This is a genomic window from Streptomyces sp. NPDC079020 (assembly GCF_044542225.1).
GTDB lineage: Bacteria > Actinomycetota > Actinomycetes > Streptomycetales > Streptomycetaceae > Streptomyces.
The window spans coordinates 1-57,671 of sequence record NZ_JBITUB010000022.1 but is presented as its reverse complement, the minus strand read 5'-3'; the positions used below and the strand labels follow the sequence as shown (position 1 = coordinate 57,671).

General features: G+C 69.2%; 43 protein-coding genes and 6 pseudogenes. 19 read left to right on the top strand and 30 right to left on the bottom strand.

Annotated features, from left to right (window positions below; genetic code table 11):
- The first annotated feature begins 508 nt into the window (after window positions 1-508).
- Window positions 509-2,548 (top strand): collagenase, encoded by a 2,040-nt coding sequence (locus ACIGJO_RS32060; RefSeq protein WP_399964236.1) that lies wholly within the window; start codon window positions 509-511, stop codon window positions 2,546-2,548.
- A gap of 501 nt (window positions 2,549-3,049) precedes the next feature.
- Here the strand turns inward: ACIGJO_RS32060 and ACIGJO_RS32055 are convergent.
- The 3 genes and pseudogenes from ACIGJO_RS32055 to ACIGJO_RS32045 form a co-directional block, all read right to left on the bottom strand.
- Entirely contained in the window at window positions 3,050-3,169 is a 120-nt protein-coding gene (locus ACIGJO_RS32055; RefSeq protein ID WP_399964234.1) for a DUF6185 family protein, read from the bottom strand.
- A 22-nt stretch (window positions 3,170-3,191) separates the two neighbouring features.
- A pseudogene (locus ACIGJO_RS32050) lies at window positions 3,192-4,892 on the bottom strand (DUF6185 family protein); the annotation flags it as partial.
- A 393-nt stretch (window positions 4,893-5,285) separates the two neighbouring features.
- On the bottom strand, window positions 5,286-6,590 hold the full coding sequence (locus ACIGJO_RS32045; protein ID WP_399964232.1) for a cation:proton antiporter: 1,305 nt from the start codon (window positions 6,588-6,590) through the stop codon (window positions 5,286-5,288).
- 207 nt (window positions 6,591-6,797) lie between these two features.
- Between ACIGJO_RS32045 and ACIGJO_RS32040 the strand changes: the two genes are divergently transcribed.
- Window positions 6,798-7,463 carry an NUDIX hydrolase gene (locus ACIGJO_RS32040; protein ID WP_399964230.1) on the top strand — a complete coding sequence of 222 codons (666 nt, stop codon included), beginning with the start codon at window positions 6,798-6,800 and terminating at the stop codon, window positions 7,461-7,463.
- Between the two features lie 115 nt (window positions 7,464-7,578).
- Here ACIGJO_RS32040 and ACIGJO_RS32035 read toward each other — a convergent pair.
- The 3 genes and pseudogenes from ACIGJO_RS32035 to ACIGJO_RS32025 all read right to left on the bottom strand — a co-directional run bounded on the left by ACIGJO_RS32035 (window position 7,579) and on the right by ACIGJO_RS32025 (window position 10,578).
- Window positions 7,579-8,330, bottom strand: a pseudogene (locus tag ACIGJO_RS32035) (SDR family oxidoreductase).
- 12 nt (window positions 8,331-8,342) lie between these two features.
- Window positions 8,343-9,548, bottom strand: coding sequence for an acyl-CoA dehydrogenase family protein (locus ACIGJO_RS32030; RefSeq protein WP_399964228.1), 1,206 nt, complete (start codon window positions 9,546-9,548; stop codon window positions 8,343-8,345).
- 73 nt (window positions 9,549-9,621) lie between these two features.
- On the bottom strand, window positions 9,622-10,578 hold the full coding sequence (locus tag ACIGJO_RS32025) for a 2-hydroxyacid dehydrogenase (RefSeq protein WP_399964226.1): 957 nt from the start codon (window positions 10,576-10,578) through the stop codon (window positions 9,622-9,624).
- Window positions 10,579-11,216: 638 nt separating this feature from the next.
- On the opposite strand from ACIGJO_RS32025, the gene ACIGJO_RS32020 reads away from it, so the two are divergent.
- The 3 genes from ACIGJO_RS32020 to ACIGJO_RS32010 all read left to right on the top strand — a co-directional run bounded on the left by ACIGJO_RS32020 (window position 11,217) and on the right by ACIGJO_RS32010 (window position 14,522).
- On the top strand, window positions 11,217-11,537 hold the full coding sequence (locus tag ACIGJO_RS32020) for an ArsR/SmtB family transcription factor (RefSeq protein WP_399964224.1): 321 nt from the start codon (window positions 11,217-11,219) through the stop codon (window positions 11,535-11,537).
- A gap of 103 nt (window positions 11,538-11,640) precedes the next feature.
- Window positions 11,641-12,945 carry an MFS transporter gene (locus ACIGJO_RS32015; protein WP_399964222.1) on the top strand — a complete coding sequence of 435 codons (1,305 nt, stop codon included), beginning with the start codon at window positions 11,641-11,643 and terminating at the stop codon, window positions 12,943-12,945.
- Window positions 12,946-13,352: 407 nt separating this feature from the next.
- Window positions 13,353-14,522, top strand: coding sequence for a serine hydrolase domain-containing protein (locus ACIGJO_RS32010; RefSeq protein ID WP_399964314.1), 1,170 nt, complete (start codon window positions 13,353-13,355; stop codon window positions 14,520-14,522).
- A gap of 558 nt (window positions 14,523-15,080) precedes the next feature.
- Here the strand turns inward: ACIGJO_RS32010 and ACIGJO_RS32005 are convergent.
- Together ACIGJO_RS32005 and ACIGJO_RS32000 are read right to left on the bottom strand one after the other, a co-directional pair.
- A pseudogene (locus ACIGJO_RS32005) lies at window positions 15,081-15,406 on the bottom strand (transposase); the annotation flags it as partial.
- A gap of 171 nt (window positions 15,407-15,577) precedes the next feature.
- Complete coding sequence (locus ACIGJO_RS32000; RefSeq protein ID WP_399964220.1) at window positions 15,578-16,186, bottom strand: TetR/AcrR family transcriptional regulator; 609 nt, start codon at window positions 16,184-16,186, stop codon at window positions 15,578-15,580.
- Between the two features lie 140 nt (window positions 16,187-16,326).
- Between ACIGJO_RS32000 and ACIGJO_RS31995 the strand changes: the two genes are divergently transcribed.
- The 4 genes from ACIGJO_RS31995 to ACIGJO_RS31980 are packed head-to-tail and all read left to right on the top strand — an operon-like array spanning window position 16,327 to window position 20,808.
- The gene (locus tag ACIGJO_RS31995) at window positions 16,327-17,118 is read left to right on the top strand and encodes a cyclase family protein (RefSeq protein ID WP_399964218.1); all 792 of its coding nucleotides are present in this window, start codon (window positions 16,327-16,329) and stop codon (window positions 17,116-17,118) included.
- Window positions 17,119-17,171: 53 nt separating this feature from the next.
- Window positions 17,172-18,104, top strand: coding sequence for a fumarylacetoacetate hydrolase family protein (locus tag ACIGJO_RS31990; RefSeq protein ID WP_399964216.1), 933 nt, complete (start codon window positions 17,172-17,174; stop codon window positions 18,102-18,104).
- Window positions 18,101-19,327, top strand: a complete 1,227-nt coding sequence (locus ACIGJO_RS31985) for a thiolase family protein (RefSeq protein ID WP_399964214.1) — start codon at window positions 18,101-18,103, stop codon at window positions 19,325-19,327. The genes ACIGJO_RS31990 and ACIGJO_RS31985 overlap by 4 nt, the downstream gene beginning before the upstream one ends.
- On the top strand, window positions 19,324-20,808 hold the full coding sequence (locus ACIGJO_RS31980; protein ID WP_399964212.1) for an AMP-binding protein: 1,485 nt from the start codon (window positions 19,324-19,326) through the stop codon (window positions 20,806-20,808). The genes ACIGJO_RS31985 and ACIGJO_RS31980 overlap by 4 nt, the downstream gene beginning before the upstream one ends.
- A 181-nt stretch (window positions 20,809-20,989) precedes the next feature.
- Here ACIGJO_RS31980 and ACIGJO_RS31975 read toward each other — a convergent pair.
- Window positions 20,990-21,880, bottom strand: a pseudogene (locus tag ACIGJO_RS31975) (transposase); the annotation flags it as partial.
- A 353-nt stretch (window positions 21,881-22,233) separates the two neighbouring features.
- Here ACIGJO_RS31975 and ACIGJO_RS31970 point away from each other — a divergent pair.
- Complete coding sequence (locus ACIGJO_RS31970) at window positions 22,234-22,413, top strand: hypothetical protein (protein ID WP_399964210.1); 180 nt, start codon at window positions 22,234-22,236, stop codon at window positions 22,411-22,413.
- 149 nt (window positions 22,414-22,562) lie between these two features.
- Here ACIGJO_RS31970 and ACIGJO_RS31965 read toward each other — a convergent pair whose 3' ends face one another.
- From ACIGJO_RS31965 to ACIGJO_RS31940, 6 genes and pseudogenes are all read right to left on the bottom strand, one after another.
- The gene (locus tag ACIGJO_RS31965; RefSeq protein WP_399964208.1) at window positions 22,563-23,012 is read right to left on the bottom strand and encodes an ATP-binding protein; all 450 of its coding nucleotides are present in this window, start codon (window positions 23,010-23,012) and stop codon (window positions 22,563-22,565) included.
- 797 nt (window positions 23,013-23,809) lie between these two features.
- Window positions 23,810-24,502: a hypothetical protein gene (locus ACIGJO_RS31960; protein WP_399964206.1), complete on the bottom strand. Its 693-nt coding sequence runs from the start codon at window positions 24,500-24,502 to the stop codon at window positions 23,810-23,812.
- Window positions 24,503-24,812: 310 nt separating this feature from the next.
- Window positions 24,813-25,232, bottom strand: a pseudogene (locus ACIGJO_RS31955) (alcohol dehydrogenase catalytic domain-containing protein); the annotation flags it as partial.
- 71 nt (window positions 25,233-25,303) lie between these two features.
- Window positions 25,304-26,692 (bottom strand): aldehyde dehydrogenase family protein, encoded by a 1,389-nt coding sequence (locus ACIGJO_RS31950; protein WP_399964203.1) that lies wholly within the window; start codon window positions 26,690-26,692, stop codon window positions 25,304-25,306.
- A gap of 85 nt (window positions 26,693-26,777) precedes the next feature.
- Window positions 26,778-27,160, bottom strand: a pseudogene (locus ACIGJO_RS31945) (ATP-binding cassette domain-containing protein); the annotation flags it as partial.
- A 658-nt stretch (window positions 27,161-27,818) separates the two neighbouring features.
- Window positions 27,819-28,979, bottom strand: coding sequence for a serine hydrolase domain-containing protein (locus ACIGJO_RS31940; protein ID WP_399964200.1), 1,161 nt, complete (start codon window positions 28,977-28,979; stop codon window positions 27,819-27,821).
- A 192-nt stretch (window positions 28,980-29,171) separates the two neighbouring features.
- On the opposite strand from ACIGJO_RS31940, the gene ACIGJO_RS31935 reads away from it, so the two are divergent.
- Window positions 29,172-29,795 (top strand): TetR/AcrR family transcriptional regulator, encoded by a 624-nt coding sequence (locus ACIGJO_RS31935; RefSeq protein WP_399964198.1) that lies wholly within the window; start codon window positions 29,172-29,174, stop codon window positions 29,793-29,795.
- A 418-nt stretch (window positions 29,796-30,213) separates the two neighbouring features.
- Here ACIGJO_RS31935 and ACIGJO_RS31930 read toward each other — a convergent pair whose 3' ends face one another.
- From ACIGJO_RS31930 to ACIGJO_RS31920, 3 genes are all read right to left on the bottom strand, one after another.
- The gene (locus ACIGJO_RS31930) at window positions 30,214-31,098 is read right to left on the bottom strand and encodes a universal stress protein (RefSeq protein WP_399964196.1); all 885 of its coding nucleotides are present in this window, start codon (window positions 31,096-31,098) and stop codon (window positions 30,214-30,216) included.
- Window positions 31,099-31,776: 678 nt separating this feature from the next.
- Complete coding sequence (locus tag ACIGJO_RS31925) at window positions 31,777-32,454, bottom strand: CBS domain-containing protein (protein ID WP_399964194.1); 678 nt, start codon at window positions 32,452-32,454, stop codon at window positions 31,777-31,779.
- A 79-nt stretch (window positions 32,455-32,533) separates the two neighbouring features.
- A complete protein-coding gene (locus ACIGJO_RS31920) occupies window positions 32,534-33,211 on the bottom strand; it encodes a CBS domain-containing protein (protein WP_399964192.1) in 678 nt (225 codons plus the stop codon).
- Between the two features lie 411 nt (window positions 33,212-33,622).
- Between ACIGJO_RS31920 and ACIGJO_RS31915 the strand changes: the two genes are divergently transcribed.
- Window positions 33,623-34,516: a universal stress protein gene (locus tag ACIGJO_RS31915; protein WP_399964312.1), complete on the top strand. Its 894-nt coding sequence runs from the start codon at window positions 33,623-33,625 to the stop codon at window positions 34,514-34,516.
- A 241-nt stretch (window positions 34,517-34,757) separates the two neighbouring features.
- On the opposite strand, the gene ACIGJO_RS31910 is transcribed toward ACIGJO_RS31915, so the two are convergent.
- Window positions 34,758-35,411: a CBS domain-containing protein gene (locus ACIGJO_RS31910; RefSeq protein WP_399964190.1), complete on the bottom strand. Its 654-nt coding sequence runs from the start codon at window positions 35,409-35,411 to the stop codon at window positions 34,758-34,760.
- A gap of 137 nt (window positions 35,412-35,548) precedes the next feature.
- The gene (locus ACIGJO_RS31905) at window positions 35,549-36,967 is read right to left on the bottom strand and encodes an MBL fold metallo-hydrolase RNA specificity domain-containing protein (protein WP_399964188.1); all 1,419 of its coding nucleotides are present in this window, start codon (window positions 36,965-36,967) and stop codon (window positions 35,549-35,551) included.
- Window positions 36,968-37,141: 174 nt separating this feature from the next.
- Between ACIGJO_RS31905 and ACIGJO_RS31900 the strand changes: the two genes are divergently transcribed.
- Window positions 37,142-38,182: a zinc-dependent alcohol dehydrogenase family protein gene (locus tag ACIGJO_RS31900; protein WP_399964186.1), complete on the top strand. Its 1,041-nt coding sequence runs from the start codon at window positions 37,142-37,144 to the stop codon at window positions 38,180-38,182.
- Window positions 38,183-38,698: 516 nt separating this feature from the next.
- Here the strand turns inward: ACIGJO_RS31900 and ACIGJO_RS31895 are convergent.
- Complete coding sequence (locus ACIGJO_RS31895; RefSeq protein WP_399964184.1) at window positions 38,699-39,916, bottom strand: Acg family FMN-binding oxidoreductase; 1,218 nt, start codon at window positions 39,914-39,916, stop codon at window positions 38,699-38,701.
- 73 nt (window positions 39,917-39,989) lie between these two features.
- The gene (locus tag ACIGJO_RS31890; RefSeq protein WP_399964182.1) at window positions 39,990-40,328 is read right to left on the bottom strand and encodes a CBS domain-containing protein; all 339 of its coding nucleotides are present in this window, start codon (window positions 40,326-40,328) and stop codon (window positions 39,990-39,992) included.
- A gap of 365 nt (window positions 40,329-40,693) precedes the next feature.
- Here ACIGJO_RS31890 and ACIGJO_RS31885 point away from each other — a divergent pair, with 365 nt between their 5' ends.
- A complete protein-coding gene (locus ACIGJO_RS31885) occupies window positions 40,694-41,563 on the top strand; it encodes a universal stress protein (RefSeq protein WP_399964180.1) in 870 nt (289 codons plus the stop codon).
- Window positions 41,564-41,679: 116 nt separating this feature from the next.
- The gene (locus tag ACIGJO_RS31880) at window positions 41,680-43,413 is read left to right on the top strand and encodes a GAF domain-containing sensor histidine kinase (RefSeq protein WP_399964178.1); all 1,734 of its coding nucleotides are present in this window, start codon (window positions 41,680-41,682) and stop codon (window positions 43,411-43,413) included.
- A 5-nt stretch (window positions 43,414-43,418) separates the two neighbouring features.
- Here ACIGJO_RS31880 and ACIGJO_RS31875 read toward each other — a convergent pair whose 3' ends face one another.
- The 3 genes from ACIGJO_RS31875 to ACIGJO_RS31865 all read right to left on the bottom strand — a co-directional run bounded on the left by ACIGJO_RS31875 (window position 43,419) and on the right by ACIGJO_RS31865 (window position 45,791).
- Window positions 43,419-44,105, bottom strand: coding sequence for a response regulator (locus tag ACIGJO_RS31875; protein ID WP_399964176.1), 687 nt, complete (start codon window positions 44,103-44,105; stop codon window positions 43,419-43,421).
- 473 nt (window positions 44,106-44,578) lie between these two features.
- Window positions 44,579-45,037, bottom strand: coding sequence for a Crp/Fnr family transcriptional regulator (locus ACIGJO_RS31870; RefSeq protein WP_399964174.1), 459 nt, complete (start codon window positions 45,035-45,037; stop codon window positions 44,579-44,581).
- Between the two features lie 469 nt (window positions 45,038-45,506).
- Entirely contained in the window at window positions 45,507-45,791 is a 285-nt protein-coding gene (locus tag ACIGJO_RS31865; protein WP_399964171.1) for a hypothetical protein, read from the bottom strand.
- A 1,069-nt stretch (window positions 45,792-46,860) separates the two neighbouring features.
- On the opposite strand from ACIGJO_RS31865, the gene ppsA reads away from it, so the two are divergent.
- Both ppsA and ACIGJO_RS31855 read left to right on the top strand, forming a co-directional pair.
- Window positions 46,861-49,248 (top strand): phosphoenolpyruvate synthase, encoded by a 2,388-nt coding sequence (gene ppsA / locus ACIGJO_RS31860; RefSeq protein ID WP_399964169.1) that lies wholly within the window; start codon window positions 46,861-46,863, stop codon window positions 49,246-49,248.
- A gap of 269 nt (window positions 49,249-49,517) precedes the next feature.
- Entirely contained in the window at window positions 49,518-50,141 is a 624-nt protein-coding gene (locus tag ACIGJO_RS31855) for a hypothetical protein (protein ID WP_399964167.1), read from the top strand.
- A gap of 200 nt (window positions 50,142-50,341) precedes the next feature.
- Here ACIGJO_RS31855 and ACIGJO_RS31850 read toward each other — a convergent pair whose 3' ends face one another.
- The 5 genes from ACIGJO_RS31850 to ACIGJO_RS31830 all read right to left on the bottom strand — a co-directional run bounded on the left by ACIGJO_RS31850 (window position 50,342) and on the right by ACIGJO_RS31830 (window position 54,228).
- On the bottom strand, window positions 50,342-51,229 hold the full coding sequence (locus ACIGJO_RS31850; protein WP_399964165.1) for a universal stress protein: 888 nt from the start codon (window positions 51,227-51,229) through the stop codon (window positions 50,342-50,344).
- A gap of 265 nt (window positions 51,230-51,494) precedes the next feature.
- Window positions 51,495-52,235, bottom strand: coding sequence for an IS6 family transposase (locus ACIGJO_RS31845; RefSeq protein ID WP_399964310.1), 741 nt, complete (start codon window positions 52,233-52,235; stop codon window positions 51,495-51,497).
- Window positions 52,236-52,309: 74 nt separating this feature from the next.
- Window positions 52,310-52,537 (bottom strand): hypothetical protein, encoded by a 228-nt coding sequence (locus tag ACIGJO_RS31840; RefSeq protein ID WP_399964162.1) that lies wholly within the window; start codon window positions 52,535-52,537, stop codon window positions 52,310-52,312.
- Between the two features lie 2 nt (window positions 52,538-52,539).
- Complete coding sequence (locus ACIGJO_RS31835; protein WP_399964160.1) at window positions 52,540-52,686, bottom strand: hypothetical protein; 147 nt, start codon at window positions 52,684-52,686, stop codon at window positions 52,540-52,542.
- Window positions 52,687-52,755: 69 nt separating this feature from the next.
- The gene (locus tag ACIGJO_RS31830) at window positions 52,756-54,228 is read right to left on the bottom strand and encodes an AAA family ATPase (protein WP_399964158.1); all 1,473 of its coding nucleotides are present in this window, start codon (window positions 54,226-54,228) and stop codon (window positions 52,756-52,758) included.
- 738 nt (window positions 54,229-54,966) lie between these two features.
- Here ACIGJO_RS31830 and ACIGJO_RS31825 point away from each other — a divergent pair.
- Together ACIGJO_RS31825 and ACIGJO_RS31820 are read left to right on the top strand one after the other, a co-directional pair.
- A protein-coding gene (locus ACIGJO_RS31825; RefSeq protein ID WP_399964156.1) for an IS3 family transposase occupies window positions 54,967-56,171 on the top strand; the annotation gives its coding sequence in 2 pieces (ribosomal slippage) (window positions 54,967-55,207 and window positions 55,207-56,171; 1,206 coding nt in all).
- A 99-nt stretch (window positions 56,172-56,270) separates the two neighbouring features.
- Window positions 56,271-57,128 (top strand): DUF3592 domain-containing protein, encoded by an 858-nt coding sequence (locus tag ACIGJO_RS31820; protein WP_399964154.1) that lies wholly within the window; start codon window positions 56,271-56,273, stop codon window positions 57,126-57,128.
- Window positions 57,129-57,671: the final 543 nt, after the last annotated feature.

The following is a 57,671-nucleotide window of genomic DNA, read 5'->3' as shown; positions in this document are numbered from 1 at the left end:
CGATTCCGGACCCGGGGCGCCGTGGGTGCCGGGACGGGTGCTGCCGTATGTGTCGGCCGGCCGGACGACCGTCCGGCGGGCCGGGCCGCAGTGCACCTCACGGGCCGGCTTGCCGGGGCCGCCGCCGCGCTGCCCGGCCCCGGGTGCCGTCCTGGTGGCCCGCAGCGAGTTCACCGTCAACTTCCGGCCCCTGGCTCCGCTTCGCCGGCCGCGGCCCGGGGCTGAGACGGTGTGTGGCCGTGGGCGGGGCCAAGGACTCGGGCTGCTGCGATGGGCGGGATGCCTCGCGCGAACGCTCCGCCCATCGCGCGAACGCTCCGCAGGTGAGGGCGGGTCCACGGTGGCCCGACGCGGTAGAGCCGGCCCTGGAGGGAATCTCTTGGTGAATTCCCGGTGCACGGACCTTCCCTGTGCAGTGTGGCATGTGAAATTGTACATTGCACAGCGGCCGTGTTCATGCCAAGGTCTGGCATGGGCATGCCGATCCCCCCACTATGGGAGAGCGAACATGCGAATATCTCTAGCGCGCCGTGAGGCGCGCCGGACGCACCGACGCACAGCCCCCCTGGCAGCCCTGGCCCTGACCCTGAGTCTCGGCTGCGGGCTCCTCGCCGCACCGGGCCTCGCGACTGCGGCTCCGTCCTTCTCCGGTCCGGCGGGTGCCCCCACGGCCGCCGGAACGTCCCTCAGCCTCCTCGGCGCCGACCCGGACGGCCCTCGGGCTCAGGTGGACGCGGTTCCGTCGGCGGAGCACTCGGGCCGCCGCGCCCGTACCACTTCCGACCGTCCGCCGCTCAGCGCCGACCAGTCGGTGCAGCGCACCGACTACGACCAGCCGTGGGCGGAGAAGACCGCACATCCGCGCCCCTCGTTGCACGGGCTGAAGAGCGGGCAGAAGAGCGGAGCCCGCGCGGCGGACTGCCGGATCACGGACTTCACCCAGAACACGGGTGACGCGCTGGTGCAGAAGATCAAGGAGTCCGCCACCGGCTGCGTCAATACGCTGTTCACCCTCACCGGTGGTGACGCGCGCGGAGCCTTCCGCGAGGAGCAGATGACCAGCGTTGCGCAGGCGCTCCGGGCCGGCTCGGCCGACTACCCCGGCGACAGCTCCACCGGGATGCCTCAGCTGGTGCTGTTCCTGCGCGCCGGCTACTTCGTGCAGTGGTACCACCCGGACGACGTGGGCCCGTACGGCAGCACGCTGAAGTCCGCGATCCAAGGCGGCCTCGACGCCTTCTTCGCCGCCCCGCATTCGAATGACGTCACCGACGCCAACGGCGAGACGCTCTCCGAGGCGGTGATCCTGGTCGACAGCGCCCAGGAGAACGCCCGTTACCTGTCCATCGTCAAGCGGCTGCTGACCGACTACGACGCGAGCTACGACGGCTCCTACTGGATGGTCAACGCGGTCAACAGCGTCTTCACGGTGCTCTTCCGCGGCCACCAGGTGCCGGAGTTCGTCACCGCCGTGGAGCAGGACCCGAGCGTGCTGGACACCGTCACCACGTTCGCCAAGGACCACATCGACACGCTCGGCGGCGACAACTGGTTCCTCGTCTACAACGCCGGACGCGAACTGGGCCGCTTCCTCCAGCACGACAGTCTGCGCGACAAGGCCGGCCCGCTGGCCAAGGACCTGCTCGCCAAGTCGCAGATCACCGGCCCCACCGCGCCGCTGTGGGTGGGCGTCGCCGAGATGACCGATGCCTACGACAAGGAGCGGTGTGAGGAGTACGGCACCTGCAACCTCAAGGAACGGCTGACCGAGGCGGCGCTGCCCGTGCGGCACGACTGCGGAGGCGGTATCACCATCAAGGCCCAGGAGATCACCACGGACCAGCTGGCCGAGGCCTGCCGCAGCATGAGCGAACAGAACGCCTTCTTCCACACCGTGGCGCGGGACAGTGGTCCCGTGAAGGACGACAACAACGAGACCATCGAGGTCACCGCTTTCGACTCCAGCAACGACTACCGGACCTACGCCGGGATCATCTACGGCATCGACACCAACAACGGCGGCATGTACCTGGAGGGTGACCCTTCGGCGGAGGGTAACCAGCCGCGCTTCATCGCCTACGAGGCGGATTGGCAGAAGCCCGAATTCGCCATCTGGAACCTCAACCACGAGTACACCCACTACCTCGACGGCCGGTACAACATGTACGGCGACTTCGAGGACGGCATGACCACCCCGACCGTCTGGTGGGTCGAGGGCTTCGCCGAGTACGTCTCCTACTCCTACCTCCACGAGACCTACGAAGCGGCGATCACCGAGGCCGGGAAGCACACCTACCGGCTGAGCACGCTGTTCGACACCACCTATGCCAACAGCAACCAGGACCGGACCTATCGCTGGGGCTACCTGGCCGTCCGTTTCATGGTCGAGCGGCACCCGCGCGAGGTGGACACCCTGCTCCGCTACTACCGCAGCGGTGACTGGCCGGGCGGGCGTGACCTCCTGGCCCGGTCCATCGGCGGTGCCTACGACGCCGAGTTCGACCAGTGGCTGACCGAGTGCGCGGCGGGAGCCTGCAAGGTCTCCTGATCCGCCGGCCCGGCCGGGGCAGCCCGGTCGGGCCCGCTCCGCCGCCCCCGTCCCGGGGGCGGCGGAGCGCCGTCGTGACCGCCCCTTGAGGGGGACTGACCCCTGGCCGACCGCTCGGGGGAAGTCCGGGCCGCCCGCTGGAGACAGCGTTCGCCCGCCGCGTCCCGCGAAGCGCCCAGTCGCAGGTGTGCGGCAGCTCCAGCGGATCGCCGCTACGGCCTCGCGCAGGTGTACTCCCGCGCCAACGATTCCGGTCCCACGGCTCCGGGGCGGAGTCGACCGACGTGGAACAGCTCGGCATCGAGCCGAACTGTTCCAAGTGCTGCGGGGCACCCGCCCAGATAGGCAAGGCCGGCCGATGCCGAGGGGGCAGGCTGCTGCGGCCGAAAGCACCGCGCACGGCCGAGCGGCTGGTCGAAGGACGAAACACCGCGCTGGACGAGCAGCCGGCTGTGGCGCCGCGGATCGCTTTGACGAAGCGCCGCCCTGACGAAGCGCCGCCTAAGCCTTCGGCTCTGGGAGCTGAGGGGCGGCGTCGGGTTCGGCGAGGAACTGCCAGATGCTGATCATCGCGACGATCTGGGCGATCAGATAGGCGAACTGCATGGAGTAGTAACGCATTTGGTAGAAGCGTGACCACGACGGCGAAGAAGGTGAGAAACAGGAGCTGGCCGGCCGGTTCTTCGAGCGGGGACGCGGCGCTGACCGAGCGCCACGCGCGCAGCACCGCGAGCACGGCGATCCCTGTCAGTAGCCACGCATACCATGAGAGCCAGTCCTGGGACTGGGCCACTGAGGACAGGGCCTCCCACACGAAGTCGTTCCCGTGGTCGAGGCCGTAGTGGGGGATGGTGCGGTCGCTGAGCCAGGAGGCCCGCTGCCAGGCACGTTCCTCGGTGAGGGCGAAAAAGGCCGCTACGAGGACCGTCCAGGCGAGCACTGCGGGACCCACGAGGCGGAGTCTGAGGACCCGGTCGGTTCCCGGTGGGCGGCGGCTCTTGGGCAGCAGTCCACCGTCCGTGGCCAGGTGCCAGGCCGCTGCGACGAACGCGAGCGAGGACAGAGCGAAGAGGCAAGCGGAAGCGGTGGCCTCGGTCGCCAGCGCGACCCCGGACGCCTTGCCGAGCGCCTCGCGGTGCAGGTCGAACGTGCGCGGCAGTGCCGCCACCAGCAGCGGCACAGCCAGGACAGCGACCGCCGCCCAGATGCTACGGGGCGGCCGGGCCACGAACAGCAGCACGGCGACGATCGCGAGGGCGAAGCCGTGGTCGCGGAGGACCAGCTCGTCCTGCCAGACCACGCTGCCCCGCAGCTCCCCGTACCGCTGGAGCACCGCGCGGCCGTCCGTCAGCAGCGTCAGAAGTGTGAACACCGCGGCCCATTGGGCCAGGTTCCGCAGCGTACGGTCCTGCCGGCCCGTGGGCAGGGCGGACCGTCTGCGGTAGAGGACCACCCCGAAGAGGAGGAGGACACTGGTCACGAGGCCGACGACCACCGAACCGGAACGGTCCAGCAGCACGGCGGCCGATCGATTGCCCTGGGCGGCCCAGGAACGCTGTCACGAGGGCTTGATCCGGACGGTCACGGCGGGAACAGGGTCGGTTGTGGGCGTCTTCTCGCCGACGGTGTTCGGGTCGGCGGGGCGTCGTTCGCCTCCCGGCTTCTCCTTCCCGGGCTTCTTGTCGGGCGCGGCCGGGTGCCATATCAATGCTGTGGTGCCCTCGCCCCCGTCGGGCCGCGGGGTCGCGGTCTCCGCGCCGGGCTCGCCGGGGTCCACCTTGATCTCGCTCCAACGGGCGCCGGTGAGCGCTCGCGGTGGGAGGAGCCTGATCGTCCACCGGTCCTTGCCCGCCCTCACACGCCAGACGCCCGTGTCGACGGACCAGCCGTACACGTTGACCCAGGCATGCGTCCGGTCGGTGACCGTCACCCCGCCGTCCTTCTCGGACGTCACCACAGGCGGTCCGTCGCGCCACTCGGACCAGCGCCGCTGCTGTCCGACGTGAGTACGGGTGAGGCAGGCCATCGCCCGGATGTACGCGGGGCTGTTCTCGCTCAGCAACAGGTCCCGGGCCAAGGGCCAGTCCCTGCGCACCTCGACGCGCAGTTCGGTCCGCACCTTGGTGTAGGTGCGGTTTCCGTGCTCCAGCAGCACCCAGGTGCTCACTCGTGCCGTGGCCAGTTCTGAGGACCGGCACTCGTCCGCCGGGGCGGCGGAGGAGGTATCCGCCGCAGCGGGGAGCGCGGCCGTGAGCAGCAGAGCGAGAAGGAGGCACAGGGCAGCGGGGACCCGCAGCGTCGTCCACGCACCCGAGGCTTCCCGCCCGCCCGACACGGTCCGCATGACACCGACACGACTCAACAGACCTGCCCCCCGACCGGAATCCGCGAGGACCATGATGACGCATGGGCCCGCGAATTGGCTCGGTGCGGCAGCCGCCGTCCGGGAGACCGGACCGAGGGCAGGGGGCAGAGGAACCGGCCGCGCCGGAACCAGGCGTGCTCAGCGGCCGAGCCACCGTCCCCATGTTCCCCGAAGGCGCCCTTGACCGCGGCCCGTTCTTCACACCGCTCTCGCCCACCACCCGTCTAACCGGCCACGCGGCCGGGCCACTCCGCCGCACCACCGGACATCACCGCCCACACCCATGACGTCCCTACCCGGCCCCGCGCCACGGCTACACCAATCCGGAACGCGGACGCATCCCCGCCGACATCGTCGGCGCGTGGTTCAGCCTCAGTAAGCGGTGTCCGGGCCGCCCCGTGGCGTGGCGGCAACCTCGGCGGGAAGAACCGCGTGCTCTTTGAGTCCGGGACGGCTCGCGAGTGCTCTGGTGTACCAGGCGCCGTAGCGGCCGCCCAGCAGCGGAGCGGTGGCTCCGTGCAGACAGATACTCAAGGCGACCGTCGTGGCCACCGCGCCACCCAGGACCAGGGTGCCGGGCAGGTGCTCTTCGACGGCCAGCAGGCCGAACACGACAGACGCCAGTCCGCGCGGTCCGAACCAGCCGATGTAGGCGACAGTGGCCGGGCGCAGCCCCGTTCCGACCAGGGCCACGGCGACGGGGAGCATCCTGATCACGGTCAGGCTGAGTACGGCGTAGAGCAGCATCCGCCAGGTCAGGTGCTCCAGCACCGGACCCAGAACGGCCGCGCCGAAGGCCAGGAAGCTCAGTGAGGCGAGCAGCAGGCCGAGATGTTCCGTGAAGGCGGTCGCACTGCCGGCCGCGTCCGCGCCGCTCACGGGGGCAGTGGACCTTCGAAGGACGTTTCCGAAGGCCAGTCCGGCGACCCAGACCGCGATGAATCCGCTGCCCTCGGCCTCGACGGCCAGTGGATAGGCGATGGCCGGTACGGCCAGCGACGCCAGTTGACGCCATCCGTGAGCGGTCCATCCGCGTGCGGCGGACCACCGCAGGAGCCGGGCGGTGGCCCAGCCCACGGCCGTACCGATCGCCGAGCTCAGCAGGAGGGCGCGCAGGAACGTCTCCCCAACACCTTGATCGCCGTGGCCGCTCCCGGCCGCCGCCAGCGCCAGTACGAAGAACGGCAGCGCCAATCCGTCGTTCAGACCCGACTCGACGTCCAGGCCGTGGCGCACCAGTGTGGGCACCCTGCGGTCCGACACCGCCTGCTGGCCGAGCGCAGCGTCGGTGGGCCCCAGAATGACCGCGACCAGAGCCAGTTCCCACATCCCAAGACCGGGCAGCAGCGGCCATGCCACCAGCCATCCCAACGCCATCGTCAACGGCAGCCCCACAGCCAGGAGCCGCAATGGCAGAAACCGCTCCCGGCGCAGCTCCCGCCTCCGGATCGCCGCCGCATCGGCGAACAGCACCACCGCCAGCGCGCTCTCCAACAGAGCCCGGACCGGTTCCAGCCCCCCATCCTGTTCGACGAGTCCCAGCCCGACAGGACCGATGGCCAGTCCCGCGGCCGCGAACACCAACGGTCCGGACACCACCGTGGTCGACAGCCGGTGTGACAGGACCGCGTACAGGGCGACCGCCACACCCGCTACCACCACTGCCCACGGGTTCACGGACTACCTCCTGACGTGCCTGTGACGATCAAGCAGATGACGGGTACAGCCACGGATCAAGGCCTTATGGACGCAGCGGCATCGAACGAGCATGAATCAGCCGCAGCCGCAGCCGCAGCCGCAGCCGCAGCCTCATCCTCCGCCGACGGAGTCGAGTCGTGCCAAGGACCTGCGCGAGTCGGGGGAAAGCTCGTCCAGAAGGACGCGTTGTTCCTCACCCCGGCCGTTGACATGATCGACAGAGGCGTTCGGCACTGGCAGGCTGGTGCGATGCGGATACCCGGACAAGCGGCCAGAGTCGCGGTCCTGGACCCGGAGGGGGCGGTCTTCATGCTCCGGTATGACAACGAGGAAGCCGGCGTCCACTGGGCGATGCCCGGCGGCGGGCTGGATCCGGGCGAGTCACCGCTGCGGGCGGCCGAGCGCGAGTTGCGCGAGGAGACCGGATGGACCGGCCTTGAGGTCGACGGCACCGTGCTGTGCTTGTGGGAACACGACTTCACCAGGGCAGGGGTGCCGGTTCGCCAGCACGAGCACATCTTCCTCGCGTACGGCCCGCGCCGAGATCCGGTCGGCGACCTCGCAGCTTCGCATGCCGCGGACGGAATCCTCGGCTGGCGCTGGTGGTCGCCCGATGATCTGTCCGGTGACGACGAGCCGCTGTGGCCGCCGCAACTGCCCGAACTGCTCGCCGGCGTATGGAAAGACGGTGCCCGGCGTCGCCCATCGACCTTGGGTACGTCCGCAACGGGACCCCCGGCGGGAGTCGGCTGGAAGGCGCGTCGCAGGACGTCTGACCCTCTGCCGGCCTCGGCGACGTATGTCCCCGGTCACCGGCGCGCCCGGCATGCTGCCACGTGGCGGCGACAGTGATGCCGGAGGTGCGGGCAGGAAGACAGCGAGCCCCCGGGGCGTGCCGAGTGCCAGGTCGCACCCTCCGTGAGCCGCCACTCCGTAGCGCCGCCGGACCGGGTGCGCCCGCGGCGGCTCAGCGCATGTGGGTGCCGCCGTTGATGTCGAGGGTGGCGCCGGTGACGTATCCGCCTTCCTCACTCACCAGGTAGGCCACGAGGGCGGCCACCTCGGACGGCCTGCCCATGCGGCCCACGGGGATGTTCCGCGCCGCCCCGGACACTGCCGGCCCGCCGAGTTGCGCCACCGCGGGAGTGTGGACGGAAGCCGGAGCGACCGCGTTGACGGTCACGCCGTGTGTCGCCAGTTCCCGGGCGAACACCTTGGTCAGCACGAGGACTCCCGCCTTGGCGGCCGAGTAGTGGGGGCCGGCGAGCGTGCCGCCCTGCTGGCCCGCGAGCGAGGCGAGATTGACCACGCGGCCCCATCCGCGTGGCGCATCGCGGGCGCGCACAGCCGCGTCAGGATGAGGACGCTGCACAGATTGGTCGCCATCACCGCGTCCCACTCGTCCGGTTCGATGTCCCACACGGAGCCCGGGGCGGTGCGCGCGGCGTTGTTGACCAGGATGTCGGGTGCCTGCCAGGTGCCGGAGACCTCGCGCAGCGCGGCCCGGACCGCTGCCGCGTCGTCCACGTCCACCCGGAGCGGGAGTGCGGTGCCCGCGCCGTGGTCGAGCGTGCCGGACAGCGCGCTCACGGCGTCACCGTCGCGGTCCAGCAGGGCCACTCGGTGTCCCAGCTCGTGCAGCCGGACGGCGATCGCGGCGCCGATACCGCGTCCCGCGCCGGTGACCAGGGCCACCCGCGTGTTGTCGGCCGTCGTCATGGTCGGCTCCTCTCAGATGACCGGGCTCGGCGGCAGCGGGGCACCCAGGAGCGCGCGGCCGTAGATCTCCTTGGCGGTCTGGACGCTGAGGGCGGCGTGCCGGGAGGCCGTCTCGATGTCGCGCCAGGCCCGTTGCAGATCCGATCCGTCCGCGAAACTGCCCGCACCCGCCGTATCCAGCAGCAGGCTCACGGCGTCCCGGGCGCAGCGCATGGCGTGGGCGGCGTCCACGCGCAGCCGGGCGCGCTCGGCGAGCGCGGGACGGCGGCCCGCGCGTGCGTGCGTGTCCATCTCGTCGGCGGCGCGCCGCAGGTGCAGGCGTGCGGTGTCGATCAGCGTCGCGGCGTCGGCCACGTTGAGCTGATGGGAGGGGGACTCGGCGACCAGGCGGTGCAGGGGGGAGACCGCGCTCTTGCCCCGGGCCACGGCGCTCAGCACCTTCTCCAGTGCCGCCGCGGCGATCCCGACACCCGTCGCCACGAGGGGCAGGTTGATGGAGAGGTGAAAGGTGATCCGGGGTTCGTCGGGATGGCGTTGCCGGTAGGCACCGTTCGCCATGGCGGTGAGGGAAATCGTGCGGGAGTCCGGTACGTACACCTCGTCCGCGACGGCCGTGTCGCTGCCGGTGCCGCGCATGCCCGCCATGTGCCATACGTCGTCGACGGTCAGCGCGGAGGTGGGTAGCAGGGCCATCCCGCGCTCCGGCTCGCCCCCGGCACCGGTCCAGGTGAAGCCGAGCAGGGTCCAGGGTGCGTGGTGGATGCCTGACATCCAGGGCCAGCGGCCGCCCAGTGTCCAGCCCCCGTCCGAGCGCCGTGCCGTTCCGGACGGGTTGGCGGAGCCGCAGACGACGGCGTCCGGATCGTCCTGCCACAGGGCCGCGCGCTCGGGGTGGGGGAGCTGGGAGGCGAAGAGACCGCCGCCGTAGGCGATGCCCACGATCCAGGAGCCGGCGGCGCAGCCCCGTGCCAGTTCCTCGCACACGTCCACCGCCGTACGGATGTCAGCGCCCCGACCGCCGTACGCCTCGGGTGTGCCGAGCCGGAGCAGGCCGGCGCGGCGCAGGGCGGTCAGGGATGTTCCGGTGAGGCGGCGGCGCTCCTCGGTGAGGGGCGCCTCGTCGGCGAGGAGCGGGACCAGCGCGCGTGCCGCCGCGACCGGGGTGAGGCCGTCGTGGGCGTCGGGCTCGTGTGTGGTGGCGGGGGTTGCGGAACTCATGGTCATGGCTGCTCCCTCGGTTGTGCCGCTCCGCCGCGGGTTGGGCGGGGCGGCTGCTCGGTGTGATTCGGCGTCAGTAGGCGACGATGCCGTCCAGCTCCTCATCGGCGGCGAAACGATTCAGCTGCCGACGGACGAGTGCTTCGAGGCGTGGCCACATGGCGGAGGTGAACGCGCCGACGTGCGGGGTGATCAGGACGCCGGGCGTTTCCCGTAGTGGATGGCCGGCCGGCAGCGGCTCCGGGTCGGTCACATCGAGTGCGGCCCGCAGTTTCCCGGCGCGCACCCGCGCGAGCAGCGCCGCCGTGTCGACGACCGCTCCTCTGGCCACGTTCACCAGCAGCGCGCCGTCCCGCGCGCGGGCCAGCAGGTGCGTGTCGATCAAGTGGTGGGTCGCGGGGGTCAACGCGGTCGTCAGCACGATGATGTCCGCGCTCGTGATGAGCCGGGGCAGCAGGGCGGCGCGGTGCACGGGCCCGCGGGGGGAGTCCCGGTCGGTGCGCGCGACACGTGCGACCGCGCAGTCGAAGGGGGTGAGGAGGTCGTCCAGGGCGCTGCCGACCGCGCCGTACCCCACGATGAGCACCGACCGTCCGTACAGCGACGGGAACACCTCGGGCTGCCACGCCCCGAGGCCCGGGGCGCGGGTGAACTCCGGTATCCGGCGCAGCGACGCGAGGACGAGCGTCAGCGCCAACTCGGCCGTGCTGCGGGCGTGTACACCCCGGGCGTTGCACAGCGTGACGCGGCCCGGCAGCCGGCGAAGCCGCGCCCCCAGCCCGTCGGTCCCGGAGCTGAGGGCCTGGACGGCCCTGAGACGCGTCATCCGGCCCAGTGGTCTGCTGATGATGCCGATGTCCTGGACGAGGGGAGGTACGTAGAACTCCACGTCGGCCGGATCCGACGGGAACGGCGAACGCCCGTCCCAGTGGGCATAGCGCAGTCCGACGGGCAGGCCGGCGAGGCTGGTGAACTCGGCGGGGAGCCAGACCTGCCGCTGCCGGGAGTCCGGGGGCGTGTCGGGGAGCACTGTGGTCAGCCTTCCGTCGGGGGGTGCCGGTTCTTCTGCCGGTCAATCCGATAGGACCGGGCAGGGGCGCCCGGTGTGACAGGGCCTCACCAGTCAGGGGGCCGGCGCTCCGTGCGCGAAGATGCCCAGTTGACGAACCGCCCCGAAGCCGACCCCGCACCACGGACGGGAAACCGGCCGCCGAGCGCACCTTGCGCGGTGCACTCGATGAGGCCGGAGCGCGTCGGCGATGTCGTGTGCTCTTCGCACGGATGCGCGACATCGCTGGTGACGACGCCTGTATGTACCCCGATGCCCACGGCCGTGCTTTCCCTTGACGTCGGACCGTGGCACGGGAACACGCAGCCCATGGGCACCTGGAACGAGTTGCGGTTGGAGCGACTGTGCCTCGCTGCGTGCGGCGGAGCGGGCCTGGAGGTCTTCTGCGCACGGCTCGGGTGGAAGGAAGCGGGCTGTTGGCCGGGCGCTCCCCGGCTCGCCGCAGGCGCCGACCGCGAGGAGACCCTCATGGTTCTCGCGCCGCTCCGAGCGCCGTTTCACCGGCATGTGCGTGGGTGCGCACACATGGACGTGCCGGGTCCGCCCGCCTCTACGATGGCAGTATGGCTTCAGGCGCAGGTTCAGCAGGTGCACTGCATATGCAGGAAGAGCGAGCGGATGAGCGGCTGGACGTCGCAGCCTCCGTTCTGGCCCTGCTCGCGGACCGCACGCGCCTGGCCCTGCTGCATGAGCTCGGCCGGGGTGAGGCCGACGTGACCACGCTGACCGAGGTGTGCGGCGCGGCGCGGCCCTCCGTCAGTCAGCACCTGGCCAAGCTCCGTCTCGCCGGGCTGGTCGTGACCCGCAAGGACGGGCGCCGTGTCGTCTACTCCCTGCGCCACGGCCACCTCCGCCGACTGGTCGATGAGGCGTTGAGCGTCGCCGACCACCAGATCAAGGCGCTGCCGCCCCACGCCTGACCGGAATCGCACCCTGCGGCGTTGGCCCGAAGACAATATGTGCTTAGGTATGCACATATTGTCTAATGGGATGGTCTCATCACACCGACCCGGGACGGGGCCGATGCTGTCCGTCATGCGCAACCGCATCTACCGACACCTGTTCACCGCCCAGGTCGTCGCTCTGGTCGGCACGGGCCTGGCCACCGTCGCGCTGAGCCTGCTCGCCTATGACATCGCGGGCGACGGCGCCTCAGCGGTCCTGGGGACCGCGCTGGCGATCAAGATGGCCGCCTATGTGGGCATCGCCCCGTTGGCCGGTGCCGTCGCCGACCGGATACCGCGCCGCACGCTCATGGTGGCCATGGACATCACCCGCGCCGGTGTCGCGCTCGCCCTGCCGTTCGTCACCCAGGTCTGGGAGATCTACGTTCTGATCTTCTTCCTGCAGGCAGCGTCCGCGGCGTTCACACCGACCTTCCAGGCCACGATCCCCGAAGTGCTGCCCGCCGAACGCGACTACACCCGGGCCCTGTCGCTCTCCCGGCTCGCCTACGACCTGGAAAGCCTGTTCAGCCCCGCGCTCGCCGTCGGCCTGTTGACCCTGATCTCCTACAACTGGCTGTTTGTCGGCACCATGGCCGGCTTCCTCGCCTCCGCAGCTCTCGTCGTCTCCGTGGCATTGCCGAAACCGGTCCCGGTGGAACGCTCCGGAGGCGCCCGCGCCAAGGCCGCATTCGGTGCCCGCCTGTTCTGGGCGACCCCGAGACTCCGGGCCCTGCTCGCCCTCGACCTCGCGGTCGCCGCAGCCGGCGCGATCATCTTCGTATGCACCGTCGTCGTGGTCCGCGACCACTTCCATCGCCCTGAAAGCGCGCTGTCCCTCGCACTCGGCGCCTATGGCGCGGGCTCCATCGCCACCGCCCTCACGCTCCCCGCCATCCTCGCCGCGGTCGCCGCCCTCGGCGTGGCCCCGCCCAGCACCTGGTCGTGGGCGGGGATCCTCCTCGCCTGGGCCGCGATCGGCGCCGCCTGCTCGGCCGTGCTCACCCCGGGCGGACGCGTCATCCGCAGGTCCGCCACCACACCGGACCTGCCCGCCGCCTTCAGCGCCCAGTTCTCCCTCTCCCACGGCTGCTGGCTGCTGACCTACCCACTCGCGGGATGGCTCGCCGCCGGCACCGGCCTGCCGGTCACCGCCACCGTTCTGGGCACCATCGCTCTCGCCGCCACTCTGGCCGCCACGGTGATGTGGCCGGCCGTTGACCCCACACAGCTCGACCACGTCCATGCCGAACTCCAGCCCGGACACCCGCACCTGACCGGAGCCCGTTCCATCTCCGGAGGCTGGCAGCACCGCCACGACTACGCCATCGACCGCCATCACCACACCTGGCCGACCTCCCGGCGGACACTGTCCCGGCCCTGAAACCGATCCGGCGAACCGCCGTGTGCGATACCCGCGTCACCTCCTCCTCACAGACTCGATCCGCCGGATCCCATCGATCACCGGCTTGTACGGGTCCAGCCGGTGGCTCGGGGAGGCAGCTTGTTACGGCTCCGACCGGGACGGGTCCAGCCGTTGCCGGGCAGTCTGCCGCCGTACGCACGCACGACGTGTACCGGCGAGCATGCTCACCTGGCGTAATCACCCGTACAGGCCGATTCCCGGGCTGAGGGCGACGGGTAGGTCTCTCCCGGCCGAGTGCCTCATCGCTCGGGACACCTGCGCGATGGCTCGCCCCCCGGCTGATCGGAGATCGGGTGATGGTACGGAGGACACCCCGCCGGCGGCACGCCGCCCGCGTCGCTTCGACGGCTGCGGCGGCATTGCTCGTGGTGGCCGGGCCGCGAGCGACGGAGTCCTGCGCGGCGCCCGCCACATCCATCACATCCAGCGCATCCGCTACATCCGCCGCACCCGAGGCAGACACCCCCCTCTTCCTGCGGCGGGGCACCGAGGCGGTTCACCGGGCGGGGGCGGTCGGGGTCCTGGCGGATCTGCGGGACGGAGACAGGCGCGCACGCGCCCGTGCCGGAGTGGCGGAGCTGGGCACCGACCGGCCGGTGGCGTGGCACTCCTCGATCCGGATCGGCAGTGCGACCAAGGCGTTCACGGCGACGGTGGCGTTGCAACTGGTGGGCGAGGGGCTGCTCTCGCTGGACGACACGGTCGAGCGCTGGCTGCCGGGCCTGGTCACCGGCAACGGCAACGACGGCCGCGCCATCACCGTCCGCCACCTTCTCCAGCACACCAGCGGCCTGTACGACTATCCCGAGGACGCGGCCGCGGTGCCTCAGCTGCGTACGGCGGAGGCGTTCCGTACGCACCGGTTCCGGACGTACTCCGCGGCGGAACTCATCGCCGGCGCGCTGCGTCATCCGCCGGACTTCCCACCCGGCACCGCGTTCAACTACTCCACCACCGGCTACCAGGTGATCAGTTTGATCATCGAGAGGGCGACCGGCGAAAGCTGGGAACAGCACGTCACCCGGCGCATCATCCGGCCCCATGGCCTGCGTGGCACGACCGCTCCCGGGACCGACCCGCTGATCCACGGCCCGCACCCACGCGGATACCGCTCCTTCCCCGACGAGCCGCGCCTGGTTGACGTCACCGTCTGCAACCAGACCCTCGGCGGTGCGGGCGGCGCGCTGATCGGCACACTCGCCGACGTGAACAGCTTCTTCGCCGCGTTGCAGCGCGGCGACCTGCTGCGCCCGGCCGAACAGGACGAGATGCGCCGGACCGTCCCGACAGCCGGAGACGTCGCGGAAGCATGGCCGGGCTCCCGGTACGGCCTTGGCCTGATGTGGACGCCCTCCCCGGACGGCGGTTACTGGGGTCACCACGGTGACACCTTCGGCTTCCACACCCGAGCCGCGACCACCCCCGACGGGCGGCGCAGCTTCGCCCTGGTATGGACCGGCCCCGGCGACGAGGCGACCGACGCTGCGGCCAACACCCTGGCCGCGCACGCGCTCACGGCCGAACGCGGCTGCTGAGCATTTGGTTCGGGGGCGACCGGCCCACACCGGTGTCGCGCCCAGTCCACCCCGTTTTCCGCGAGGACCGCCGCGCTGCGCCTGGGTGAGCCGGTCGCTGTGTCTCCTGGTGCTGGTGATGAGCACGCCGAGTTTCAGACGTCTTCCCGGCCGCCGGCTTCGACGGGCTCCCCGTGCTTCCTCGGGATGGCCGTTCGACGACGCGCGGCTGTGGTCAGCCATGGGCTCGGTGGGCCCGGTCAGGGTGCTCCGGGCGTTTGCCCCTCAGCGTGTGGCCGGGCGGTGTCAGCGGCCGGCTCGGCGGGTGTCGGGGGGTTCCACGTGGCGGTGACCGTGAGGTGGGCCTGGCCGTCTGGCGGATCCCGCGGTTCAGGTCGACCGGATCCTTGGGCCTGCTCAGGTCCCACAGCCGCACACCGCTCGGTCCGGCCACGGCGAAGAATCGGCCGTCAGGGCTCAGCGCGCTCACGAATTGGCCCGCTGCTCCCCAGCATCCCCGGAGTTGTTGTCCGATACAACGTGGCCCGCGCACAACGGAGTTGGGATCGCGCAGACGGGCCGGCGAAGGGCCACGGGAGCGACGAACGAGAAGTGGCGGCCGAACCTGACTCCTTGAGTCAGTCGGTGCTCCGGCACCAGCCGATCGGGTGCTTCGCGGATGATGCCGGTCTGCTCGGACACGCGGAACACCCTGCGCAGGCGGCTGTACCGCTTGGGCCGGTGCGGATTGCCGGTGCGGCGCACGGAGTCGCGTGGGACGGGCACCAGGCCTGCCGCGGAGGCGAGGCGGCTGATGTCCGTACAGGCCGACACGTCCCCCACAGCCACGACGAACTCCGCCCCGAGACGGCGGGTCCCACGCCGGGAAGGGACCCGATGACCTCTCCGGCTTCACCCCGATAGGCCCCCGGGCATTCGGCAACCGGTCCGGCCGCGCGCATGGACCGGTTGCCGGCCATGGGCGGCGAGGCCCGGGACATCGTGGCGGCCCTGCGCGGCGCGGTGGTGACCGGCCTTGTCCAGCACGGCCCGGAGCAAGGCCCGGCGGGTGTGGGTCAGGCGCCGGACGGCGTGCCAGGTGTGGTGCGGGCCAGCGCGTCGGTGTAGATGTCCGTCATCGCGGTCACGGCCCGTCGGCGGTTCAGGGACGGGTCCAGGCTGTGCTGGATGTTGATGCCCAGGGTGCCGCCGAGCAGCGCCGCAGCGACGGCCTCCGGGTCGGTGACGTGTGCACCGGTCGCGCGCAGGTGGTCGGCGTACATGCCGCGGATCTTGGCGTATTCCTCGGCGTACGTCGTGCGCATGGCCGACTCGCGGCTCACCGCCTCGATCAGGAGCGTCGAGAAGATGTGCGCCTCGGGCCGGGACATCAGGGCGAAGTTCGCCTCGATCAGCGCCTCGATTCCGGCGTCCGGCCCGATGGCGGCAAGGCGCTCGCGTATGAAGTCCTTGCCCCACCGGAACGCTTCCTCGATGACCGCCTTCAGCAACCCGTCCTTCGAGCCGAAGTGCCAGGCCACGGAGCCCCGGCTGATGCCGGAGCGCTCCGCCACGGCCTGGACGGACGCCGCAGCGGCCCCGCCCTCGGCGGCGAGTTCCCATGCGGCGGCCACCAGCCGGCGCTGGGTCTCGGCGGAGATCTCCTGCTTACGGGTCGCACCCACGCGGTGTCCTCCCAGCGTTGCGGCGGCTTGACACGGCCGATTCTCTCACGCCGGCCGGGCGGAGCCGGGGCCGGTGAACCCTTGCCTATGTCGCTCGTCCAGTTCTATGCTGAGCGTCCAATAACTAAGGAGGACTCGTCATGGAGCTGATCGACCTCACCAGGACGCTGGACCCCGCCGACCGTGAGCGGCTCCCCGAGCAGCTGCGCCCGCTCGCCGCAGTGATCGCGCCCGCCGTGGCCTACGCGCACCCGACGGGCGAGGGCCGCGAGCAGTTCGCCGCCGCCATGCACTGCAACGTCGAGGACCTGCCCGACGGTGAGGGCTGGGGCGCGGAACTGCTCACCGACTTCAACTCCCACCTCGGCACCCACGTCGACGCCCCGCTCCACTACGGCTCGACCTGCGAGGGCAGGCCCGCCCGCACCATTACCGACATCGCCCTGGACGAGCTGTGGTGCGAGGCGCTCGTGCTGGACCTGCGCGGCCGGTGCGAACCGGACGCCCCCATCACCGTCGAGGCGCTGAAGTCCGCCCTTGCCGACAACGGCGCCCCGGTCCCGGCCGGCGGAGCCGTCCTGCTGCGCACCGGCCAGGAGCGGTACGGGCTGTCCGACCTCGAGTTCTTCCGCTACCCGGGCATGAGCCGCGAGTCGACGTTGTTCCTGGCCGACCTCGGGGCCAAGGTCCTGGGCACCGATGCCGCGGGCTGGGACCTGAGCTTCTCCGTGATGGCCGGCAAGTTCCGTGACAGCGGCGACAACTCCGTGCTGTGGGACGGCCACCGGGCAGGCCGCGAGCGGGAGGTCTTCATCGTCCAGCAGCTGACGAACCTCGCCGCGCTGCCCCCGTCGGGGTTCCGGGTGGCGTTCTTCCCGATCAAGATCGCCCGAGCGAGCGCCGCCCCGGCCCGAGTCGTGGCTTTCGTCTGACTCGCGGTCTCCGCAGACCGACCCCTGCACCCTGTTGAGGAGAGGAAACGACAGTGAAACTCGCAACCGTGGAGTACGACCGCGTCGAGCGGACCGCGCTCGTACTCGATCAGGGTGAGCGCCTGTTGCTGCTCGACCGTGCCCACCGCCTGGTGACCGGCGAGCACGCCCCCGCGCTGGCCACCATGCAGACGATCATCGACGGCGGCGAACCCGTGCGGCAGATCCTGGAGCGGCTCGCCGGACAGGCCCCGTCCGAAGCGGTCGTCGCCGCGTCCGAGGTGCGCTGGCTGTCCCCGCTGCCCAGGCCGGTGCAGATCCGGGACTTCGGCAGTTTCATGGATCACTTCCGCAATGCCCGCTCCCGGATCCAGGGCATCCCGGCCGACCAGGTCGAACTGCCCGCCATCATGCTCGAACGCCCGCTGTACTACATGGCCAACCGGCTCACCTTGACCGGCCACGACAGCGACATCCACTGGCCCGCGTACTCCTCGGTGAGGGACTACGAGCTGGAGTTCGCCTGTGTGCTGGGCCGCGGCGGTACGGACATCCCAGCGGTGGAAGCTCCGTCGTACATCTTCGGCTACACGATCTTCAACGACTTCAGCGCACGCGACACCCAGCTGGAGGAGATCGCCACCGGGCTGGGCCTGAGCAAGAGCAAGGATTTCACCGACTCGAACGTCCTGGGCCCGTGGATCGTCACCGCCGACGAGCTCGGCGACCCGTACCGGCTCACGATGACCGCCCGCATCAACGGCGAGGAGGCCAGCCGGGGCACGTCCACCGATATGCACCACACCTTCGCCGACATGATCGCCTTCGCCTCCCGGTCGACCCGGCTGCACGCCGGAGAGGTCCTGTGCTCGGGCACCGTGCCCACCGGCTGCGGACTGGAGCACGGCCGCTTCCTGGAACCCGGCGACACCGTGGAACTCGAAGTCTCCGGCCTGGGCGTGCTGCGCAACCGGGTCGTGTCATGAACCGTGAAGCACTCATCCTCGGCGTCGGAGCCACCCCCTTCGGCCGCCACCTCGACCGCAGTGCCGGCGACCTCGCCGGCCGGGCCGCGCACGAGGCCCTGCGCGACGCCGGGATCGCCCCGGCCGCAGTCGGCGCCGTCTTCCACGCCACGGTCAGCCAGAAGGCGATCGACGGCCAGCACATGATCCCCGGCCAGGTCGCCCTGCGCCCGCACGGGTTCGCCGGGGTACCCGTGGTGAACGTGGAGAACGCCTGCGCGGGTGGTGCCACAGCCCTGTGGCTGGCGATCGCCCATGTGCGGGCGGGCCTGTCGGACGTCGCGCTGGCCGTCGGTGTGGACAAGTTCGTCTGTGCCGATCCCGCTCAGGGGCTGGCGGTGTTCGACGGGGCCATGGACGTGGCCCACCGCGAGGAGACTCTGGCCGCGCTCGCCGCCCTGACCGACCCCCTGCCACCCGAATTGTCCGTGGACGGCGACCGGTCGGTGTTCATGGAGATCTACGCCTCCCTGGCCCGCGCCCACATGCAGAGCTTCGGTACTACCGAAGCCCACCTGGCCGTGGTCTCGGCGAAGAACCACGCCCACTCCGTCCACAACCCCCGGGCCCACTTCCGCCGAGCGTTCACCGCGGAGGAGATCCTGGCGGCGCGGCGGGTGGCATGGCCACTGACGGTGCCGATGTGCTCACCGGTCAGCGACGGGGCTGCCGCCGCTGTCGTGACGCGGGCCGACTTCACGCGCGACGAGTCGGCCGTGGCGGTGCTGAGCAGTGTCCTGTTGTCGGGCACCGACCGGGCGGCGGACGACGCCGGGAGGCACATCGGCCGCCGGGCCGCCCTCGCCGCCTACGAGAAGGCCGGCATCGGCCCGCGGGAGGTCGACGTGGCGGAGGTCCACGACGCCACCGCCTTCGGAGAGATCCAGCAGGTGGAGAACCTGGGCTTCTGCCCGATCGGCGACGGCGGCCCGTGGTCGGCCTCGGGCGCCGGCGCGCTCGGTGGCACCGTTCCGGTGAACCCGTCCGGAGGACTCGAATCGCGCGGCCACCCGGTTTCCGCCACCGGACTGGCGCAGGTCTTCGAACTGGTCACGCAGCTGCGTGGCCGGGCGGGCGAGCGCCAGGTCCCCGACGCTCGCATTGCCATCGCCGAGAACGGCGGTGGCCTCTACGGAATCGAGGAGGCGGTTGCCGCCGTGACCATCCTGGGGAGGAGCCGATGAGACCCGGCTACGCGGACCTGATCCTGTCGGCGCTGCGAAGGCGGCCCGAGCGCACCGCCTTCCGTTTCACCGGCGACGACGGGACAAAACATGCCTGGACCTACGGTGAGACCGCGGAACGGATCGAACGCACCGCGGCCGCGTTCGGACGACTGGGCCTCATGCCCGGCAACGGGCTCGCCCTGCTGTGCGGCCCGAACCCGCAGGCGTTCACCGTCATGGCCGCCGCCTGCCTGGCCGGACTGCGCTACACGGCCCTGCATCCGCTGGCCACCGCGGAAACCGACCGGACCGTCCTGCGTGACAGCGAGTCCGACTACCTGGTCGTGGACGACACCCGCTTCGCCGCCCGTGCCCGCCCCGAGGGCACCAAGACGATCACCCTCGCCGAGCTCGACCGCCTCGCCGCCGACACGCCCCCCGGTCCGAACGACCCGCGCGGCCCCGCGCTCTACCTCTTCTACACCGGCGGCACGACCGGCGAACCCAAGGGCGTGATGCTGCGCGACCGCTCACTGCTCGCCAACGCCTGGGCCTGCTCCACCTGGGCCTGGCCGCCGGACACTCACTTCCTGATCACCACCCCCATGTCGCACGCCGCCGGGCTCCTGGTCGCCCCCGGCCTGCTTCACGGCGCCCGCTTCGAACTCCACCCCTCCTTCGACCCGGACCGCGTCATCGACGCGATCGAACGCGACGGCGTGAGCGCCACGTTCGTCGTTCCCACCATGCTGTACGCCCTGCTCGACCACCCCCGGCTCCCCGCAGCCGACCTGTCGGGACTGAACTGGGTCCTCTACGGTGCCGCGCCCGCCGACCCCGCCCGGCTCGCCCAGGCGCACAGGCTCCTCGGCCCCGTCCTCAGCCAGCACTACGGCCAGGCCGAGGCCCCCAACGCGCTGACCGTCCTGGACCCGTCCCAACACCGGGACGACCCCCACGTCCTGGGCAGCTGCGGTCGGCCGATGCCCGGCGTGGAGATCGCCCTGCTCGACCCGCACGGCCGCCACGTACCGGCAGGCGAGCCCGGCGAGCTGTGCGTCCGGGGACCCCTCGTGATGGACGGCTACTGGAACAAGCCCGAGCAGACCGCCACGGCGCTCGAGGGAGGCTGGCTGCACACCGGCGATGTCGCCCGCCAGGACGACACCGGCCTGATCACGATCATCGACCGGATCAAGGACACCATCATCACCGGCGGATTCAACGTCTACCCGCGCGAGGTCGAGGACGCCCTCGCCACACACCCGGCCGTCTCCGCCAGCGCCGTCTACGGCACTCCCGACCCGCGCTGGGGCGAAGCCGTCACCGCCACCGTGGTCCTGCGCCCCGGCCAACAGGCGACTCCAGCCGATCTGATGGACCACGTCCGCGCCCGCAAGGGCGCACTCTGGGCCCCGAAGATGCTCCATCTCGCCGATTCGCTGCCTCTCACCGCCCTTGGCAAGATCGACAAGAAGAAACTCCGCAACCAGCCCTGAACGGGGCTCGGGCGCGCAAACCGTCCCACCTCCTCAAATGACACACGGCCGGCGCCGAGCGCACCCTGGTGCGTGTCTCCGCGCCGGCCTCACGGGCACTGACCCGGCTGCACGTGCCAGGGTCTGTCAAACGAACGGCTCTGACAAGATTTTCGTAGCCGTTGATCGTGGCTGATGTGGATCAGTTGAGCAGGATGCGGTGGAAGCCGGCGCGGCCGTACATCTGTCTCTCGATCAGTTTCGTCTTGGTGTCGACGCCTTCGGTTCCGCCGTTGTGGAACGGGAGGGTGAGTCCGTTGACGACGGCGTCGTGGTCGCCTTCCAGGCCGCGAATGAAAGCGTGCAGGTGGGGCAGGTCGTCCTCGCGGACCTGGGAGGCCCACTTCTCGAGGTGTCGGGCGTTGTCGGGAGCGGGTTTGAGGAGGTTCCGCGAAGGTGTGGATGTGTCCGGTCAGGGCGGTCATCTCGGGGCAGGCCCCGGTCAGGGCCATGAGGAGCTCGCGGTCCTTGTCCTTCAGCTGCTCGGGCTCGGTACACAGCAGGCCCTTGAGGCGGCGGGGCGGTCGGACTCGACACGGCCTTGGTTGATGTAGCGGTAGAGGAGGTTCGAGCTGCCCTGGTAGCCGAGGTCCTTGATCTCCTTCAGGAGCTGCCTGACGCTTACGGCGGGGTCTTCCTCGCGGCGCCGTCGCAGGTGGTCACGGTAGGGGTCGACCAGGGTGGGCCGGTACTGCGGGGCTTTCTTCAGTTGCTCGGGCTCGGGGACGCGGGCGTAGCGTTTGACGGTGCTCAGCGCCAGTTGCAGACGGCGGGAGCAGTCCAGTAGGCCGACGCCCTGGTAGAGCAGGGCGTGGACCTGATGCCAGCGTTCCCGGGTAGTTTCCTCGCGGACACGGGCCTGGGAGGGCGGTCCGCATTTCGCCCAGCAGCCGACGTGCGCGTGGACTTCCTTAAGGACAGCCTCCCCGAGGTTGCGCCACAGGTGCCAGCGGTCGGTGATCTGCGGCACCTGGGGCAGTGCGTCGGTGACAGCCTGCGCGTATCCGGCCGCGCCGTCCCGGCAGACCGCCTCCGCCACCACCTCACCAATTCGCGCGGGTTCTAACATACGGTCGTATGTCCCGCCCCAGCCCGCCGTCCCCGCCAGTGCGGCGGCCTCCGGGCAGCTCCTGACGTCCGCCGCACCGACAGCCGACGTGGCCCTGCAGATCTGCGGCGGGTGCCCGGGCCCGGAAGGTAGGAGGCAGGGCATTCCTCGCTACCGCGGTGATCGTCGTCGGCACGACGCTGTGGGTAGTGCTACCCGGCCTCTGAGACTCGGCGGCTGATGCCGGCTCCGCCGCATCCTCGGGAGCGGCTTCCGCGACCTCAGGCACCGATGACGCCAAGGACACGGGCGGTACGGAGATCGCCGACAGCTCGGAGATGACGGACACCACGGGCGCCGACGACCCCTCCTCTGATTCCAGCGAGTCCGGCGACTCCTCCGATTGCGCGCAGAGTCTGCTCACCCCGGCGGGAAGGCGCACCTTGGTCAAGTCCCTGCGTTCGATGTCCGGCGGCACCGAGGCGAAGGAGGCCTCCGTCTACCGGGACTTCGCCTGATCCAGGCTCCGACGAAGGCGGACCGGAACCGTTACGGCGAACTCGAGTACCGCAGTGGTGCGATGTCACGCCGAAGGGCGGGCGGGGCCCTGGGTTCCGACGATGCGCTGGTCGACTTCGACTCCATCGCCTGGGACAAGCTGCCCGCGCTACTGGAGGACGAGTTCCAGGGACGCCGGGTCCGCCCAGTGCAGGTCGTCGAGGACCACGACGAGCCGCGCGCCCCGGATACGGCGCAGTGCGTCCGCGGTGGCCCGGTAGAGGCCGAAACGGTCCCTGTCCCACGGCTCGCCCGAGGGCTCGGCTCTTCCCTGCAGCACCGGAAGGAGCTCCCGCAGCGACGGGAACACTCTGAGCACCCGCTGGTCGAGGTCGGCGAACGCGTCGGCGAACGGCTGGAACGGGCTGTGCCGTTCGAACTCGGTAGCCCGGCCGCGCAGCACGGCCGCTCCGCGGCGGCGGGCGAGGGTACTGAACTCCGCCAGCAACCGACTCTTGCCGATACCGGCCTCACCAGTGACATCGACGAGGGCCGGACCACCGGCTCCCATGTGCTGCAGGGCCGCATCGAGCCGGCGGAGCTCGGCTGACCTGCTCACGAACGGCACGCTGTTCATACGCCTGCCCGGCCCCCTGTACAACTCGACCACCACGATCTCCCTCGGAACGAACGCCGCCACGGCACGGCACGCCACGGCCCCGGTGGCTACGGCACGGGGCTGGGCGGCTGTCGCCGTCAGACAGCGTTCTACAGCACGAGTACGACAACGCTGCCCCTTCGCGGCGGGCCCGGCCCGCGCCGGTCAAGGGCGCATGGTGACCGACGTACGGGCAGCGTTACACCGGACTGCCCGCAGCGGACCATCTGCAAATCGGCTGGGAGGCAGGCTCCCGGCGCACCAAGGAACAGAACGCGGGAGCCAAAGACATCTTCCCGGCCGCGTATGAACGCCTGAACCACCCAACTCGCTCCGGCTCAACCGCTCTAGCTCTGGCGAGGACGGCAGGAGCTCATCCGTCCCGACTCCGCCGGTGGCACCCACGCCTTTCTTGACTGGCTGTCGAGACGGGCCGGTGGCTGTCGTATTCCCGTTGCCATATCCACCAGGCTGCGCTGAAGATCCCGAGGAAGGCGTGGACGTCGGCCTACGCCTTCGGCGGAACCGAGCGAACCCGGCACCCGGGTCGCCAGAGATCACCGACATTCCCGACCGATCCTCCTGGCCCACGGGGATGCGTTTGAGCGCTTGCAGAGAGTGCCCTACGTCGGCGCCGAGTTGCGCTTCACCAATGTCGAGGGCAACCGTCTGACCTGTTTCGCGACCAACACAAAGGGCGACGCGACCGGGACCGGGTGCCGAACAAGCCCGGCCCCATCCGGTTCGGCGGTGGAGGCTCAGTTGTCGCGTGCTGCCGTAGTGCGCAGCGGTAGACCTGCGTTGACACGCCGCTTCAGCTCGCGGAAGTCGTCGAAACCGTCTACACAGGTGATGTCGTTGCCGTCATCGTCTTCGTCGTCGTACGCGTTCAGTAGATCGCGGTCGAAATGTTCCAGCATGCGGGGGTCATTTACGTCGATCACGGCCGGTCGGGTCGCGATCTCCAGGCTCGGCTCACCGATCACCGCGTTGGCGATGAGTGCGCCACCGATGGCGAAGTGATGGTGTTCGCTATAGAAGAGCTGGGCGTGAACGTCGCCGCCGATGTCGGCGCCACAGTCGTTGTAATCATCACCGATGAGCCGATCGGTGCTCAGGTCGCCGTGGACCTCAAGCCAGCCGCCGGTCACCACGTCGCGTGCCCGCATGTTGCCGGTCACCAGCAAAAAGGACTCGGGATAGTCGTAATCGCCGTACGCGCCGTCGACGACCAGATCGCCGAGCACGACCAAGAGGTAGACGCTCTCGTCTATCAGGTCGAGGTCGCCGCGTATATGCAGGTCGCCATCGACAAGCCAGACATCGGCGGTGTGGTCGCCGATCTCGTCGAGCACCGCGGTCACACGCTTGATCATGTAGTCGTTATGGAACCGGCCGATTGCCGTGATAACCCCGGCCCGGGAGACCTGATTCTTCTTGTAGCTGAGCACGTTGGCAATCATGGCCAGGAAACCACCCTCGTGTAATTGGCGTCGAGTTCTGTCGAAGTGCATCTGTCAGATGGCGAGCCGCTGAGCTGACCTCTTCGAGGCCGCACCGGCATGCTAAACGCCCTCACTGACACGCCCGCTCCGGCCCGACACTCCACGGCGAAATGCCGTAGCGCAATAGGTGCTTCTACCGACGCCACCGATCTGGAGGCACCACCGTACCTGTAGCAACAATCACAGTCCGTAGCAGCCGCTCGGCCGGGAGCTCGGTGACCGCATCGAAGCCGCGTTGGCAGCCGGGATGCCCGTCCTGCGGGAACCACCGTCTCCTCGGCGAACGCGGCGACGTTGAGACCGGGGTGCAGCTCGCCGACGCCGTCCGTACGCCGGGCGTGCACGGCGCCCGCGCCGTTCAGGGCGTTGGCGCACAGCCAGACCTCGCCCGGCGCGCAGGCGTGGCAACTTCCGCAGAGGGATGCCCAGTTGAGCGCGATGCCGTCGTCCGGCGCGCCATGGGTGACGCCCTCGCCGACCGCGACGACGGTGCCCGCGCCCTCGTGGCCGAGGACGGCGGGGACGGGCACCCGTATGGTGCCGTCGGACGGCGAGCGGGCGGAGTGGCAGACGCTGGCGGCGGCGAGGGCGACCCTCACCCGGCCGGCTCCGGGAGTTCGATGTCGGTGATCTCCAGGGGAGCTCCGACTGCGGGCAGTACGGCGGCGCGGACCACGAACAGGCTCCTTGGGGGTCGGCAGTGGGGAAACGGGGCGGAACCGTCGGAACCGCGGGAACACGGGAGGGTCAGAACTGGAGGGACTTGGTCTGGAGGTACTCCGCGAGCCCGTGGGATCCGAGTTCTCGGCCGACGCCGGACTGCTTGTAGCCGCCGAACGGGGCGAGCGGGTTGAACCGGCCGCCGTTGATGTCGACCTGCCCGGTGTCCATCCGCCGGGCGAAGGCCACTGCCTCGGCGTCGTCGCCCGCCCAGACGGCGCCCGCGAGGCCGTACACGGTGCCGTTGGCGATGCGCAGGGCGTCGTCCTCGTCCTCGTAGCGGATGAGCGAGACGACGGGGCCGAAGATCTCCTCCTGGGCGATGGTCATCTCCGGGGTGACATCGGCGAACACGGTGGGGCTGACGAAGTAGCCCTGTTCGCGCGGGGCTTCGGGGCCGCCCGCGACGAGGCGGGCCCCTTCCGCCATACCCTTCTCGATGTAGCCGCGCACCCGCGCGTGCTGCTTGGCGTTGACGAGCGGGCCGATGCGGTCGCCGTACTTGGCGGCCTCCTCCGCGGCGAGCGCGACTGCCTCGTCGTACTGGGAGGTGTGCACCAGCATCCGGGTCCAGGCGCTGCACGTCTGGCCTGAGTTGCCCATGACGTTCGCGACGCCGACGGCGACTGCCCTGGCCAGGTCCGCACTCGGCAGGATGACATTGGCGGACTTGCCGCCCAGTTCGAGGGCGACGCGCTTGACGGCCGCGCCGGCCGTGGCGCCGATCTGCTTGCCGACGGCGGTGGAGCCGGTGAAGGAGACCAGGTCGACGCCGTCGTGCTCGGCCAGGGCCTGTCCGGCGACCGGGCCGAGACCGGTGACCAGGTTGAACACGCCTGCGGGGACGCCCGCTTCGTGGACGGCCTCGGCGAAGAGCTGGGCGGTCAGCGGGGTGTCCTCGGCGGGCTTGAGGACGACCGTGCAGCCCGCCGCGAGCGCGGGGGCGACCTTGGCGACGATCTGGTGCAGCGGGTAGTTCCACGGGGTGATCGCGCCGACTACACCGACCGGCTCGGCGTAGACGGTGGAGTTGCCGACCTTCTCCTCGAAGGCGTACGAGGCGGCGAGCTCGGCGTACGAGCCGGCCACCAGGACCGGGACGCCCGCGTGCACCGCCTGCGAGAACGGCGGCGGCGCGCCGAGCTCGGCGGTGACGGTCGCGGCGATCTCGCCCTTGCGGGCGACAAGCACGTCACGCAGGGCGGCGATCCGCGCGGCGCGCTCGGCGGGCGCGGTGGCCGCCCAGCCGGGGAGGGCGGCGCGGGCGGCCCGTACCGCGGCGTCCACGTCCTCGGCGGTGCCGGCCGGGACCTCGGCGATGACCTGTTCGTCCGCCGGGTTCACCACCGGGATCGTGTCCCGTCCTGCGGCGGGCCGCCAGGCCCCGTCGATGTACATGCCCTCGTGGGCCTTCATCACTGTTCCTCCTGGATAGGGTTGCGGACGAGATCGTCCGCCACTCAAACTAGCGCTGTTAGTTTTCGGGTGCCGGAGACGGCCGTCACGCCAGGGGCTGTCGGCCGAGTTCCCCGTGCTGCGCACCGGGGTGCTCGAACTGGGTGCGGCACAGCTCCTCGTACCGACCGCCCTCCGCGAGGAGTTCGTCGTGCGTGCCCCGCTCCACGATCTGCCCGTTCTCCACTAGAAGATGAGGTCGGCGATCCGTGCCGTGGGGAGCCGGTGGGCGATTACGACCGCAGTGCGGCCGGTGAGCGCCTCGGTGAGTGCTTCGTGGACGGCCGCCTCGGAGGTTCTGTCGAGGTGGGCGGTGGCCTCGTCGAGGATGGTGACGCGCTGGCGGGCCTGAAGCAGCCGGGCGATGGTGAGGCGCTGGCGTTCGCTGCCGGAGAGCCGGTAGCCGAGTTCGTCCGGGACGTCCAGGCCGCCGGCGCCCAGTTCCTGGTGCGCTTCTCTGCCCGCCGGATACCCACCCCTTTTCCGGCACCGCTTCATGGCCCGTACCCGTAAGAACCCCACCAGCACGTACGGACCGAATGCCGGACAACACGCCACGACCAGTCAGAACTGCACCGTCCACAGCACTGTCACGTTCTTCGGACACGGACTCTCGAACGTAAACGCAACGGCGCTGAGGCACAGATCCCCCGGTGATCACGAAACGTAGAGAACTCCATGATCGGGCGAACCTTGCCTGCCCTGTTACCACCGCTCAACTCGGCACCTACTGGCGGACGCCCTTGTCGGCGCCATCAGGCTCATCGCGGGCGGGGCGCTTTACGGGGCCCGTCTGGGCGCCAACGCCCCCGTCGACATCATGCGGGGACGGAGCCGGAAGTGCTCCAGCTCTCTGCCGACGTCAGCCCGGGTCGGCGTTGAGGCGTGTGGAGCGGACGATGGTGTGCCGTCCGCTGCCGACCTGCTTCGGCGGCTGGCCCCGCGCTCAGCAGCTGTACACCGTCGGCGTCGGGCGGGGCCGATTGCTGCTGACGGGTGGTGATGTTCTCGCCAAGCCCGCCGGGCACCGCGTGGAAACGCTCCGCCCCTCCGCATGCACGGCACGGCACCCGCGTTCAATCGCGGGTCAGTGGCCCTGCTGGGCGATGGTGCGCAGGAAAGCGATGGTCTCCAGCTCGCCGCTGGTGGCTTCGTCCAGGGACGTTCCGTACTCGCGGCTGGCGGAGAGTTTCACGATGGTGGTCCGGCTGACCGGATCGACGTAGATGAACTGGTTGTAGACGCCGACCGCGCTGAACTCGCCGCGGTCTCCCGCCATGAGCCACCACTGGTAGCCGTAGCCGACCCCGTCGGCTTGCTGACCGCCGACAAGGGGGCGGCCGGGTCGAAGATGCGGCGCGGTCACGGTGACCGAGTCGCGCACCCACTGCGCGGGCACGATCTGCCGGCCCTGCCACACACCCTCGTTGCGGTACAACTCGCCGAGCCTGGCGAAGTCGCGGGCGGTCAGGTTGAGCCCCGCGAAGGTGACTTCCCTCCCGGCAGGGTCCACCAGCCAGTAACCCGCCGACGTCATGCCGAGCGGCTCGCACAGCTTCTCGTCCATGTAGTCGGCGACCGAGCGGTTGGTGGCCCGGGCCAGCAAGGCGCCGAGTATCTGCGTCTCACCGGAGTTGTAGCGGCAGACGGTGCCAGGCTCGCTCTCGCGCACCATGCGGGCGACGAAGTCGTCGAGCGTGCCGCCGATGCCCGCCGTCGCGGCGTTGAGCTGGAAGATGTCGGAGGCCGGGTCGTTGTAGTCCTCGTTCCACCGGGCGCCGGAGGACATCTGGAGCACGTCCTTGATGGACACACCGTCGTAAGCGGAACCGGGCTGAACCGGCACGTAGGAGCTGATGGGCTCGTCGATGCTCGTGATGTGCCCCTCTTCGACCGCTATACCGACGAGCGCGGAGACGAAGCTCTTGGCGACCGACGCGGACAGCCACTGCACGTCCGGGCCACCGGTCAGGAAGTAGCTCTCATGCCTGATGACCCCGTCGACGAGCACGAGCAGTGCTGCCGTGTCGGTGCCAGCCAGGAACTCCCTGGTCCGCCGTGAGGCGCCGTCGTAGTCGTAGGTCTCCGGCAGGGGGGTCATCTCACCGCGTGGCCAGGGGTAAGGGTTCGCGGAGGGGGTCATCTCGCAGGTGTCGAGGAGATCCTTCATCCGGCAGAAGTGCTCGTGCTGCGGCGCACCGGTGAAGAGGCCGAGGTCGGCCAGGGTCATGCGCTTCTGAACAGTCATTGCCGTCCTTCGAGTGGAACGAGAGATCCGTAGGAGCAGGGGAAGCGGGCGGGCCCACACCACTGCTGGACAGGCGCGCCCTGGGGCCGGAGGGCCCGGCTGCGATACCGAGAAAGTAGCAGTACCGTTCGGTTAGGGCAACCAAGTGGTACTGTTAAATTTCAAATTGACACAGAGCAGAGGAAGGCAATGATGAGCTCTTCCCGCGTCGACGGGCGCACCCTCCGGTTCCAGCACCGGCGGCCCGAATTGTTGGCTGCAGCAACCGAGTACATCCTTGAACACGGCGTCAGCAGCCTGTCCCTGCGTCCCGTCGCGCAGGCGCTCGGTGTTACCCACGCGACACTGCTACGGCACTTCTCCTCGAAGGACGCCCTGCTCCTGGCCGTCGCGGAGAAGGTCCGCGCGGATCTGGCCGCATGGCTGATGTCGGACGTGGAGCTCCGTGAGGCACACTCGACGGCCGAACTCGTCAGGGCGCTGTGGCGTCGGCTGTGCGAACCGCAGGAGCAGCGCCAGTTCCTCCTGCTTTTCGAATTCGTCGGCCATCACGGGGAGAGGTCCGGGGAGGACGAGGAACTCTCCCGGGCGATTGTCCACGACTGGATCGAGATCATCGCCAACAGGCTTGCTGCGGACGGCTGGCCGCCCGAGGACGCCTCCACTCTGTCCACACTTGTCCTCGCTCAGGTGCGGGGCCTGCAGCTCGATCTCCTGGTCTCCGGGGACCGCTCACGAGCGGACCACGCCATCGACTTCGCCGTACGCCTCCTCGACCACTCCGCCCGGGCCGGCGGTGCGGACGATCACGGGTAGACCGCCACGTTCCGGCTCCTTTGCCCTATGCCGGCCTGACGCCCCCGGCCGACTCGAGCCAACGGCAGCAACTCGACCAAAGCACTTGCTGCGCGGGGTCCCTGCTAGGCCGATGCCAACGTGACGTCTGTTCAGTGCGATTCCCCTCGTGTATGAGTGCGGGCGGCACTTCGGCCCATGTCAATTGTCTGGAAGCCAATGAGCTGAAGTGCCGTCCGCAGCCCGGAGGCTCCCCGGCGCGTCGCCCAGTAGGTGTGGTCCAGTCGCGCGGGCTGGGCAGGTGATCTCGTTCTTCTCGCCGACGTCCAGCCGGGCGAGGTCGCTGCTCGTGGTTTGGTCGAGGGTGGCAAGAGATGTAGCCCCGCTCGTCCCTGCCGTGTCTCGCGGCCACCATCGAGTGGTGCTCTTGATCAGGCAGTCAAGGGTGGGGAACGAGGACGACCGGGCAGTGCGTGTGGTGCAGGACTGAATGTGTTACGTGGCCGAGCGGAGAGCCGATGGAGTGGGGACGCCGGCGGGTTCCGATGACGATCATGTCGGCGTCGGCAGTCGCTGCCACCAGTGTCTCGGAGACGGACTCGGCATGAAGGACGTGCTCGGTCACCGAGAGGTCCGGGAATTCCCTGCGCAGAGGCGCGACGAGCTGTGCAGTTGCGGTCGCCTGATCCGCGGCGAGCCGGTCCATACCGTCGAACATTGTCGCCATGCTGCCGACGTTCTCGAGGAAGGCCCAGGCGCTGAGCACTCGAAGGGTGCCTCCCTCGCGCGCGGCCAGAGAGGCGGCGATACGCAGAGTTTCCCCGTCACGTTCGTCGCGTGCCGCGGCGAGTACGACGCCTGTCGGTTCCCGGTCGTCACCGCCGGGCACGACGACGACCGGGACGTGGGAGCGAGCAGCCACCCGGAGTGAATCGGAACCGACCAGCAGAGAGGAAAATCCGCCGCGTCCACGGGAGCCCACGACGATCGTGGTATCGGGACCGGCTTCATGGAGCAGGCATTCTGCTGTCTCGTTCTCGCACACGGCCGTCGTCACGGGGAGGGCGGGGGCAAGTTGACGTACGCGTGCGGCAGCCGCTTCCAGTGCGTCTTCCGCGAAATCGTCGATCTGTTGGATGTCCCCCCGGGAGAGATAGAGCCTTCTATGGCTCGTCCCGGTGGCGTACACGATTCGCAGCGACCTATTGCGGGCAACCGCCTCGCCCGCCGCCCATCGAACGGTCCGCATCGCAGGGTCGGAACCATCGGTGCCGACGAGGACCGGTCCCGTCATGGTTGCGTCGCTCGATCGAGTGCTGTCCATGGTCTCTCCTCGAAGTTGTGCGCGTCGATCGATACCGGTTTCGGAGCTGCTCGGACGACTCGGTTTTCCTTTTGGTCCACTCTGAGTTTCTGAGTTTCTGGCGCTGCTCATCAGTTTCGTGAAGACGTTCCACACGGCGGTGAAAAGTCCCGTATTCTCTGTGAGATTCACCGTCGCTGTCATCCATGCGGATGTACGGCATCCGAGTTGTGTGGGAACTCGTTCGTCTGGTCACTCACCATGGCGAAGTCGATGAAATGGTGAGTCAGGGAAGGCGTTTCGGCCTTCTCGCCTCATCGTTCGCAGTTACGGAGCCGGGTGATGGCTTCCTCCGGGGCATGGGAGGCGCACTGCTCCGTCTGCGGATTGGAGTGACATGTCTGGCAGACGCTGTCACGACGTCCGCGGGTCCGGGCGCAGGCGTCGAAGCGAGTGAGGACGTCGTTCACCACGTTCTGGGGCGAAGCACGGGGCGCATAGAGCTTGTCATATGATCTTTTGACCCAAATGCTGCATCCCTTGCGGGAGATGACGGGCAGGATCCGTTGACGACGCAGCTTGTTGACAAGCAGGGTTTCAGGCCTGCGGCGGGACCGGTCGGCCCACGGCTGGGCGCGGCCCGGCGGGAGACATCAACAAGCTCGGGCCGACCACGATGCCGGGTGAGGTCATAGCCGTTCACCTCGCGGTGTGGACGCCGCGCGTGTCGTCCTTGTCGTAAGTGAAGCGGGAGGAAACCGATACCACGCCGTCGACCGTTGCACACATGTGCTCGATTGCGGGGAGCATGCTCCGGAACGGCAGTCGGCCGCCAAGCTCCACGCACCCGTTCCGCACCTCGACGGCGAGAGCGGCCGGATCGAGGCGCAGTGTCCCGGTGAGGACATCCTCGACGATCTCCCGGCGGATCTCGTCGTCCTCTCGAAGGAAGATGCCCAGCAGGTCGCGGCGGCTGACGATACCCAGCAGCCGGTCCTCCTCATCCACGACAACGAGGCGCTTCACGCCCTGCGCTTCCATCAGCCGGGCCGTCTCGGCCACGGTCCACTCCGGGCGGACACAGACGGGCGGCGCGGACATCAGCTCCTCGGCCCGTATTCCTTCGGCTTTGGCCCGCTCCCACGCCTGAAGCCCGGTTACGGCCGAGAGGTCGTCCGGCGCGGTGACATGGTCGGCGGTCTTGCGCAGCAGATCCCCTTCCGAGACCACCCCGAGTACCCGGTTCCCGCCGTCCACCACCGGCACCGCAGTGATGTGGTGCTGAGACAGTATCCGCGCGATCTCCTTGAACGGGGTGCCGCCGCGGACACTCGTCACCTCACGGGTCATCAGCTCGCTGATCCTGCGATGACGCATCATGCGTTCCTTCCTGCGCGGGCGTACCCGGCCAGGCCGCCCCAGAGCCACCGGACGAGGGGCACGGTGTCCCGGGGGCTCATCGTGGCGGCTCCACGTCAAGAGCGACGTTGTCGTAGGCGTAGTCGATGGACTCGTGCAAGGCCACCACTCCGTCGACCCAGCGGCAGAGCCGTACGATCACGGGGATGTCGGCGCGCTCGTCGACACGGCCGGTCAGGGTCACGACTCCGTCCGTGACAGCAACGCGGATGGCGCTGGAGGGCAGGCGCAGAGTGCCGACCAGGACGTCGTGCTCTATCTCGCCACGGATTGCGGAGTCATGGCGGAGGAAGGGTTTGAGCAGATCGCTGCGGCTGACGATCCCGACGAGTTGTCCGGTCTCGTCGGTCACGGGCAGCCGTTTCACGTCTTTGCGGTGCATTGTCCGAGCCGTCTCGACGAGATTCCAGCCCGACTGTGCCGTGATGGCCGGTGAGGTCATCAGGCTGGCGGCCGTTTCCGCGTCGGGCAGCCCGCGTTCCTGGGACAGCAGCCGGACCCCTGCCCAGCGGCCTTCCAGATCGGGGAGTTCCGCGGTGGCGCGCAACAGGTCGGCCTCCGAGACCACGCCGAGTGGGTGCCGGCCGTCGTCGATGACCGGCACCGCTGAGATGTCGTGCTCGGAGAAGAGACGGGCGACCTCTTTGAACGGAGTCGCGGGAGCCGCGGTGACCACGTCATGCGTCATGACCTCGAAGACCGTTCGGTGCTGCATGACGCTCCTCCTTCACGGGCCGTGCTGTTCCCGGCACCGCCCACTCTGGTGCGCGGACCTCGCCCTCGGGCAGTGCCGAACGGTCCCCTTCCGGGACGGTTGGCCCCTGTGACCTCTGATGGGCGGGGATGCCGCACGAGAGTCGTTACGGTCAGTTCCGGGTTGTCACCGCGCTGCCCGAGACCTTGACGGCGAATCCGCGCAGCACCGTCCTTCCTCGCACGGGGCGAACGGGGGCGCCGGGTGATGGGTAGACCTGCCGAGAGCCGGCTCGGCATCGCTCTGCGTGCCGCCTGCGGCCAGCAGGGTCCGGATTTGGTCCGCTTTCGGGACCGGGTGGCCCTATCCGGCCATCCGGCCCGGTGTCAGCGTGGCAGCGAGCCACCTCACAATCGGAAGGCGGTGGGGACGATGGAATCGCCCGTCGTCGTAGGAGTGGACGGTTCCGATGCCGGTTTCGCAGCTGTGGACTGGGCAGTTGACGAAGCGGTGCGGCACGGACTTCCGCTGCGTATCGTGCACGCCTCGCTGTGGGAGCGGTACGAAGGGTTCGTCCCGGGCTGGAGCAGGGACAGGCCCTCGGGCCAGGTTCTCGCCGAGAACATCGTCGCTGTGGCGGCAGAACGGGCCCAGCGTCGGGCATCCGGTCTCACGGTCGCTGCGGAAGTCCTGGCCGAGGACGCGTCCGGCGTGCTGCTCAGGTGGGGGACGGTGGCCACAATGGTGGTCGTCGGGTCACGCGGGCGTGGAGAACTGGGTGACCTTCTGCTCGGGTCCGTCAGCCTCGTCGTGGCAGCCCGCTCCCACTGCCCGGTCGTCGTCGTCCGTGGGGACCAGCACGCTCTGGAGGCACGACACCAGAGGATCCTGCTGGGCCTCGGCGACCACGATGCGGCTTCGCCGGCCGTGCGTTTCGCGTTCCGCGAAGCGGAGGTCCGGCATGCGGAGCTGGAAGTCGTTCGCACCTGGCGACGACCCTCCCACGAGCCGGTCCACCATCCGCTTCTGACCAGTGGAGCGGGAGAGTACGCCCAAGGGGCGTCGGAGCTGCTCGACAAGGCCCTTGACACGATGGGCCGGGAACACCCAGAGGTACACCTGCGCAGGACCATCGTCGAGGGGCCCGCTCACAAAGTGCTGACGGACCGCGCGGCTGCAGCGGACCTGCTGGTCGTCGGGGCACTGCGGCGGGACCGTACCGTAGGTCTGGAGCTCGGCAGAGTCGCTCACCGGGCCCTGCACCATGCCTCGTGCCCGGTCGCCGTCGTTCCTCAGCCGTACCGGGTACTCACGGGCGAACCGTGATGAGCACCGCAGCCCGGCACCCCGTCTGTGACATCGGCCGCCGTGTCGCCGCCCGGCGTGGTCAGCTCGGCCTGTCCCGTGAAGAGGCCCACGTTTCACGGACTGCGCGCGCCGTCGCGTCTCGACCGGTTGTAGGCCGGGCGGAGCCCACGAACGGCCATCCGCTGCCGTGCGCCGTTCCAGGTGCGTGGGGGGACAGGACTGACGAACGTGGCCGGCGGCAGCCTCTTCTGCCGCGCCTCTACTGCCTCTCCTTCGTGGTGAGATCGCACCGCACGTCCACCACGCCTTCGACGGCCAGGGTCAGCCGCGCCGCGAGCGGGACGAGTGCGCTGTCGTGGATCTCGCCGGACAGGGTCACGACCCCGGCCTCGACGTTGATGACGACCTGGCCGTGAGAGGGGGGAAACAGGTGCTCAACGACTTCGCGGCGGACCTCGGCCGCGAGGTCCTCGTCCCGGCGGAGGAATACCTTGAGGAGGTCGGACCGGCTCACGATCCCCTGGACCCTGCCGCCGGCGTCGACCACGGGCAGCCGCTTGACGCGATGGGCGGCCATGAGGCGTGCGGCCTGAGGCAGGGACGCATCGGGAGCGACCGTGACGGCGGGCGACGTCATGAGGTCCGCCGCTCGACTTGAGCCCGCCTTGACCGTGGCGTTCAGCCGCCGCATCTGCTCCACGAGGCCGAGGCGGTGCTCGTGGAACTCCTCCTTGAGCAGCAGATCCGCCTCGGAGACAACCCCGACGACACGGCCCTCTCCCTCGACGACAGGGACAGCGGTCACCTTCCACCGGTCCATCGTCTCGATGATTTCCTTGAAATCCGCACCGGGCCGGACGGCGACGACCTTCTTCGTCATCACGTCGGCAACAGTGAATGGTTGTCGGGTCATGGCTCTCTCCTACGTGCGTGGACCATCGGTTCCGTGCCGGCGCGTGGCATGACGCGGTTCAGGAGCGAGGTGCGGGCTGCTGGAAGGAGGAGCCCGGTACCCAGTTCTCGCCGATCCTCCGGCCCGGAGGATCCAGGTCAGCGGATCAGTACGGCCTCGCCGGAGCGGGGTACGACGGCCGTCCAGCCCAGCTCGCGGTCGATGCGCTCGCGCAGGCCTGCGGAGGCGGCCGGTTCTCCGTGGACGAGGTAGGTGGTGTGCGGGGCAGGGGCACCGCGAAGCCAGTCCAGGATCTGTGCGGCGTCGGCATGCGCCGAGAAGTGGGGGACGTCGGCGACCTCGGCCCGTACGGGAACGTACTCGCCGAACATCTTCAGTACCCGGGCTCCGTCCACCAGGTCCCTGGCCCGGGTGCCCGCCGCTGCGAAACCCACGATGACTACGGCATTGCGCGGGTCGGGGAGCAGCCGGTGCAGATGGTGGAGGACGCGGCCGCCGGTGGCCATGCCGGCCGACGAGACGATGACGGCGGGTCCGTGGACGCTGTTGATGTCGATGGATTCCTGGACGGTTCGGGCGGCGAGGAACGGTTCGGGGCTCAACGCGCTTTCTCCCTGCGCGAGGATCTCCGGCCGGAGCTCTGCGGAGCGCTCGCGCAGGGCGTCCCGATACACGTCGAGGGCGGCCAAGGCCATGGGGCTGTCCACATACACGGGTACGGAGCTGGGCAGGGCGCCCTCGTGCCGGAGGCGTACCAGCTCGTGCAGGACGACCTCGGTCCGGTCGATCGCGAAGGCAGGGATCACGACCGTGCCACCACGGGCGAGAGCCCGCGCGATGACGGCGGCGAACGCGGAGCGGCCGGTTCTCTGGTCGTGGAGACGGTCTCCGTAGGTGGATTCCATCAGTAGGACGTCGGCTCCCGAGAACGGTTCCGGCGGCAGCAGCAGAGGGTGCCCCGGCCGTCCGAGGTCTCCCGAGACGGCCAGGCTGTGGCCGTCCTCCAGCGTGAGGTGGGCCCATGCCGAGCCGAGTATGTGCCCGCCGTGGTGGAGCCGGAGCCTGGCGCCGGCCATAACCTCCACGGCGTCACCGACCGGGACCGGGTCGAAGAACGTGATCGTCTTCTCGGCGTCGGAGTCGTCGTAGAGCGGCTTGGCCGGGCGGTGCTTGGACCAGCCGTGCGCGTTGGCGTGCCGGGCCGCCTCCATCTGGAGACGGGAGCTGTCGCGCAGCACTATCTCTGCGAGCCGGGCGGTACGGGCGCTGGTGAGGATCGGACCGCGGAAGCCCTGGCGGACCAGGCGGGGCAGATACCCGCAATGGTCCAGATGAGCATGCGTGACAACCACGGCGTGGATGTCGGAAGCGTCACGGGCGAACCGCTCCCAGTTGCGTCGGCGCAGATCCGCGAATCCCTGGAAGAGGCCACAGTCGACGAGGATCCGGGCGTGGTCGCTCTCCACGAGGAACTTGCTTCCGGTGACGGTTCCCACGCCTCCCAGGAAACTGAGCAGAGCCGCGCGCGGAGCGGGGTTCGGAGCTGCCTCGGACATGGTCAGCCCTCCTTGGGAGTGGGGCCGCTCTCCACCCTCGCATCAGGAGCGGGCCGGCCGCAGGGCCCGAGAGGGTCGTCCTGGGGGCCGACCGGCTCATGCGCTACCGCGGCCGACAAGGGCAGTCTCGGTCGCGAATGCGCCAGAACGTGCCATAGGAAGTGGGTAGGCGAAATGAAGGCACTCGTGTTCCAGGGGCCGGGAAACTATGCCTGGCAGGACGTACCGGACCCAGGTATCGACGATCCCTCCGACGCGATCGTCCGGGTTGACGTCGTCACCATCTGCGGCACCGATCTGCATATCCTGAAGGGTGACGTGCCGGAGGTGACGCCCGGCCGGGTCCTGGGTCACGAGGCCGTGGGAACGGTCGTTGAGACGGGCGGCGACGTCCGCATGGTCCGGCCGGGGGATCGTGTACTGATCTCCTGCATCTCGGCCTGCGGGAGGTGCCGGTTCTGCCGCGAGAGCCGCTACGGGCAGTGCGGTGGCGGAGGCGGATGGATTCTCGGCCATAGCGTCGACGGCACACAGGCGGAATACGTCCGGGTGCCGTTCGCGGACCTGTCCGTCCATCCGCTCCCGAACGCGATCGACAGCTTCGACGCCGTCCTTCTCGCCGACATCTTTCCCACTTCCTACGAGGTCGGTGTGCTGAATGGTGCTGTGAGCCCCGCAGATACGGTGGTCGTCGTCGGAGCGGGCCCCATCGGTCTCGCCGCCGTCGCCACGGCGCGCTTCTACAGCCCTGGCCGTATCGTCGCCGTCGACCTCGACAACTCGCGGCTGGAGGCTGCTCGCGCCCTCGGGGCGGACGCTACCGCGAACGCGGCGGAGGACCCCGAACAACTCGTTGCGGATCTGACGGACGGACTCGGAGCAGATGCCGTCATGGAGGCCGTCGGAGTTCCGGAGGCATTCGAGATGTGCACCCGAATGGTCCGCCCAGGTGGTCGGGTCGCCAACATCGGTGTCCACGGAAAGCCCGCGGTCCTCCACCTCGAAGACCTCTGGATCAAGGACGTCACGATCACCACCGGGCTCGTGGACACCTCGTCCACTCCCATGCTGCTGAGCATGATGGCGATGGGACGGCTGCCCGCTTCGTCTCTGATCACCCATCGATACGAGCTGGGACGGATGGAGGAGGCGTACGACGTCTTCGGCAGGGCCGCGGACACGGGCGCGCTCAAGGTCGCGCTGGGCGCGCCGTAGCACGCGAGGGTGAGCGTCGACGGCTTCCCGACAGGCAAGGAGTGATCAGACGATCGCCCCGGGCCCCGTCGTACGCTCACTCCGTGCTGTTGTCCTGGACACCGACGGAGTGCTCTCGATTCGGCGGGGCTGCACGCGGCGGCGTGGAAGACCGCGTCCGACGTCTGCCTGAAGACCTTGGTGGGCGAGGCGCGGCCGCCCTTCGATGCCGACTCCGCATACCGTCGCTTCGTCGGAAAGTCCTGCTTCGGCGGAGCGGACGCATTCCTCACCGCGCGCAGGCTCGGCCTTCCGGCAGGAGAGCCCGGCGATCCGCCCGGCTGCGGCACCCAGGACCGGCGGCCATGGGGCATGTGCCCCTGGGAGAGCGTGAGTTCGGGCCGGGAGGAGACGCGGGTGTTTGCATCTCAACCCGCGCCCGGTGGAGATACGCGCAGGCCACCGGTGACCGGCGATTTCTCCACGCGGCCGGGGTGGAGGTCTCCCACCGTCTGTACGTGCCGTTCCACCAGGGAGTCAGCTGAAGGTGAGCACCTCGGCGGCGGGGCGGCGGGGCGTGGGCCGGCCTTTGGGCCCGTAGCCCAGACGGATCAGTATGTGGACGAAGCCCATCATGGTACCCGGCTCTCTCGCGACGGACCGGAGTTCGGGCCACTCCAGCGGCTGAGACATGAGAGATGTCGAAAGACCGTCGGCGGTTGCCTGGAGCAGCACCCGCTGCATGGCCTGACCGGCCTTCAGCCAGTTCTCCGGATCGTCTTCGGCTGTGCCGAGAAGAGCGAGCTGAGGCCGCTTCTCGAAGGGCGCCGAGGAGCGCGCCGCGACGCGGCGGGAGGAGTCGAAGTCTCGGACGGGAGCGGTCACGTCGTACTGCCGTGGGCCGAGGGCGTATGTCGGGATGCCCTCCGTCTCCGGCCCTTCCCCGACCGCGCCCGTTCGGGTCCAGGCGGCGATCTCCGCGCGTACCGCCTCGTCCGCAGCCTCGAACATCTGGGCGTCGTGGACGAGTTCGAGGATGGTGTCGGTGTGCCAGGCACCCGGTACGACAAGCCGGCAGCCCTCCAGAAGGGCCGCGGCGCAGAGCCCGTCGACGACCTCTGAGGGGATCTGCTCGTCGGAGAAGGGAAAGCGGCTGGTGTGCCGCTGTCGCAGTACGCCGTGGAGGACGGCAAGGCCGTCCTCCACGGCGGGTCCCCGAAGACGTACATCGGCCAGATGCCAGGGATCTGCGGAAGAGGGAAGCAGAGTGACCGCAGCGTTCAGGCCATGGTGCGCGGCGGCTACCCGCAGGTTGAACAGAGCGGCACCGCACCCGAGGTGGAGTGCACGGTGATCGGGGTCCTGATGCTGCATGCCTCGTGCGGGATCGCCGTGCATCCCGATGATGTCGGTGCCTGTCCTGTGGACGAACTTCCAGGGCTGTGCGTTGTGCATCGAGGGGGCGGTGCCGGCGTCCTCGATCAGTGATGTCACCAGGGAGCGGGTCAGACCGGTGGTGGACACGATGCGTCCTGTCTGTGTTGAAGTAGCCAGGGGATCACGGGCGGGGCATGCGGACCGGGAGGGCGTGTCGTCCTCGTGGACCGACAGCCCGTCCTGGACCGTGACGACGCCGTCCACATGCTCAGTGAGTCTCAGCAGGGTTCGGGCCTGGCTGCGCCCCCGGATGCGCCCGCCGAGTGTGACCACACCATCCAGCACGTGCACGGCGACGGCATCCCCGGGCAGGCGCAAGGCATCCGCCAGGACGTCCTCCTGTATGCGACGGCGTACCTCGGCGTCCGGGCGGAGGAATACACCAAGGAGATCACGCCGGGTAACGATTCCCGACCAGCCGCTCTTCTTCGTCGACGACGGGAAGGCGCTCCACGCCGCGGCGCACCATCAGCCGAGCCGCGTCCGGGACGGTCTCCTCGGCGTGGACGGTGACGGCCGGGGCAGTCATCAGGCCGCGCGCGGTCAGCTCTCGTCGTGCCAGAAGGTCGCTTTCGGAGATGACTCCGAGGACGCGATCGTCCTCGTCGAGTACGGGGACTCCGCTGATGCCGTGCTCGGCGAGCAGCTTCGCCACGTCCCGAAACGGTGTCGCGGGAACGGCGGAGACAACGTCGTCCGACATCAGAGCGCCGACCTTCAGGTGTCTCATGGCCGCGCCTCCTGTGCAGACCTGCGGATGGTGAGCCGTACGACACCACGGTCCATCGCACCGGCGCGGCCCGGGAGGGGCCGAACGGTCCTCGGCCGGGGCCGACCGGTCGTATCCTGCTCTGGCCCCGCGCCCCGTACATGTCCGGTCCTGATCCCGTGGGACCTTCGGTCCCGCCGTTGCCCCGAGCGGCCCTCCTGCGGATCCGTCCCGGGTGCCAGGGTGAGAACCATCGCCACACGGACTGGGGACAGGAAGAAACATGGACGGGACCACAGCCGGTCCCCATCACGCCCAGTCCGTGTCAGCGCGCCCACGGTGCTGTGGAGCACCCCCTGATACGGGCCCGGACACGGGAGTACATCATGACTGGCACCATGGACCGGCGCGACATCGTCATCGGTATCGACCCCGTCAAAAACTGGCACCTGGCGCTCGCCTGGGCAGCCGACGAGGCCGGCCGTCGGCAGTTGGGGCTACGACTCGTGGTAGCGGTACCACCACCCCACCACACGCAACACGTCGACAACTCCTCCCGGCACACGACTCAGCTCGACGCCGGAACGGAGACCCTTCGCACCGCAGCAGCCTGGGTGTACGCCCGGCAGCCCGGCGTACACACCACTTCCTCCCTCCTCGAAGGAACTGCGGCGGGGGTGCTGGCCGGCCTGTCATGTGAGGCCGGCATGGTCGTGCTCGGCTCCCGGCGCCTCAGCCGCACCGAGGAGTTCCTGAGCGCTGGTTCCCTCGTCATTCCGGTCACCGCACGTGCGCACTGCCCGGTCGTCGTCGTGGGCGACGCGGAGCACGTCACCCAGAAGCCGTCCTACCTCGTCGTCGGTGTCGACGGCAGCAAAGCCTCCCGTGCCGCCGTGGCACTGGCTTTCGAGGAAGCGGATCTACGGCGCTGCGCGCTGCGTGCCATCGCTGTCTGGCAGCCCCCTGTCTTCTCCCTGCATACCGGCGATACGCTGCTCCATGCCGAACGGCGGCTCCTCTCGGAAACCACGGCCGGATGGTCGCAGAAGTATCCCGACGTCCACCTCACCCACGAGGTACTCATCGGCTCGCCCGTCGAACTGCTGGCGGACGCCGCCGAACACGCCCTGGCGCTCCTCGTCGGCCGCCGGGGCCGCGGCGGATACACCGGGATGCGCGTCGGCTCAGTCGTCCACGGACTGCTGCACCGTGCCCACTGCCCTGTGATCACCGTTCCTGACGCTGAGCTCCGGTGACGACGTCGGCAGCGGACCGGGCGCGCCGATGAACCCGGCAGGAGCGCAGCGCCGAACCGGACTACGGTGAAGGCGTACGCGACACGCGCGTCCGTCCGATGCGTCCGGAGGGCTGGATGGCCACGGAGGAACCCAAGCCCGATGGCAGCAGGATTCCGCGGCTCAGGCTTGACGAGCTGCTTGACGAGCTCCAGGTACGTATCGACGACGTACGGGGCACCCGGGATCACCTTCAGGGGCTGCTCGAGGCCGTCATGTCCGTCGGCAGGGAACTCGAGCTGCCCCAAGTGCTCCGCGGCATCGTCGAGGCAGCCGTGACCCTGGTGGACGCCCGCTATGGAGCCCTTGGCGTCATCGGTGACGACCAGAAGCTTGCCGAGTTCCTCCCCGTCGGCATCGGGGACGACCTTCGCGAGCAGATCGGCGACCTGCCCTCGGGGCACGGCCTTCTCGGTGAGCTGATCCGCAACCCGCGGACACTGCGGCTCTCCGAGCTGTCCGAGCACCCCGCCTCGTACGGATTCCCGCCCCACCATCCGCCGATGCACTCCTTCCTCGGCGTCCCGATCCGGGTTCGTGAGGAGGTCTTCGGCAACCTCTACCTCACCGAGAAGCGCGGAGCGGCGGACTTCGACGCCGAGGACGAGGCCCTTGTCACGACCCTGGCTGTTGCGGCCGGCATCGCCATCGAGAATGCCCGTCTGTACGAGGAGGGGACGATCAGACAGCGGTGGCTGGCCGCGAACTCCGAACTCACCAGCGCCTTGCTCTCGGGCGCGGACGAGGCCGAGGGCCTCGGCAGGATGCTGGAGCAGGCCGTGGACATCGCACGCGCCGACCTGGGGGTCTTCTACCGGGTGGCGACGGACGGCGAGCTGCGGGGCTCGTTGGCCCGGGGAGAGGGTGCCGATGCCCATCGCGGCGTGGTCCTCCCGAGCAGTGAGGGAACTCTGGCTGCCGCTGCCCTCGCGCAGGACGGACTGGTCACAGTGGAGGATGTCGCGAGCGACGAACGGGTCACGGTGCAGCCGGAGCGCTGGGCGGGCTTCGGACCTGCGGTGGCGGTTGCGGTCGGCACGAAGGAACGGCTCAGTGGTGTGCTGATCCTCACCCGGAGGCGAGGGCAGCACCCCTTCCAGGGTGTCGAGACCGCTGCTCTCCGAGGATTCGCGGGACAGGCGGCGCTGGCGCTCGAACTGGCAGCCCGGCGCCGTGACACCGAACAGGTGAGCCTTCTGGAGGACCGTGACCGGATCGCCCGAGATCTGCATGATCTGGCGATCCAGCGCCTTTTCGCCACAGGGATGACCCTCCAGAGTGCCCGGCGCTTCGTCGAGCACCCGGAGGCGGCGGACCGGTTGAACAGGGCCATCGATGACCTGGATGCCACCATCAAGATCATCCGGTCTACCATCTTCGGACTCCGTGAACACGACACCGCCAAAGCCACGCCGAAGCTCAGGTACCGCGTGGTCAAGACCGTTGACTCAGCGACGGCAGCCCTCGGATTCACCCCGGCGCTGCGCATGGAGGGGCTTCTCGACACCGATGTGCCGCCGGAGGCGGCCGAGGCCGTCACCCTGGTCATCGGGGAGGCGCTCACGAACGTCGCCCGACACGCGAAGGCCCACAGGGCAGAAGTCGCCGTTGTCGTCGAGGACGGCATACTCACGGTGAAGGTCACCGACGACGGCGTGGGAATCACTTCCGACGCCGCCCGCAGCGGACTGCGGAATCTGGCCGAGCGGGCTGAGAACCTGGCGGGCGACCTCTCTGTCGGCGCCCGCAGCGAACCGGGCCGGGGCACGGTGCTGGAGTGGAGGATCCCTCTTCGTGTCGATCCAGGGTGAGTGCCCTATTTCTCCTTGGCATCGTGCTCATGGACCTGCGCGGCGATGACGGCCGCTTGGACCCGGCGCTCCACTCCCAGCTTGCCGAGCAGCCGGGAGATGTGGTTCTTGACCGTCTTTTCCGACAGGTACAGCCGCTTGGCGATCTGCCGGTTAGTGAGCCCCTCCCCGATGAGTTCGAGCACGGAAAGCTCCCGCGTGGACAGCGCTGTGAGCCGCTCGTCCTCCGGCGGTTTCGCCGACTCCGGATCCCGCAGCGAACGCATCAGCCGGGCCGTGGTGGCCGGATCGAGCATCGACTGGCCCGTGGCCACGGTCCGCACGGCCGACACCAGGTCGGATCCCTTGATCTGCTTGAGGACATACCCCGAGGCTCCCGCCATGATCGCGTCGAGAAGGGCGTCCTCGTCGTCGAACGAGGTCAGCATCAGGCACGCCAGACCAGGCATCCGCGAGCGCAGTTCCCGGCACACGGAGATCCCGTCGCCGTCGGGCAGCCGTACGTCGAGGACCGCCACGTCCGGGCGGAGCGCCGGCCCCCTGGCCAGAGCATGATCGGCCGTCGACGCCTCCCCGACCACTGTCATATCCGGTTCGTCGTCCATCAGATCGCGAAGGCCCCGGCGGACGACCTCATGATCGTCCACGAGAAAGACCCGGGTGGGCACGATGGCTGCCGGTAGATCGGACATGGTGACCCCTGAAGTCCGTCGGGTGTGTATCCGCCCTCGTAGGGATTGTGCGTCATGGAACGCTTCGATGAGCGTGGAAAAACGCATCCGGACGTCAACAACGCCCTCCACCGCACGGACGGCGCGGGCGAGCGAGTGCACCAGCAGGCGGTTCGGAAGCGTACCGCCGAGGGGGCCGCACCCAGTGGCACCGTGACATCCAGCCCTGCGGGGACAGCCCCCTCACTGACACTCGGCCCCTCCCGCCGGAACTCCTCCTTCGGAAGCGGATCGGCCTCCGGCGCGACGCCCACGACCCGTTCCACCTCCCGCTTCAGGACGGGAGCGGCACTCACTTCCCACTGGTCCATGAGTGCGGCGATCTCCTTGTACGGTGCGTCACGGCCGATTTGCGAGGGCAGTGCGGGGCATGACGTCACTGACGGTGTACCGCGAGGGCGGCATGAGGTTTCTCTTCCGGGCCAGCTGGAGTTTTACATGCCGCTGCCGTGCGCGGCGTACAGATCGAGCAGTCGCACCCGGGCGGATACGAGACGATGAGCGAGCACCTGCCCCACGACATGTCCCAGGGCGGAACCGAGCCGCGGATCTGCGTCCATCATCATGCGCACGGTTGCTGCGTCGAATTCGTACGCCCGCACACGGGTCATGGCCTCGGCACCGAAGTGCCAGTGGTACGGGGCGAACAGCCATGACCACCCGAGCAGCTCACCGGCATTCACGGTATCGATCACGGTCGGCCGTCTACCGGGCACCCGGATGTCCAAAGTGACGGTTCCGGTCCGGATGAACCAGAACCGCTCGGCGAGACCGTCTTCCTCGAACAGCCGGGTGCCTTCAGGGAAGTCCACCCGGCGGGCGCACTGCATGAGGCGGTCACGGTGGTCGACGGACAGCCCTGCACCGAGCCGCGGGGAAGTGGGAGTGCTCATCGGAGTGCCTCCTCATCGGTAACCGTCTCAGTCTCTGCCCACGCGATCACCGCAGGGAGGGCCGGATGGTCCCTTCTCGCCCGAATGCGCGCGAGCGCCACGAGTTCTCTCGGTGGCCGGTCGATGGAGCGGCGCATCGTTTGCACAGGCCAGCTCACCGCACATGGCTGTCGCCGACCCCGTAGGACCGCACCATGGCCTCGCGACGGTGTCCACGATGCGAGGCGAAGCATGCCACCGCCGATCAGACGCGTACGTGTCGGCGGGCAGCCGTGCGGATTGGCCAGATCGGCGTAGTACGTCGCGGGCCCGATAGTCGAACTCGCGAAGGAATTTCATACTCCAGTTCGAAATTGGTGACGCCGCCACCAGCCGGATCGGTCAAGCCGGTGGCCGTGTGGTGGACGGGCTGGGCGGCATTGCCGTCTGGGGTTCCTTGATACCCGGAACCGCCCCCTGTTTCCCTTCGTCAAGGGACCAAGAGGATCACGTTGACTTTGGAGTTTGCCTTGTGGTCTTCGAGTCCGACCTCCGCTTTCTTGCCGTTGGTGATGGCTTCCAAGCCCACCTGCGCCATCTCGGGGCTGTCGCCGTAGAACCATGCGCCGACCTTGATTCCCCCCGACTCTCCACGCAGCCAGAAGCATGCCTTGCCGTCGAACGTGACGCCCGCCCTTACCACCTCGACCTGTCCCCACCAGAAGTCTTCGTTGCTGCCGACATTGACGCTGGGCCGTTCAGCCACCTCAGACATCGTTCCCACCTTCTTTGAATCGAGTGTTTTCGCTTACATGCACTCACGTTCTCGCGACCACGTCCTGTTCGACCGGCCAACCGGGTGATCGAGGGCAAGATGCAGCGTCAGACACACCCCTGTTCCGCGGCCCTGCACGGTGTGCATCTTTGTCCGCGGCATTGCGGGTCGGAGTTCTTAAGGGCTCTACGGGGCATTGAGGAGCCGGAGTTGGCCTTCCGCGTGTACGCGGTCGTCGGTGGAACGCCGACCTGCTGCACGATTGTGTGGCGGCGAGGTTACCCTCGACCGGAAAGAATTCGATGTCTGGATCTACAGAACGGTCCTGAATCCACGCACGCCGCTGTTCCTTGAAGCCGGTCACCTCGCCGATGAGAAGACCAGGAGTTCTCCGACGCCTCTCGTGCCGAATTAAACTCGCTTGTGGCACTCCTCCGGTTCGCTCAGGCGTACAGAATGGGTGCTTGGCTTCGCTTCCCCGGGCTCCTTTGCAGCGCTTTGGGGTTCAGCCCCGAAAATGCCCGACCGGTGTGCATGCTCAGCGTCGGTATGAAGACCGCGCTGTCCCGTCTCCTCGGCAGATTCGCTGCCAAGGGGGAACAACGACCACTGGTGCAGCTCCAGCGGCCGGTCCGGCTCCGTGACCACCACCGGTTCTCCGGCACGATCCACTCCCTCCAGCGCCTCAGCCGAACCGGCCGGACACTTTTCCGCCCTCTGGGATGCCGCTACGGCAACTACGTCGACGGCGGCGAGACCGGACTCTGGGCGGACTGCATCGCAGCCGCCCTGCCCCGGGCCCGTGGGCCGGTCGGCCCCTCCTGGGCACGGCCCACCCGGCCCCACTTCCCGGCCCCCTCGGCACTGCGGCCCAGGACCGTACGGCGTGACCGTGGAATCGACACGCTGCTCAGGGCCCATTCCCGAAGAGGCGAGGACGATGCAGCGCATTCGGATCCAGACCAGACCGCCCCGGCCTCCCAAGCCCGTGCCGCCGGACCTGCGCACCCCGTCCGGCCGCCCACTGCCCTACTGAACCCGCGAACGCCGTACGCGGACGGAGGACTTCATGGCAGCCACACGACGCGTCATACCACTCGCGGAACTCGGCCGGCAGGACGTAGGCCGCGTCGGGGGCAAGAATGCCTCCCTGGGAGAGATGACCGCCCACCTGGCCTCTGCCGGTGTGCGCGTGCCTCCCGGGTATGCCACGACGGCGGACGCGTACGAAGAGCTGCTGGACGGTCACGGGCTGCGCGGAAGTATCGAGGAACAGCTCGGTCGGCTGCAGGACGGGATACCGTCGGACCAGGTGGGAGCGGCGATCCGGTCGATGATCCTGGCCGCGCCGCTGCCGGGTGTGCTCCGCACCGAGATCATCTCCGCATACGAGCAGCTCGCGGCCGAGCAGGGCCGAGAAGACCCCGAAGTCGCCGTACGCAGCAGCGCCACGGCCGAGGACCTGCCGGAGGCCAGCTTCGCCGGGCAGCAGGAGAGCTACCTGAACGTCCGCGGAGCCGCCCAGCTGCTCGAATCTGTCCACCGCTGCTACGCCTCGCTCTTCACCGACCGCGCGCTCGACTACCGGGAGCGAATGGGCTTCGATCATCTCTCCGTCGCACTGTCCGTCGGTATCCAGGTGATGGTCCGCTCAGACCTGGCCGGGGCAGGTGTGATGTTCACCCTCGACCCCGAGAGCGGATTTCCCGAGGTCATCGTCGTAAGCGCGGCCTGGGGGCTGGGGGAGACCGTCGTCAGCGGTCAGGTCGACCCCGACGAGTACACGATCTTCAAGCCGAGCCTGAAGGACCCGGCGCTGACCCCGGTGATCGATGTACGGATCGGCGCGAAGAGGCAGAAGGCCGTCTACGCAGAACACGGGCTGACACAAACCGTCGACACGACAGGCGAGGAGCGTTCGCGTCGCGTCCTGACCGACGCGGAAGTCCGGCTTCTGGCGGATTGGGCGCTGACCGTGGAGGAGCACTACGGCTGCCCCATGGACCTGGAGTGGGCCAAGGACGGCCTGACCGGAGACCTGTGGATCGTGCAGGCCCGCCCCGAGACCGTGCAGTCCCGGCGCCTCGCCTCGACCCTGCGCCGCTGTCGGCTGACCGCCCCGCCGGGCAACGCACTGATCGAAGGCATCGCAGTCGGCGAGGCGATCGGCCGCGGCGCCGTCGTCGCCCTGGAATCGCCCGTCGACCTCGACCGCTTCCCTTCCGGCGGAGTACTCGTCACCGGCATCACCGACCCGGACTGGGAACCGATCATGAAGCGGGCCTCCGCGATTGTTACCGACCATGGCGGCCGCACTTCGCATGCCGCCATCGTCAGCCGCGAGCTCGGGGTTCCCGCCGTCGTCGGCACCGGCCGGGCCACCGAGGCGTTGCGAGACGGCCAGGACGTGACCGTCTCCTGCGCCGAAGGCGGGAGCGGCCGAGTGTACGGGGGCCTGCTCGCGTACGACGAGACCGAGACCGACCTCGCCGACCTGCCGGCCACCCGGACCCGCATCATGCTGAACCTCGCCGACCCGTCCGCCGCCTTCCGCTGGTGGCGGCTGCCGGCCGACGGCGTAGGTCTGGCCCGGCTGGAGTTCATCGTCGCGCACCAGGTCAGGGCCCACCCGATGGCACTCCTGCACCCGGAACGACTGGACGCCCACGACCGCCGCCTGATCGACCAGCTCACCGAGGGCTACCTCGACCGGGGCCAGTACTTCGTCGACCGGCTTGCCCAAGGAATCGCCCGCATCGCCGCATCCCGCTGGCCCGCCCCCGTCGTTGTACGCACCAGCGACTTCAAGACCAACGAGTACGCACGCCTGCTCGGTGGCCGCCCCTTCGAGCCGGTCGAAGCCAACCCCATGATCGGCTGGCGCGGCGCGAGCCGCTACTACAGTGACGGATACCGGGAAGGCTTCGACCTGGAATGCCGCGCGCTGCGCCGGGTCCGGGACGAGATGGGCCTGGCGAACGTCATCGTCATGATCCCGTTCTGCCGCACCCTCGAAGAAGCGGACCGGGTCCTGGAAGCCATGGCCGAACAGGGCCTGCGCCGCGGTGAGAACGGGCTCAAGGTGTATGTCATGGCGGAGATTCCCGCCAACATCATCCTGGCCCAGGAGTTCGCAGAACGGTTCGACGGATTCTCCATCGGCAGCAACGACCTCACCCAGCTCACCCTGGGGGTCGACCGCGACTCCGAAGCTCTTGCCCACGTCTTCGACGAGAGCAACCCCGCAGTCACCCGCAGCATCGAACTCCTCGTCCAGCGCGCCCGGCCGACCGGACGCGCGGTCGGCCTCTGCGGCCAACGCCCCAGCGACGACCCCGCGTTCACCGAACTGCTGGTCGCGGCCGGCATCGACTCCATCTCCGTGGCTCCGGACAGCTTCGCAGCGGTCAAGCGGCACGTGGCCGCAGCTGAACTCAAGTGGCCCGGGCCGCACTGAGCGGTCCCCAGCGGGCCCGAAAGCCGCGAGCGGACACGAGGCCCCCATGGATGAGAGGCAGGCCATGTCAGATCAGATACGGAACCACGAGGGGGAGGAACAGCCGCAGCCCTGTCCGACGTCACCCAGAGGGTGCGGCGGCGCTGGCCGTCGGCAGGGGCGGCGGCCACTTGTCTTCCGGGTGGCCCGGACCGGGACCCACCACATCGGTTGCGGAGTTCGCCGCCATTCCTGAGCGACCCGGCAAGGCGACGGTGCGGAGGGACAACATGCTCAGAGCTCACCCGGAGAAGGGCCCGCTACGACGACTGTTCGATCATCGTTCGAACGAACTGTGGCGTGCAGCCGACCGCACGCGGAGCCGCTGGATCATCGCCTTCGCGCTCTCTCCGCTCCTCGCCGTGCTCTGCGCGGTGGCCATCGGGATGGCTGTATGGAACACCGAAATCAGTGGCGCCCGCGCGGAGTCCCTGCACCGGCACAGGGTCTCGGCGACGACGGTCGGTGAGGCCGTCCGGGCGCCCCCTGAGCCGTCCAATGGCGTCCGAACGGCAACGGCCCAGACCGTCTGGGAGTACCCCTCTTCCCACCGGCACAGGGACAGGGTGCCGGTCCCGGCCGACACCCCCGTGGGCGGGACCGTCGTGGTCTGGGTGGATGACGCGGGCCGGGAGACGGCGGCTCCTCCCGCCGGCAGTGAACTCGCCTCCGCTGCCGTTGCCGCGGGGGTCGGTGCCTTCGCGGTATTCGCCCTCTCCGCAGGGGGAGTTGTCCGGCTCGGGCTCCGTCGCGTCGAAGTGCGCAGCCTGGCCGAATGGGGCCGGGAATGGGAGTTCGTGGAGCCGCACTGGTCCGGCCGGCAGCGCCGTGGACCGGGAGCCGAAGACGACTGAAGCCCCGGTCCGCCTGGAGGCGGACACCGGCATCAGCACGCTCGTCGGCCACGGCACCGCCCGCTGCGCACCCCACAGGGACATGCCGGAAAGCAGCGATGAAATCGCCGACGCGCGCCTTGGAGGACTGTGCAGGAGCTGGGCCGCGACTGAAGCGATCGGCCTGCAAGGATATACAGGCCGCCGGGTGCCGTGTACGGCTATGGGTGTGCGATGACGGCGACAGGTGCCCGGGCGTGGTGGAGAACCGCGTGAGCGATCGGGCCGATCCGGGTGCCGACCGAGGAATGGCGGATACGGCGGCCGACGATGACGAGTTCCGCATCGGATCCGGCCTCCACGAGCTGCCAGGCGGCACGTCCGCACAGTACACGTGCGGCGACCTGGACTCCCGGGAATCTCTCGCGCCATGGCTCCAGCATCTCGTCCAGGCCTGCCTTCGCGCTCATCTCGAGTTGTGCGTGAACTCTTGGGTCGTACGCCGCTCCGTACCCCACCAATGGCGGAAGAGGCCAACTGTGCAGTGCCCGCAGTGTGCAGGACCGTCGGGATGCCTCCTCGAACGCGAAGGCCAGCAGCGCGTCGCAGGGCTGATGGATATCGACGCCCACGACCATTTCACGGTCTCCTGGATGCTCCTGCGGGTGTGCAATCACGTCATCGCCCGCCCGCACCAGCACGATGGGTCGCTCTGTCGAATGGATGACTGCCAGACCGACGGAGCCGAGGACGAACCCTGCGATCGCGCCGAGCCTGCGGGAACCGAGGACCAGCATGTCTGCGGTGGCTGCCACAGCAGACAGTGCCTTCGCCGGCCGGTCGTCGAGCGACAGCGGGCTGATGGACAGGCCGGGATGCCTTTCGTGGAGCTCGACAGCGGCATTGCGCAGGAGCGCCTCCGCCCACCCCGAGTGCATCTCGGCACTGGTGACGGGCGCGAGGTCGCGGGCGGAGGACCACTCCTCGGCGTGGACGAGACGGAGCGGAACCTCGCGCAGGAGCGCTTCCTGAGCGGCCCAGTGGGCCGCCGCCATACTCTCCGCCGAGCCGTCGAGGCCGACAGCAACGAGTTCGTTCAGCGTGGTCATCCACATGCCTCTCTGACGGGGTCCGGCCTGCGGTCGGGGGCTCTTCGCCGCCCCTGTCGAGGTGGCACGGGAGGTATACGCGGGTCACGAGACGGGAGCAGGCCGACGAGGCGACTGCGATCAGTACGAGCACGCCGCCGCCACCGCACCGCAGGCCCTTCGCCGCACCGGTCGAGAAGCCGGTCACGGGCGCTGTCACGTTGTTGGGTGTGTGGGTGTCTGATGGGGCGTCGGGGTGTGGTGGGCTTGCGTTTCGGGCCTGGGGTCAGGCCGTGGTGGGCCGGCTTGCAGCGCCGGTGGTCTGGTCCCAGATGGCGAAGCGGGTGGTCATCTCGGCGCGGTAGTGGGCGGCGGTCATCAGGTGGCGGCGGGGCCGGAAGTGGGGTGAGATGCCGCTGAACGCGGACAGGAACCGCTGTGCTCCACCGATGCTGCGGAATCCCTTCATCGCGCGTTCGCGCTGGCGGGTGGGCTGGTGGCTGTTCTCCGCCCGGTTGTTCAGGCCCTTGTGGGAGCGGTGCTCGACCGAGGGCATCACCTCGCGGTGGGCCGCCCCGTAGGAGCGGAGCTTGTCCGTGACGACCACCCGCGGCACCGTACGGGTCGTCTTCACCAGACGACGGAAGAAGCGCCTGGCCGCGGTCTTGTCCCGCCGGTTCTGTACGAGGATGTCCAGCACCATGCCGTCCTGGTCGACAGCCCGCCACAGGTACTTCTGCTCTCCGTTGATCTTGATGAAGACCTCGTCCAGGTGCCACTTGTCACCAGGCCGGGGCCGGCGGCGGCGCAGCGAATTGGCGTACTGCTGCCCGAACTTCAGGCACCAGCGGCGGATGGTCTCGTAGGAGACGATCACGCCGCGCTCGAGCAACAGCTCCTCGACCTCACGGAAGCTGAGCGGGAACCGGAAGTACAGCCACACGCAGTGGGAGATCACCTCGACCGGGTACCGGTGACCCCTGTACGACGGCGACGCGCTCCCCACGAACGACTCCCCCTCCACCATGATCAACCCGAAGATCATCCCACCCGCTCAGTCAACGTGACAGCACCCGTCGTGCTCGTAGTTGAGCCGATTGATCACGCCCACCACTCCGTCGACGTCCGGCACAGCTGCATCACGATGGGCACGAGGCTGTGCTGTTCCACTGTGCCGCCGACGGGTACCACACCGTCGGTGACCTCAACTGTCAGAGCCGAAGGCCTGAGCCGGAGTGTGCGGATCAGCACATCTTGGAGGATCTCTTCCTGGATCGCGTGATCACGGCGCAGAAAGAGCTGCAGGACGTCGATGAGCAGGTCGTCCATGATCAGGACGCCCAGGCCCCGATGCCCGCCAGCACGGGCGGGCGACGGATCCCGGTCCTGCGGAAGGTCCGGTGGGCCTCGTGGATGTCGTCGGTGACGCGCACCGAGAGCGCAGGCGAGATCATCGCCGTCTCCACCATCTCGTACATGTCCTGGCTCTCAGCAAGTACGTGTACGACGGGCCCGGTCGGTGACGACGCCGCAGAGGGTTCCCCCGGCTAGCCGGGCTCCATGTAGGGCCGGCGGTAGACCGGAGCCCGGCCGGAGGCGGGCGGATGCACGGCCCTCAGCGCCTGGGCGACCGCGGCCTCCAGGGAGCCGCTGCTGTCGACCGTGACGGCCTCGGTCCACGGTGGTTCCTCCTCCGCCATGGCGGAGGCCACGTCGAGGCTGGCGTCCGACGCCCCAGGGGCACGGGTGCCCAGACGGGAAGCCGAGACGTCGTCCGGTACCTGGCAGTGCAGGGCCACGAGGTTGGCGCTGGTGCTTTCTGCGGTGCGCCGGGCGGCTTCGCGCTGTTCCTCGTGGGACCAGGTTGCGTCCAGGACGACGGACTCGCCGCAGGACAGCAGGGCGGAGGCGCGGTCGAGCAGTGTGGCGTACGTCCTCGCGGTCCACTCGGGCGAGTACAGACCTTCGCCGTACGGGGCGGCGGCGGGCCGGTCCACCGGTATGCCTGCGAGTTCTTTGCGGAGACGGTCGCTACTGAGCAGCGTGATGCCGAGACGATCGGCAAGCGCGCCGGAGAGCGTGGACTTCCCGCTTCCGGGGAGCCCGCCGACGAGGGTGAGGCCGACAGCAGCGGTGCGCAGATGGCGCAAGGCTGTCGTGATCAGCCGCCGCGCGGCGACGTCTGCACCCGGCGAACCTTGGTGGGCCTGGATCAGGGAGACCTTGGCGCGGACGAATGCGCGGTACGCGACGTAGTGGTGGCGAAGAGAGGGCGGCGCGGAGTCGCCGGAGTACTCGTTGTACTGGGCGAGGAAGAACGCGGCGGCCTCCGGGGCGTCGAGCTGTTCCAGGTCCATGGCGAGGAAAGCGGCGTCGTCGAGGCCGTCGACGTAGCGGAGGTGGTCATCGAACTCCAGACAGTCCAGGACACGCGGGCCGTCGTCGAGGCAGAAGATGTCGTCGGCGAGCAGGTCCCCGTGGCCGTCCACCATCCGGCCCCGGTCGACGCGCATGGCGAACAACTGCTCGCGGCCGGCGAGATATCGGCGTACCAGCCGCTCGATCTCCTCCACGCCCTCGGGCGCGGGGCCGCTGTCGGTCAGAGCCCGGACCTGGGCGAAGCTCGCTTCCCAGCGTGCCGACAGCGCGTCCCGTGTGCCCTGTGCATCCACATCCGGGCTCCGCGGCGCGCCCGCGTGATGGGTGGCGAGCAGCCGGGCTATGTCCCGCAGGGCATTGTCGATGGCCGCGCCTTCCCGTACGAGCTGGGACAGGCGGCGCTCCGCCGGCATCCGGCGCATCGCAACGAGAGGTTCGGGTGCTGAGTGTGGGGTGCGGATTTCGCCCACGCCCAGGTAGACATCGGGGGCGAAACGACGGTTGAGTGCGACTTCCCGCTCGCACGCGGTCCACCGTGCTTCCACGGTGGTGTAGTTCAGGAAGCCTAGATCGACCGGTTTCTTCAGTTTGTACGCGCGGTCGCCGACGAAGAACACGGTGGCTGTGTGGGTTTCGCACATCTCAGCCCGCGGGAGCGAATCTATGCCGGGGGTGGTACCACTCCGCAGTACGGACGCATCGGCCTGATGCACCGATGTGGTCACCTCCCGGTCGTGGCGGGGCTCAGTCATGGGGGATGGGAAAGTCGGGGCACCGCGCGTGGTGCAGGGCGGAGTGGGTTGCTGGGCGGCTCATACGCGGGGCCGGGGCGGGACGGCGCCTGCGTCGGCCGACGACCGGTTGCGCGGCTCCCTCGGCGGCCCGCGCGATAGCCTCGTCCGGGCGTTCGAGACGAGCAGTTTCTATCACGTGCACGTCCGGGAATGTCTTGGGCTGGGGGCAAGGGCCCCGCGCGGATGCTTCTGCGCTTCCTGAACGATCTCTTCGGCGATGGTGCGGTTCACGTCCCGGGGAACACACCCATGCAGCGGCGCGCTTCGGCCATGGACAGTCCGAAGGAACACGCCGCGCGCCGCGGTGGTTTCGGAGGCGAATGAGAGGAGGCTGCCGCAGGGACCGTCGAGTTTCAAGTCCTTCTTCGCGTTCCCCAGCCCGTACCAGCGCAGCTGGTCGCTCGGCCCATGCCACGACCGGCAGGCTGATGTCGCCCAGGAAATAGCTCGTGACGGGCTCCAGCCCCCGCGAACCGTGTACGAGCATTTCGGAAGCCGATGCCGCCTCCAGCAGAGTGAGGTGATCCCCGTGGTGTGGACACATCTGACAATGGTTCTTGTTGATCCTGGAAGGTGTAGATCCACGTGGCAAGGCCCTCGAAGTACAGTGCGGAGTTCCGGTCTGACGCGATCGCGTTGTGGAGGGCTTCGGCCGGCAGGCGGACGTTCAGGGACGTCGCGGCTGATCTGAACGTCAACCCCGAAACGCTGCGGACCTGGGTGCGTGACGCCGACGACCGTCCGGCCGTCTCCAGCGCGTCGCAGGACACCGAGGCCGAGCTGGCCCGGCTGCGGGCGGAGAACGCCCGGCTGGCCAGGGCAGAGAAGGAATGGCAGCTCGAGCGGGAGATCCTGCGACGGGCAGCCGCCTATTTTGCCCGGGAGATGAAGTGAAGACCGCCGCTTGGGACTTCGTCTCCGCCCACGCCGGAATGTTCGGCATCAAGCGGATATGCCGGGTGCTGGCAGTCTCCCGCTCGGGCTACTACCGGTGGATCGTCGGCGCCCAGGCGCGGGAGGAGCGCCAGGCCGCCGAGGACGCCCTGGTCGAGGAGATCCGCGAAATTCATGGCGAACACCGCGGGAACTACGGCGCACTCCGGGTCCACGCCGAACTGCGCGGCTTCGGCCACACGGTCAACCGCAAACGGGTGGCCAGGCTGATGCGCAAGCACGGCATCATCGGCCGCCACCTGCGGAAGAAGAAGCGCACCACGGTCCCGGACCGCCTCGCGCCGCCGGTGGCGGACCTGGTCCAGCGGGACTTCACCGCTGGCGCGCTGGACGAGAAGTGGTGCGGCGACATCACATACGTGCAGGTCGGAGCCGCGTGGCTCTACCTGGCCTGCGTCATCGACATCCGCTCCCGCCGGGTACTCGGCTGGTCGATGGCGCCGCACATGCGGGCCGAGCTCGTCATCGACGCACTCCGGGCCGCGGTCGCGGCCTGCGGCGGGCAAGCCGCCGGAGTGATCTTCCACGCGGACCGCGGATCGCAATATACGTCCGCCGCGTTCGCCCAGGTCTGCGACCGGTACGGCATCCGCAGGAGCATGGGAAGGGCCGGCTCGGGCTACGACAATGCCCTCGCGGAGAGTTTCTGGCAGGGTCTGAAGCGAGAGACGATGCACGGGAAGCTGTTCTCGACGATGCAACAGGCGAGACTGGAAATCCTCCGATGGCACACCTACTACAACGCCCGCCGACGCCACAGCACGCTCGACTACCTCTCCCCTATCGAGTACGAACAGCAGCACCACAAGACAGCTGAACTCCAACTCGCAGCATGAACCCCTGTGTCCACACTCCGGGGGTCACCTCAGTTCTTCCCGGCCGGCCGGTCCGGCCATGGTAGACCTTGCGCACGAACGACGGACAGGGGGGCGGGCGTGAACTGGCATGGAACACTGCTGCTGTGGTGCGGGGCGTGCGGCGTATGGGCTCTGGTCGGATACGGGCGCGCGCTGGCCGGGGCCACCCGGTCGCAGCGGACGGTACGGGTGACCGGGCGGATCGTCGAGGTGCGGACCCCTCCGCACGGCAGCCCCGGCACGGCCGGAATACCCGTGATGATCGCCTTCGCCGACGCTGTCACCGGGCAGGAACACGTCCTGCCGTACGTGGCCGAGCGCGGCATCGAACTGAACACGGTCTGGGTGGGGCGTGAGGTCGCGGTGCTCCACCCGCCCGGTGACCCGGATCGGTTCTGGATCAGCTACGGTCTCCAGGACGGCGAGGACGGGCGGGCCTGGCCGAACTTCGCGGTGTTCCTGCTGTACGCCGGTCTGGTCACGGACATCGCGATCCGGTACGGATATCCCTGGGCGCTGCTGGGCGTCGGCGGACCTCTGACCGTCGCCATGGTCTCCTTACTGCGCCACGACCTCCGTCTGATACGCGTCGAGGCCGCGCACATGGCCGCCGCCGTGCGCGTTCCCGGCCGGATCGTCGCCGTCCTCAAGTCCGTTTGCGAAGACGGCGAGTCCGTCTCGACCAGTTACACCCCGGTCCTCGTATTCACGACACACGAGGGAACGGCGGTCACCGCCCGCCTCCGTAACGGCGTACGACGCCCTGCCGACTGGTACGGACGCGAGCTCCCGGTCCGCTACGCGCCCGAGGACCCCGCCGTCTTCACCCTGGACCGCGCCGCCGCCCGCCGCTCCGGCATTTGGGGCATCGTCTTCATCGTGGTCCTCCTGCTGCTCTGCGCGGTGGCCACCGTCGCGGGCGTGGTCCTGCTGTGACGCGTGGACCGCAACGGGCCGGGGACGTGACACGGCAGTGCGTCGTGCGGACAGGGGCGCCCCGGCGAACGCGGCCGCACTACGCGCTACCCGTGCGGGAGGCGGTAGACGGAGACATGGGAGCGCGAATCGGCGGCGAACCCGCCTCCCCGCCAGTCGGCGTGCCTGGACTGGGAGTCTTCGCTTCCTTGGCTGGGGTGGTTCTCGATTCGGTGTCTGTGGACCGGGCTGATTCGGTTTGTTTCATGAGGTGTTGAGTTTTGATGGCCCGGCGCTGGTGTTGGACAAGTAGTGAGGATCAGCTGGTCACTGGGCGAGGATTGCCTGACCAGGGGAGTGAGAGCTCCCACGAACCCATGGAAACACCTCTTCAACAACTGGCAGCGGCCGGTTTCACTCCCACCGCATCCCGAGCCCGGTGATGACGTCGTGCTGCTCGGGGGAGCTTGTTGTCAACGGTCATTGAGATGCCCAGGTGGGTGGCCGTTGGAGGCCCAGGCTGGTGGCCATCAGAAACCCAGGCGTGTGGCCAGTGGTGTTCCC

Excerpts from the sequence above, each read along its gene's own strand:
- ACIGJO_RS32060 (WP_399964236.1), top strand. The coding sequence starts at position 509 with ATGCGAATATCTCTAGCGCGCCGTGAGGCGCGCCGGACGCACCGACGC.
- ACIGJO_RS32055 (WP_399964234.1), bottom strand. The coding sequence starts at position 3,169 with ATGCGTTACTACTCCATGCAGTTCGCCTATCTGATCGCCCAGATCGTC.
- ACIGJO_RS32030 (WP_399964228.1), bottom strand. The coding sequence starts at position 9,548 with ATGAGTTCCGCAACCCCCGCCACCACACACGAGCCCGACGCCCACGAC.
- ACIGJO_RS32020 (WP_399964224.1), top strand. The coding sequence starts at position 11,217 with ATGCAGGAAGAGCGAGCGGATGAGCGGCTGGACGTCGCAGCCTCCGTT.
- ACIGJO_RS32015 (WP_399964222.1), top strand. The coding sequence starts at position 11,641 with ATGCTGTCCGTCATGCGCAACCGCATCTACCGACACCTGTTCACCGCC.
- ACIGJO_RS31995 (WP_399964218.1), top strand. The coding sequence starts at position 16,327 with ATGGAGCTGATCGACCTCACCAGGACGCTGGACCCCGCCGACCGTGAG.
- ACIGJO_RS31985 (WP_399964214.1), top strand. The coding sequence starts at position 18,101 with ATGAACCGTGAAGCACTCATCCTCGGCGTCGGAGCCACCCCCTTCGGC.
- ACIGJO_RS31980 (WP_399964212.1), top strand. The coding sequence starts at position 19,324 with ATGAGACCCGGCTACGCGGACCTGATCCTGTCGGCGCTGCGAAGGCGG.
- ACIGJO_RS31970 (WP_399964210.1), top strand. The coding sequence starts at position 22,234 with ATGACGGACACCACGGGCGCCGACGACCCCTCCTCTGATTCCAGCGAG.
- ACIGJO_RS31950 (WP_399964203.1), bottom strand. The coding sequence starts at position 26,692 with ATGAAGGCCCACGAGGGCATGTACATCGACGGGGCCTGGCGGCCCGCC.
- ACIGJO_RS31940 (WP_399964200.1), bottom strand. The coding sequence starts at position 28,979 with ATGACTGTTCAGAAGCGCATGACCCTGGCCGACCTCGGCCTCTTCACC.
- ACIGJO_RS31935 (WP_399964198.1), top strand. The coding sequence starts at position 29,172 with ATGAGCTCTTCCCGCGTCGACGGGCGCACCCTCCGGTTCCAGCACCGG.
- ACIGJO_RS31930 (WP_399964196.1), bottom strand. The coding sequence starts at position 31,098 with ATGGACAGCACTCGATCGAGCGACGCAACCATGACGGGACCGGTCCTC.
- ACIGJO_RS31925 (WP_399964194.1), bottom strand. The coding sequence starts at position 32,454 with ATGCGTCATCGCAGGATCAGCGAGCTGATGACCCGTGAGGTGACGAGT.
- ACIGJO_RS31920 (WP_399964192.1), bottom strand. The coding sequence starts at position 33,211 with ATGCAGCACCGAACGGTCTTCGAGGTCATGACGCATGACGTGGTCACC.
- ACIGJO_RS31915 (WP_399964312.1), top strand. The coding sequence starts at position 33,623 with ATGGAATCGCCCGTCGTCGTAGGAGTGGACGGTTCCGATGCCGGTTTC.
- ACIGJO_RS31910 (WP_399964190.1), bottom strand. The coding sequence starts at position 35,411 with ATGACCCGACAACCATTCACTGTTGCCGACGTGATGACGAAGAAGGTC.
- ACIGJO_RS31905 (WP_399964188.1), bottom strand. The coding sequence starts at position 36,967 with ATGTCCGAGGCAGCTCCGAACCCCGCTCCGCGCGCGGCTCTGCTCAGT.
- ACIGJO_RS31900 (WP_399964186.1), top strand. The coding sequence starts at position 37,142 with ATGAAGGCACTCGTGTTCCAGGGGCCGGGAAACTATGCCTGGCAGGAC.
- ACIGJO_RS31890 (WP_399964182.1), bottom strand. The coding sequence starts at position 40,328 with ATGAGACACCTGAAGGTCGGCGCTCTGATGTCGGACGACGTTGTCTCC.
- ACIGJO_RS31885 (WP_399964180.1), top strand. The coding sequence starts at position 40,694 with ATGACTGGCACCATGGACCGGCGCGACATCGTCATCGGTATCGACCCC.
- ACIGJO_RS31880 (WP_399964178.1), top strand. The coding sequence starts at position 41,680 with ATGGCCACGGAGGAACCCAAGCCCGATGGCAGCAGGATTCCGCGGCTC.
- ACIGJO_RS31875 (WP_399964176.1), bottom strand. The coding sequence starts at position 44,105 with ATGTCCGATCTACCGGCAGCCATCGTGCCCACCCGGGTCTTTCTCGTG.
- ACIGJO_RS31870 (WP_399964174.1), bottom strand. The coding sequence starts at position 45,037 with ATGAGCACTCCCACTTCCCCGCGGCTCGGTGCAGGGCTGTCCGTCGAC.
- ACIGJO_RS31865 (WP_399964171.1), bottom strand. The coding sequence starts at position 45,791 with ATGTCTGAGGTGGCTGAACGGCCCAGCGTCAATGTCGGCAGCAACGAA.
- ppsA (WP_399964169.1), top strand. The coding sequence starts at position 46,861 with ATGGCAGCCACACGACGCGTCATACCACTCGCGGAACTCGGCCGGCAG.
- ACIGJO_RS31855 (WP_399964167.1), top strand. The coding sequence starts at position 49,518 with ATGCTCAGAGCTCACCCGGAGAAGGGCCCGCTACGACGACTGTTCGAT.
- ACIGJO_RS31850 (WP_399964165.1), bottom strand. The coding sequence starts at position 51,229 with ATGACCACGCTGAACGAACTCGTTGCTGTCGGCCTCGACGGCTCGGCG.
- ACIGJO_RS31845 (WP_399964310.1), bottom strand. The coding sequence starts at position 52,235 with ATGGTGGAGGGGGAGTCGTTCGTGGGGAGCGCGTCGCCGTCGTACAGG.
- ACIGJO_RS31840 (WP_399964162.1), bottom strand. The coding sequence starts at position 52,537 with ATGGACGACCTGCTCATCGACGTCCTGCAGCTCTTTCTGCGCCGTGAT.
- ACIGJO_RS31835 (WP_399964160.1), bottom strand. The coding sequence starts at position 52,686 with ATGTACGAGATGGTGGAGACGGCGATGATCTCGCCTGCGCTCTCGGTG.
- ACIGJO_RS31830 (WP_399964158.1), bottom strand. The coding sequence starts at position 54,228 with ATGTGCGAAACCCACACAGCCACCGTGTTCTTCGTCGGCGACCGCGCG.